This window comes from Paracoccus marinaquae, from assembly GCF_018860165.1.
Classification (GTDB): Bacteria; Pseudomonadota; Alphaproteobacteria; order Rhodobacterales; family Rhodobacteraceae; genus Paracoccus; species Paracoccus marinaquae.
Genome location: NZ_JAHKNG010000019.1, coordinates 1 through 54,908 on the forward strand (window position 1 = coordinate 1; position 54,908 = coordinate 54,908).

56 protein-coding genes are annotated in these 54,908 nt (G+C 66.9%); 23 read left to right on the forward strand and 33 right to left on the reverse strand.

What is annotated here, in order from left to right:
- Positions 1–200: 200 nt before the first annotated feature.
- The gene (locus KNW02_RS11710; protein WP_216033457.1) at positions 201–635 is read right to left on the reverse strand and encodes a VOC family protein; all 435 of its coding nucleotides are present in this window, start codon (positions 633–635) and stop codon (positions 201–203) included.
- A gap of 183 nt (positions 636–818) precedes the next feature.
- Here KNW02_RS11710 and KNW02_RS11715 point away from each other — a divergent pair, with 183 nt between their 5' ends.
- The gene (locus KNW02_RS11715; RefSeq protein ID WP_216033458.1) at positions 819–1,418 is read left to right on the forward strand and encodes an HNH endonuclease; all 600 of its coding nucleotides are present in this window, start codon (positions 819–821) and stop codon (positions 1,416–1,418) included.
- On the opposite strand, the gene KNW02_RS11720 is transcribed toward KNW02_RS11715, so the two are convergent.
- From KNW02_RS11720 to KNW02_RS11735, 4 genes are all read right to left on the reverse strand, one after another.
- The gene (locus KNW02_RS11720; protein WP_216033459.1) at positions 1,391–2,032 is read right to left on the reverse strand and encodes a DUF1638 domain-containing protein; all 642 of its coding nucleotides are present in this window, start codon (positions 2,030–2,032) and stop codon (positions 1,391–1,393) included. The genes KNW02_RS11715 and KNW02_RS11720 overlap by 28 nt on opposite strands.
- Positions 2,016–2,189, reverse strand: a complete 174-nt coding sequence (locus tag KNW02_RS11725; protein ID WP_216033460.1) for a hypothetical protein — start codon at positions 2,187–2,189, stop codon at positions 2,016–2,018. The genes KNW02_RS11720 and KNW02_RS11725 overlap by 17 nt, the downstream gene beginning before the upstream one ends.
- Before the next feature lie 202 nt (positions 2,190–2,391).
- The gene (locus KNW02_RS11730; protein ID WP_216033461.1) at positions 2,392–3,027 is read right to left on the reverse strand and encodes an NrsF family protein; all 636 of its coding nucleotides are present in this window, start codon (positions 3,025–3,027) and stop codon (positions 2,392–2,394) included.
- The gene (locus KNW02_RS11735) at positions 3,024–3,581 is read right to left on the reverse strand and encodes a sigma-70 family RNA polymerase sigma factor (protein WP_252733763.1); all 558 of its coding nucleotides are present in this window, start codon (positions 3,579–3,581) and stop codon (positions 3,024–3,026) included. The genes KNW02_RS11730 and KNW02_RS11735 overlap by 4 nt, the downstream gene beginning before the upstream one ends.
- Before the next feature lie 157 nt (positions 3,582–3,738).
- On the opposite strand from KNW02_RS11735, the gene KNW02_RS11740 reads away from it, so the two are divergent.
- The 4 genes from KNW02_RS11740 to KNW02_RS11755 are packed head-to-tail and all read left to right on the forward strand — an operon-like array spanning position 3,739 to position 6,094.
- Complete coding sequence (locus tag KNW02_RS11740; RefSeq protein ID WP_216033462.1) at positions 3,739–4,026, forward strand: BufA1 family periplasmic bufferin-type metallophore; 288 nt, start codon at positions 3,739–3,741, stop codon at positions 4,024–4,026.
- 58 nt (positions 4,027–4,084) lie between these two features.
- The gene (gene bufB / locus KNW02_RS11745) at positions 4,085–4,927 is read left to right on the forward strand and encodes an MNIO family bufferin maturase (RefSeq protein WP_216033463.1); all 843 of its coding nucleotides are present in this window, start codon (positions 4,085–4,087) and stop codon (positions 4,925–4,927) included.
- Positions 4,911–5,630 carry an HvfC/BufC N-terminal domain-containing protein gene (locus tag KNW02_RS11750; RefSeq protein WP_216033464.1) on the forward strand — a complete coding sequence of 240 codons (720 nt, stop codon included), beginning with the start codon at positions 4,911–4,913 and terminating at the stop codon, positions 5,628–5,630. Before bufB ends, KNW02_RS11750 begins: the two co-directional genes overlap by 17 nt.
- A complete protein-coding gene (locus KNW02_RS11755; protein WP_252733764.1) occupies positions 5,630–6,094 on the forward strand; it encodes a DoxX family protein in 465 nt (154 codons plus the stop codon). Before KNW02_RS11750 ends, KNW02_RS11755 begins: the two co-directional genes overlap by 1 nt.
- A gap of 129 nt (positions 6,095–6,223) precedes the next feature.
- Here KNW02_RS11755 and dapA read toward each other — a convergent pair whose 3' ends face one another.
- The gene (gene dapA / locus KNW02_RS11760) at positions 6,224–7,099 is read right to left on the reverse strand and encodes a 4-hydroxy-tetrahydrodipicolinate synthase (protein ID WP_216033466.1); all 876 of its coding nucleotides are present in this window, start codon (positions 7,097–7,099) and stop codon (positions 6,224–6,226) included.
- A 109-nt stretch (positions 7,100–7,208) separates the two neighbouring features.
- Between dapA and KNW02_RS11765 the strand changes: the two genes are divergently transcribed.
- Positions 7,209–9,278 (forward strand): lytic transglycosylase domain-containing protein, encoded by a 2,070-nt coding sequence (locus tag KNW02_RS11765; protein WP_216033467.1) that lies wholly within the window; start codon positions 7,209–7,211, stop codon positions 9,276–9,278.
- A gap of 6 nt (positions 9,279–9,284) precedes the next feature.
- Here the strand turns inward: KNW02_RS11765 and KNW02_RS11770 are convergent, their stop codons facing one another.
- From KNW02_RS11770 to KNW02_RS11780, 3 genes are all read right to left on the reverse strand, one after another.
- Positions 9,285–10,241 carry a DMT family transporter gene (locus KNW02_RS11770; protein ID WP_216033468.1) on the reverse strand — a complete coding sequence of 319 codons (957 nt, stop codon included), beginning with the start codon at positions 10,239–10,241 and terminating at the stop codon, positions 9,285–9,287.
- Positions 10,242–10,344: 103 nt separating this feature from the next.
- Complete coding sequence (locus tag KNW02_RS11775; protein ID WP_216033518.1) at positions 10,345–11,136, reverse strand: inositol monophosphatase family protein; 792 nt, start codon at positions 11,134–11,136, stop codon at positions 10,345–10,347.
- A gap of 57 nt (positions 11,137–11,193) precedes the next feature.
- Positions 11,194–12,108 carry a LysR family transcriptional regulator gene (locus tag KNW02_RS11780; RefSeq protein WP_216033469.1) on the reverse strand — a complete coding sequence of 305 codons (915 nt, stop codon included), beginning with the start codon at positions 12,106–12,108 and terminating at the stop codon, positions 11,194–11,196.
- Between the two features lie 90 nt (positions 12,109–12,198).
- Here KNW02_RS11780 and metF point away from each other — a divergent pair, with 90 nt between their 5' ends.
- On the forward strand, positions 12,199–13,077 hold the full coding sequence (gene metF / locus KNW02_RS11785; protein WP_216033470.1) for a methylenetetrahydrofolate reductase [NAD(P)H]: 879 nt from the start codon (positions 12,199–12,201) through the stop codon (positions 13,075–13,077).
- Between the two features lie 45 nt (positions 13,078–13,122).
- On the opposite strand, the gene KNW02_RS11790 is transcribed toward metF, so the two are convergent.
- The gene (locus tag KNW02_RS11790; RefSeq protein ID WP_252733769.1) at positions 13,123–14,208 is read right to left on the reverse strand and encodes a T6SS phospholipase effector Tle1-like catalytic domain-containing protein; all 1,086 of its coding nucleotides are present in this window, start codon (positions 14,206–14,208) and stop codon (positions 13,123–13,125) included.
- Between the two features lie 73 nt (positions 14,209–14,281).
- Complete coding sequence (locus KNW02_RS11795) at positions 14,282–15,436, reverse strand: type III PLP-dependent enzyme (protein WP_216033472.1); 1,155 nt, start codon at positions 15,434–15,436, stop codon at positions 14,282–14,284.
- 171 nt (positions 15,437–15,607) lie between these two features.
- On the opposite strand from KNW02_RS11795, the gene KNW02_RS11800 reads away from it, so the two are divergent.
- Positions 15,608–16,039, forward strand: a complete 432-nt coding sequence (locus KNW02_RS11800; RefSeq protein WP_216033473.1) for an Lrp/AsnC family transcriptional regulator — start codon at positions 15,608–15,610, stop codon at positions 16,037–16,039.
- A gap of 3 nt (positions 16,040–16,042) precedes the next feature.
- Here the strand turns inward: KNW02_RS11800 and KNW02_RS11805 are convergent, their stop codons facing one another.
- A complete protein-coding gene (locus tag KNW02_RS11805; protein WP_216033474.1) occupies positions 16,043–16,696 on the reverse strand; it encodes a winged helix-turn-helix transcriptional regulator in 654 nt (217 codons plus the stop codon).
- Positions 16,697–16,783: 87 nt separating this feature from the next.
- Between KNW02_RS11805 and KNW02_RS11810 the strand changes: the two genes are divergently transcribed.
- From KNW02_RS11810 to KNW02_RS11825, 4 genes are read left to right on the forward strand one after another with little or no spacing between them, the layout of a single operon-like run.
- Positions 16,784–17,500, forward strand: a complete 717-nt coding sequence (locus KNW02_RS11810) for a DUF1428 domain-containing protein (RefSeq protein WP_216033475.1) — start codon at positions 16,784–16,786, stop codon at positions 17,498–17,500.
- A gap of 15 nt (positions 17,501–17,515) precedes the next feature.
- Positions 17,516–18,307, forward strand: coding sequence for a VOC family protein (locus KNW02_RS11815; RefSeq protein WP_216033476.1), 792 nt, complete (start codon positions 17,516–17,518; stop codon positions 18,305–18,307).
- Entirely contained in the window at positions 18,304–18,963 is a 660-nt protein-coding gene (locus tag KNW02_RS11820) for a glutathione S-transferase family protein (protein WP_216033477.1), read from the forward strand. Before KNW02_RS11815 ends, KNW02_RS11820 begins: the two co-directional genes overlap by 4 nt.
- A gap of 37 nt (positions 18,964–19,000) precedes the next feature.
- Positions 19,001–19,669, forward strand: a complete 669-nt coding sequence (locus KNW02_RS11825; RefSeq protein WP_216033478.1) for a glutathione S-transferase family protein — start codon at positions 19,001–19,003, stop codon at positions 19,667–19,669.
- 4 nt (positions 19,670–19,673) lie between these two features.
- On the opposite strand, the gene KNW02_RS11830 is transcribed toward KNW02_RS11825, so the two are convergent.
- The 3 genes from KNW02_RS11830 to KNW02_RS11840 form a co-directional block, all read right to left on the reverse strand.
- Entirely contained in the window at positions 19,674–21,062 is a 1,389-nt protein-coding gene (locus KNW02_RS11830) for a TRAP transporter large permease (protein ID WP_216033479.1), read from the reverse strand.
- A 3-nt stretch (positions 21,063–21,065) separates the two neighbouring features.
- On the reverse strand, positions 21,066–21,746 hold the full coding sequence (locus KNW02_RS11835; protein WP_216033480.1) for a TRAP transporter small permease: 681 nt from the start codon (positions 21,744–21,746) through the stop codon (positions 21,066–21,068).
- 64 nt (positions 21,747–21,810) lie between these two features.
- A complete protein-coding gene (locus KNW02_RS11840; RefSeq protein WP_216033481.1) occupies positions 21,811–22,815 on the reverse strand; it encodes a DctP family TRAP transporter solute-binding subunit in 1,005 nt (334 codons plus the stop codon).
- Positions 22,816–23,019: 204 nt separating this feature from the next.
- Here KNW02_RS11840 and KNW02_RS11845 point away from each other — a divergent pair, with 204 nt between their 5' ends.
- Together KNW02_RS11845 and KNW02_RS11850 are read left to right on the forward strand one after the other, a co-directional pair.
- The gene (locus KNW02_RS11845; protein ID WP_216033482.1) at positions 23,020–23,379 is read left to right on the forward strand and encodes a hypothetical protein; all 360 of its coding nucleotides are present in this window, start codon (positions 23,020–23,022) and stop codon (positions 23,377–23,379) included.
- A gap of 166 nt (positions 23,380–23,545) precedes the next feature.
- Positions 23,546–26,653 (forward strand): valine--tRNA ligase, encoded by a 3,108-nt coding sequence (locus tag KNW02_RS11850; protein ID WP_216033483.1) that lies wholly within the window; start codon positions 23,546–23,548, stop codon positions 26,651–26,653.
- Positions 26,654–26,828: 175 nt separating this feature from the next.
- Here the strand turns inward: KNW02_RS11850 and KNW02_RS11855 are convergent, their stop codons facing one another.
- The 6 genes from KNW02_RS11855 to clpS all read right to left on the reverse strand — a co-directional run bounded on the left by KNW02_RS11855 (position 26,829) and on the right by clpS (position 34,911).
- A complete protein-coding gene (locus tag KNW02_RS11855) occupies positions 26,829–27,929 on the reverse strand; it encodes a pyridoxal phosphate-dependent aminotransferase (protein ID WP_216033484.1) in 1,101 nt (366 codons plus the stop codon).
- Between the two features lie 219 nt (positions 27,930–28,148).
- Positions 28,149–31,280: an efflux RND transporter permease subunit gene (locus tag KNW02_RS11860; protein ID WP_216033485.1), complete on the reverse strand. Its 3,132-nt coding sequence runs from the start codon at positions 31,278–31,280 to the stop codon at positions 28,149–28,151.
- Positions 31,281–31,322: 42 nt separating this feature from the next.
- Complete coding sequence (locus KNW02_RS11865; RefSeq protein WP_216033486.1) at positions 31,323–32,492, reverse strand: efflux RND transporter periplasmic adaptor subunit; 1,170 nt, start codon at positions 32,490–32,492, stop codon at positions 31,323–31,325.
- 286 nt (positions 32,493–32,778) lie between these two features.
- Positions 32,779–33,585, reverse strand: coding sequence for an SDR family NAD(P)-dependent oxidoreductase (locus KNW02_RS11870; protein ID WP_216033487.1), 807 nt, complete (start codon positions 33,583–33,585; stop codon positions 32,779–32,781).
- Positions 33,582–34,589 carry a class I SAM-dependent methyltransferase gene (locus KNW02_RS11875; protein ID WP_216033488.1) on the reverse strand — a complete coding sequence of 336 codons (1,008 nt, stop codon included), beginning with the start codon at positions 34,587–34,589 and terminating at the stop codon, positions 33,582–33,584. Before KNW02_RS11875 ends, KNW02_RS11870 begins: the two co-directional genes overlap by 4 nt.
- Positions 34,590–34,593: 4 nt before the next feature.
- Positions 34,594–34,911 carry an ATP-dependent Clp protease adapter ClpS gene (gene clpS, locus KNW02_RS11880; protein WP_252733766.1) on the reverse strand — a complete coding sequence of 106 codons (318 nt, stop codon included), beginning with the start codon at positions 34,909–34,911 and terminating at the stop codon, positions 34,594–34,596.
- Positions 34,912–35,167: 256 nt separating this feature from the next.
- Here clpS and KNW02_RS11885 point away from each other — a divergent pair, with 256 nt between their 5' ends.
- The gene (locus KNW02_RS11885; RefSeq protein WP_348524720.1) at positions 35,168–36,841 is read left to right on the forward strand and encodes a serine hydrolase; all 1,674 of its coding nucleotides are present in this window, start codon (positions 35,168–35,170) and stop codon (positions 36,839–36,841) included.
- A 123-nt stretch (positions 36,842–36,964) separates the two neighbouring features.
- On the opposite strand, the gene ccoS is transcribed toward KNW02_RS11885, so the two are convergent.
- The 4 genes from ccoS to ccoG are packed head-to-tail and all read right to left on the reverse strand — an operon-like array spanning position 36,965 to position 41,243.
- On the reverse strand, positions 36,965–37,126 hold the full coding sequence (ccoS, locus tag KNW02_RS11890; RefSeq protein ID WP_216033490.1) for a cbb3-type cytochrome oxidase assembly protein CcoS: 162 nt from the start codon (positions 37,124–37,126) through the stop codon (positions 36,965–36,967).
- Positions 37,127–37,137: 11 nt separating this feature from the next.
- Positions 37,138–39,339: a heavy metal translocating P-type ATPase gene (locus tag KNW02_RS11895; protein WP_216033491.1), complete on the reverse strand. Its 2,202-nt coding sequence runs from the start codon at positions 39,337–39,339 to the stop codon at positions 37,138–37,140.
- Between the two features lies 1 nt (position 39,340).
- Positions 39,341–39,805 (reverse strand): FixH family protein, encoded by a 465-nt coding sequence (locus KNW02_RS11900; RefSeq protein ID WP_216033492.1) that lies wholly within the window; start codon positions 39,803–39,805, stop codon positions 39,341–39,343.
- Positions 39,806–39,809: 4 nt separating this feature from the next.
- Complete coding sequence (ccoG, locus tag KNW02_RS11905) at positions 39,810–41,243, reverse strand: cytochrome c oxidase accessory protein CcoG (RefSeq protein WP_216033493.1); 1,434 nt, start codon at positions 41,241–41,243, stop codon at positions 39,810–39,812.
- 226 nt (positions 41,244–41,469) lie between these two features.
- Here ccoG and KNW02_RS11910 point away from each other — a divergent pair, with 226 nt between their 5' ends.
- The 4 genes from KNW02_RS11910 to parE all read left to right on the forward strand — a co-directional run bounded on the left by KNW02_RS11910 (position 41,470) and on the right by parE (position 44,887).
- Positions 41,470–42,129, forward strand: coding sequence for a glutathione S-transferase family protein (locus tag KNW02_RS11910; RefSeq protein WP_216033494.1), 660 nt, complete (start codon positions 41,470–41,472; stop codon positions 42,127–42,129).
- Positions 42,130–42,185: 56 nt separating this feature from the next.
- Complete coding sequence (locus tag KNW02_RS11915) at positions 42,186–42,434, forward strand: hypothetical protein (RefSeq protein ID WP_216033495.1); 249 nt, start codon at positions 42,186–42,188, stop codon at positions 42,432–42,434.
- Positions 42,435–42,437: 3 nt separating this feature from the next.
- Complete coding sequence (locus KNW02_RS11920) at positions 42,438–42,818, forward strand: type II toxin-antitoxin system death-on-curing family toxin (RefSeq protein WP_348524721.1); 381 nt, start codon at positions 42,438–42,440, stop codon at positions 42,816–42,818.
- A gap of 107 nt (positions 42,819–42,925) precedes the next feature.
- Entirely contained in the window at positions 42,926–44,887 is a 1,962-nt protein-coding gene (parE, locus tag KNW02_RS11925) for a DNA topoisomerase IV subunit B (RefSeq protein ID WP_216033496.1), read from the forward strand.
- 110 nt (positions 44,888–44,997) lie between these two features.
- Here the strand turns inward: parE and KNW02_RS11930 are convergent, their stop codons facing one another.
- A complete protein-coding gene (locus tag KNW02_RS11930; RefSeq protein WP_216033521.1) occupies positions 44,998–46,377 on the reverse strand; it encodes a cytochrome P450 in 1,380 nt (459 codons plus the stop codon).
- A 168-nt stretch (positions 46,378–46,545) separates the two neighbouring features.
- Here KNW02_RS11930 and KNW02_RS11935 point away from each other — a divergent pair, with 168 nt between their 5' ends.
- From KNW02_RS11935 to KNW02_RS11945, 3 genes are all read left to right on the forward strand, one after another.
- Positions 46,546–46,866: a hypothetical protein gene (locus KNW02_RS11935; protein ID WP_216033497.1), complete on the forward strand. Its 321-nt coding sequence runs from the start codon at positions 46,546–46,548 to the stop codon at positions 46,864–46,866.
- 55 nt (positions 46,867–46,921) lie between these two features.
- On the forward strand, positions 46,922–47,383 hold the full coding sequence (locus KNW02_RS11940; protein ID WP_216033498.1) for a DUF411 domain-containing protein: 462 nt from the start codon (positions 46,922–46,924) through the stop codon (positions 47,381–47,383).
- A 105-nt stretch (positions 47,384–47,488) separates the two neighbouring features.
- Entirely contained in the window at positions 47,489–48,040 is a 552-nt protein-coding gene (locus KNW02_RS11945; RefSeq protein WP_216033499.1) for a hypothetical protein, read from the forward strand.
- 40 nt (positions 48,041–48,080) lie between these two features.
- Here KNW02_RS11945 and KNW02_RS11950 read toward each other — a convergent pair whose 3' ends face one another.
- The 5 genes from KNW02_RS11950 to pyk form a co-directional block, all read right to left on the reverse strand.
- Positions 48,081–49,085, reverse strand: coding sequence for a hypothetical protein (locus tag KNW02_RS11950; RefSeq protein WP_216033500.1), 1,005 nt, complete (start codon positions 49,083–49,085; stop codon positions 48,081–48,083).
- Between the two features lie 205 nt (positions 49,086–49,290).
- Entirely contained in the window at positions 49,291–49,650 is a 360-nt protein-coding gene (gene rplT, locus KNW02_RS11955) for a 50S ribosomal protein L20 (RefSeq protein WP_216033501.1), read from the reverse strand.
- Positions 49,651–49,667: 17 nt separating this feature from the next.
- A complete protein-coding gene (gene rpmI, locus KNW02_RS11960) occupies positions 49,668–49,868 on the reverse strand; it encodes a 50S ribosomal protein L35 (RefSeq protein WP_216033502.1) in 201 nt (66 codons plus the stop codon).
- Positions 49,869–49,977: 109 nt separating this feature from the next.
- Positions 49,978–50,208, reverse strand: coding sequence for a hypothetical protein (locus tag KNW02_RS11965; RefSeq protein ID WP_216033503.1), 231 nt, complete (start codon positions 50,206–50,208; stop codon positions 49,978–49,980).
- A gap of 33 nt (positions 50,209–50,241) precedes the next feature.
- Complete coding sequence (gene pyk, locus KNW02_RS11970) at positions 50,242–51,687, reverse strand: pyruvate kinase (protein WP_216033504.1); 1,446 nt, start codon at positions 51,685–51,687, stop codon at positions 50,242–50,244.
- Between the two features lie 138 nt (positions 51,688–51,825).
- Here pyk and KNW02_RS11975 point away from each other — a divergent pair, with 138 nt between their 5' ends.
- Complete coding sequence (locus tag KNW02_RS11975) at positions 51,826–52,566, forward strand: N-formylglutamate amidohydrolase (protein WP_216033505.1); 741 nt, start codon at positions 51,826–51,828, stop codon at positions 52,564–52,566.
- Positions 52,567–52,645: 79 nt separating this feature from the next.
- On the opposite strand, the gene KNW02_RS11980 is transcribed toward KNW02_RS11975, so the two are convergent.
- Together KNW02_RS11980 and KNW02_RS11985 are read right to left on the reverse strand one after the other, a co-directional pair.
- A complete protein-coding gene (locus tag KNW02_RS11980; protein ID WP_216033506.1) occupies positions 52,646–53,992 on the reverse strand; it encodes a uracil-xanthine permease family protein in 1,347 nt (448 codons plus the stop codon).
- Positions 53,993–54,335: 343 nt separating this feature from the next.
- Positions 54,336–54,785, reverse strand: a complete 450-nt coding sequence (locus tag KNW02_RS11985; RefSeq protein WP_256447716.1) for a DUF2971 domain-containing protein — start codon at positions 54,783–54,785, stop codon at positions 54,336–54,338.
- Positions 54,786–54,908: the final 123 nt, after the last annotated feature.

Genomic DNA, 54,908 nt, shown 5'->3' on the forward strand with positions numbered 1-54,908 from the left:
GAACACCATACGGGCCCGCGGCATGACCAAGGCCGCATCAGAGGCCGGACACATGTCAGCACCCGGTGACGCGCGGAAAGCAGCTCTGAAATTACCCCTTGCGCAAGGGGCGGTTACACATGTTGCATAAATAAATAAACGAAGGGCGGTCCGAATTTGCCGCCTTCCCCTCAACTGTCAGGCGGGCGCAGGCAGCGCGGTCAGGTCCAGATCGCCGGGTCGGCCAGTTCGATCGAGTTTCCGGCCGGATCGCGGAAATAGATCGAGCGCGCGCCGTTCGGCCAGCGAAAATCGGCTTCGATGACGATGCCGCTCGCAACAAGGTGTTCGCGCCAGACATCCAATGTCTCGGGCGCGGCGGCGAGGCAGAAATGACCGGGACCGCGTGCGCCATGGGGCGGGACCGGCAAGCGGGCATCAGGGGCGGCCGGCCTTGCGGTCGCCTCGGCGCGAAAGACCAGAAGCACCTGCGGGCGCGGGCTGTCGGTCACGCGGAAAAAGACATGCCGGCCGGGGACCGTCTGAAAGGCCTGAAGCCCGATCACCCCCTGCCAGAAGGCGGTCGCGGCCTCGAGGTCGTCGGCGTAAAGGGCCGTTTCCAGCGTGCCCAGCAGGGGTGGGATCGGTTCCGTCATGCCCTCAGACTGCCATTCCGGCGGGGCGCGGGCAATCTGTCATGGCGCTGTCACCAACAGGGGTTAATTCATCCACAGATCGAGTACATCCGGGGGCTTGCCAGAGCCGAGACACGATATATAGTCGGCGGCAGGATTCCAAGAATGCGAAGGCAGTAGAGACGAGGTCAGCGGGAAGGCGGCATGCTGGACGAGCATCATCAGACGGACTTCCGGACGCAATTCGTGCGTGAGCCTGCGGGACTGCGCCATTTCCCGGCGCTGGTCCTGAATGCCGACTACCGGCCGCTCAGTTACTATCCCCTGTCGCTCTGGCCCTGGCAGGAGGCGATCAAGGCGGTGTTCCTCGACCGCGTCCAGATCATCGCCGAATATGAGGAGGTGGTGCGAAGTCAGCGCCAGGCATTCCGGATCCCCTCGGTCGTCGTTCTGAAAGATTATGTAAGACCCCAGAAGCGCGTGGCATTCACGCGCTTCAATCTTTTTCTGCGGGACGAATTCTGCTGCCAGTATTGCGGCGCCAAGGGGGATCTGACCTTCGATCATGTCGTGCCACGCTCACGCGGGGGGGTGACCAGTTGGGAAAACGTCGTGGCCGCCTGTTCGCCCTGCAACCTGCGCAAGGCCAATCGCAGCCTGCGCCATTCCGGCCTGTCGCTGCGCCGCAAGCCGCGCCAGCCGACCCCGGAAGAGATGCATGCCGTGGGCCGGCGCTTTCCGCCCAACCACCTGCATGACAGCTGGATGGACTTCCTCTACTGGGACGCCGAACTGGAAAGCTGAGCCAGGACGGCGGGCAGGTCGCCATAGCCGGTGGCGCGACGCTCATAGCGCAGGCCCAGCCGCGCGGCCGCCTCGGCCGCCTTGGCGTCCAGCGCCGGATCGTCGGTCTGGGCCAGATAGATCAGCCGCTCGTAATGGGCAAAATACATGTCGCGCAGCTCGGGATGCCGGTCCAGCCCCATCGAACGCCAGACGAAAGCATCGAACTGGCGGACGAGGAAATCGGTCAGGTAGAAGGCGGTGAACTCATCCTCGGCGCGGGCGGCATGGGCTTCAAGCCCGTCGAAGAAGGCATAGCAATGCGGGCCGGGGATCATCTCGATGCCCAGCTCCGCGCAACGCGCCTGCAGCAACCCGCCGGTGCCGCAATCGGCATAGACGACGATGATCCGGTCATAGCCGTCGCGGTGACGCCTCACCGCCGTTTCGACGGCATCGGGGATTCTTTCGGGGCGCAAATGCAGTTCGGCCGGCAGGCAATGCAGATCCAGATGCGACCAGCCATTCGCATCGCGGATCGCCAGCAGTTCGCGCGCCAAGGCACCGCAGGCCAGCATCAGGCATCGAGGCGGGGCGGAACCGGGGTCCGGGCGGGGCTCAGCCCTTGTGGTCATGTCCGTTGCGATGGCCCAGATGCACCAGTGCCGCGGCGCTGAGCGCGATCAGCACGAGGGCAAGTTCCGGCACCCCGGTCGCAATGGACGCCCAGAGCGTTAGGAAAGCCGCCACGAGGACGGCCATGATCAGCAACAGAAAATGCGGCAATGGCATGACATGTAACTCCTCGCCTTCAATATGGGCGCGGGACGGCCACTTGAAAAGCCTGCGCAGACAATTCGCGCGAATTTCGGCCGCCCGGACCTGCGGACCGACCCGGCGACTGCCCCGCAATCCGGCAGACGGCGCCCGCGCCGCCCAGTCGCTGCCAGTCCCTGCCGGTCTTCAGGCATCCGCCGCCCGGTGATTCGGGACTCTACCAGCGCAGCAGATAACGTCCCATCAGCGCGCCGGCGGCACCGACGATCAGGATCGCAAGACCGTACCAGGTCAGGAAGAACAGCGGCGAATCCTCGTTGCAGTGCAGCGCGTAGAGGGCGGCGCTCAGGCCGCCGACCCCCAGCCCCAGCAAGCCGCCGCTGCGCATGGGCGCCGGGCTGGCCCCCGCGCGCAGCACCATCAGGCCCAGCCCCAGCGGCACCGCCGAGATCAGGGTGATCGTGGTCAGGCAGATCACCAGCGAATTCCCCCGCATTTCCGGCCAGAGCGTACCGGGCGCCGCCGCAAGCATCGACAGGATCAGCCAGATCGCGCCCGCCGCCAGCGCCGCGGCGACCAGATGCTGCGCCGGCACGCGCCGCGGCTGCGGTCGCGTCAGCCGCAGCGCGGCGCGCAGCGCCGGCAGCGCGATGGCCAGCGGCAGCAACCATTTCATCAGCACCACCGGATCGCCAAGCGCCGCCACCAGATCGGCCCGGATCCCGAGGATCGACAGCGCGACCGTGGCCGAACCCAGCAAGGCCAGTCCGGACCACAGGAAAAGGCGCGGCGCCACCGCCTGCGGCGGGGTATCGTCCTGCGCCAGAAGATCGATCAGGCATTCGGTCTTCACTGGCCGTCCTCCTGCCTCAGCCTTGCCAGCCGCTGCAGGGCGCGGTGCAGCGCCACCCGCAGCGCCCCCGGCGACAGGCCGAGCCGGGCGCCGCATTCGGCCTGCCCGCGCTCCTCCAGCGCAAGACAGCGCAGCAGCGCGGCATCGCGTGCGGGCAGCCGGTCGATCAGGGTCGCCGCATCGCGCCTCTCGATCCCGTCCGGTTCCGGTGCGGCCTCCAGCGTCTCGGCAAAATCCTCGACCGGCAGATGCACGGCCCGCCCACGGCGGCGAAAGGCATCGACCAGCTTGTGACGGGCGATCGCATAGACCCAGGGGCGCAGCGGCTGATCGCTGTCCCAAGTGGCCCGCTTCAGATGAATCGCCATCAATGTCTCCTGCACCACATCCTCGCACCAGCCATCGTCCATGCCGCCGGCACGCGCCCGGATCAGCCCGCGCAGCACCGGCGCCATCCGGGTCAGCAACAGCCGATAGGCCGGCCGATCGCCCGCCATGGCGGCGCGCATCAGTTCCGACCAACCCGGTCCGGCCTCTCCGCCGTCATGTCCCATCACCTGTCCCTACGTCTGACCCCGCCCCGGCGTTACACCATCAGGCCACGCCCCTGCGCATATCACGACTTCGTGAGGGCGGTAACGCCGCCTGCCGCCCCGCCGAATGGCCCGGTGGGACGGCGATGCCGCCCGTTCAGCAACGAGGAGTGAGAAGATGAGCCCGAAACTTGCAGCCGCCATCGCCACCGCCATCGGTCTGGCCGCCGCCGCCGCCCATGCCCAGGACGCCATGGACGACATGGCCAGCGATGAGATGGAAAAATGCTACGGCGTCGCCATGGCGGGCCAGAACGACTGCGCCGCCGGTCCCGGCACCACCTGCGCCGGCACCGCGACCATGGATTATCAGGGCAATGCCTGGAAGCTGGTTCCGGCCGGCACCTGCACCGGCATCGAAACCCCGGCCGGCCATAACGGCGCGCTGGAGCCGATCGAGATGTAATGCCCTGCGGGCGGGCACGCGGCCCGCCCGATCCAGCCCCTGTCTTTATGAGGTCGCCATGCCCCTGCCCCTCGCCTCCGGCCTCGGCTTCAAGCCGCAGCATTTCCCGGCCATCCGCGACGGCCGCCCCGATCTGGGGTTCTTCGAGATCCATGCCGAGAACTACATGGGCGCGGGCGGTGCCCCCCATGCCATGCTGCGCGCGATCAGGCAGGATTACGCGCTGTCGATCCACGGCGTCGGTCTGTCGATCGGCGGACCGGCGCTGGACGAAACCCATCTCGCCCGCGTCAGGACGCTGTGCGACCGCTATGAGCCGGACAGCTTTTCCGAGCATCTCGCCTGGTCCAGCCATGGCGCCGAATATCTGAACGATCTGCTGCCCCTGCCCTATACGCGGCACACCCTTGATCGCGTCTGCGATCATGTGGACCGGGTGCAGGAGGCGCTGGGCCGGCGCCTGCTGCTGGAAAACCCGGCCACCTATGTGATCTTCGCGCAGAGCGAGATGCCCGAGGCCGAATTCCTGACCCGGATCGCGGCGCGCACCGGCTGCGGGCTGCTGCTGGACATCAACAACGTCTTCGTCAGCTGCACCAACCACCGCACCGATCCGCTGGCCTATCTGGATGCCTTTCCGCTGGATCGGGTGGGCGAGATTCATCTGGGCGGCCATGACGAGGAAGACCTGCCCTCGGGGCCGCTGCTGATCGACTCGCATGGGCGGGCGGTGGCGGAACCGGTCTGGGCCCTCTATGCCGCGCTTCTGGATCGCAGCGGGCCGCAGCCGACGCTGATCGAATGGGACAATGACGTGCCCGACTGGCCGGCACTGGCCGCCGAGGCCGCCCGCGCCGAGGCGATGATCGCGGATCGGAGGCACCATGCTGCAGCCGAGTGACATCACCCCGGATGTCCGCGCGGCACTGGCGGGCGGGCCGGTGCCGGGCTTCATCACCGCGCGGCACCCGGCTGAGGCGGAACGACGCTTCGCCGTCTATCGCAACAACATCGCCCACAGCCTGCGCGAGGCGCTTGCCCGCCGCTTTCCGGTCATCCGGCGTCTGGTCGGCGCCGGGTTCTTCGGAGCGATGGCCGCCGAATTCATCGCCCGGCACCCGCCCCGCTCGCCGGTCCTGCAGGAATGGGGCGGCGATTTTCCGCATTTCCTCGGGCTTTTCGCGCCGGTCGCAACCCTGCCCTATCTGGGCGATGTCGCGCGGATCGAATGGGCGCGCGGCCAGGCCTATCACGCAGCCGACGCGCGCCCCTTGCCGCCCGAGCGGCTGGACGGGTCCGAACCGCTGCGCCTGCATCCGTCATTGCAACTGCTGCTGCTGAACCATCCGGCGGCAAGCATCTGGCAGGCCAACCAGCCGGGTCGGGATGGCCGGCTGCGCGCCACGGGGGCCGAAACGGCACTGATCTGGCGCCGCCCGGATTTCGAGGTCCGCGTGGCATCGCTGGCGCCGCTGGAGGCTGGGTTCATCGCGGCCCTGATGGGCGGGCGGACGCTGGAAACGGCCACGCTGCTGACCGATCCGGTGCCGATGCTGACGCTGCTGCTGCGCGACGGCCTGATCTGCGGGGCAGAGGACGAATGATGACGACATCTCCCCGGGGCATAGGCCTGGTCGCGCCGATCCGACGGCTGAACGAACGCGCCGGCCATATCCCCTTCGCACTGGTCGGGCTGGCGGCGCGGCTGTTTCCTGCGGCGGTATTCTGGACCAGCGGGCGCACCAAGCTGGACGGGCTGACGCTGAAACCTTCGACGCTCTACCTGTTTCAGAACGATTATGCGCTGCCCCTGATCCCGCCCGGCCTTGCCGCAAGGCTGGCCACAACAGCGGAACATCTGTTCCCTGTCCTGCTGCTGCTGGGATTGATGACGCGGATGTCGGCGCTGGCCCTGCTCGGCATGACGGCGGTGATCCAGATCTTCGTCTATCCCTCGGCATGGCAGATCCACGGGCTGTGGGCGGCCTGTTTCCTGATCCTCATCGCCCGCGGCCCGGGAAGCTGGTCGCTGGACGCAGCCCTCGGCCTCGACCGGGACGCTGGCTGAGACCCGCAGGACCGAAGCCCCCACCTTCCCTGCGGAAATATCCCAAGGAGGAGCGGTCGCCGACCCCATCGAGGGGCCGGCAACCGCCGGGGGGCAAGGCCCCCCGCGCCCGGATTCGCAGCGACGCGCCTAGATCAGGCCGGCATGCACCAGCGCCGCGTCGATCAGGCGGCGCGTGGGATCGGTCAGCGGCACCAACGGCAGGCGCACACGCTCATCGCAGAGCCCCAGCCGGGCCATGGCGTATTTCGCACCGACCAGCCCCGGCTCGACGAAGATCGCGTGATGCAAGGGCATCAGCCGGTCCTGATAGTCCAGTGCCGCGGCGTAGTCGCCGCGCAGCGTCGCCTCCTGGAACTCGGCGCAGAGCTTCGGCGCGACATTGGCGGTCACGCTGATGCAGCCGACACCACCATGGGCGTTGAAGCCAAGCGCAGTCGCATCCTCGCCCGACAGCTGGATGAAATCCGCGCCGCAGGTGATTCGCTGCTGGCTCACCCGCTCGAGCCGGCCGGTCGCGTCCTTCACGCCCACGATCTGCGGCAGTTGCGACAGCACGCCCATGGTCTCGGGGCTCATGTCGATGACCGAGCGGCCGGGAATGTTGTAGATGATGATCGGCAGGTCCACCGCCTCGGCCAGCGCCGTGTAATGCGCGATCAGGCCGGCCTGGGTGGGCTTGTTGTAATAGGGCGTCACCACCAGCGCGGCATTGGCCCCGACCTCTGCGGCGTGGCGCAGAAGCCCGATCCCCTCGCGGGTCGAGTTCGATCCGGCCCCGGCGATCACCGGGACGCGCCCGGCGGCGGCCTTGATCACCTCTTCGACGACCAGCCGGTGTTCGTCATGGGTCAGGGTCGGGCTCTCGCCGGTGGTGCCGACCGGCACGAGGCCGTGGCTGCCCTGATCGACATGCCATTCGACCAGCTTTTTCAGCGTGTTCAGATCCAGTTCGCCGTCCGCGGTGAACGGCGTGATCAGTGCGGGCATCGACCCTTTGAACATGACACGCTCCTTGATGATCTTCGATTGTCGCGCCTAACTATCGCCGGGCGCGGGACTTGCCAAGGATGTGAATTGCTTCCCCGTGCCACGACGGCGACACAGGTGGGTGATGCGACTTCTGCGCGACATGCTGACGGCGGGGCTGATCGCCGCCCTTCCCCTTGCCACGCCGGCCCTGGCCGAGAACCGGGGCGCGATGGCGCTGGCGCTGTCGGCGGCCGAGACAGGCGACTGGGTGACGGCGCGCGATGCCGCCCTGCGCGCCGGCCCGGTGGCCGAGGCGCTGGTCGGCTGGCAGGCCCTGCGCGCCGGCCATGGCAGCTTTCAGGACTATCTGGATTTCGCCCGCGCCCGCCCCGACTGGCCCGGCCTCGACCTGCTGCGCCAGCGCGGCGATGCTTTGCTGCCGCCCGACCTGCCGGCCGATGATGTCCGCGACTGGTTCGGCGACCGTCTGCCCATGACGCTGCGGGCCGAGACCGCCTATCTGAGCGCGTTGCAGGACGATGCCGCCCGCGCCGAGCGGGAACGGTTCTGGACCGCCACGCCGCTCGACGCGGCCGAGGAGAGCGCTTTTCTTGACGCCTATCCCGACCAACTGACCCCGCTGCTGGCCGCCCGTGCCGCCGCGATGCTGGATCAGGGCGAATGGCGTCAGGCCGACCGGCTGCTGGCGAAACTGCCCGAAGCGGATCGGCCGCTGCTGGCGGCGCGCATCGCGCTGCAGGCCGGGCGCGGTGGCGTGGATGACCTGATCCTTGCCCTGCCCGAAACCACCCGCGCCGATCCCGGCCTGACGCTGGACCGGTTCCGCTGGCGCGTCCGCGCCAAGCTGCACGAGGGTGCGCGGGACCTGATGCTGGAAACCTCGACCAGTGCCGAGGCGCTGCGGCGGCCGGACGAATGGGCGCAGATGCGGGTGGATTACGCGCGCCTCGCCATGCGCAACGGCGACTGGGCCCGGGCCGAGCAACTGGCCACGGCGCATTTCCTGCCCCCCGACAGTCGCCACTATGCCGATCTGGAATGGCTGGCCGGATTCGCGGCGCTGAAACAGCAGGCCCCGGACCGGGCGCTGGCGCATTTCCAGCATCTGGAAACCGTCGTCGGCAGCGCCATCAGCACGGCGCGGGCGCTCTACTGGCAGGGCCGGGCGCAGGAGGCGCTTGGTGACGAGGCGGCGGCGCGGGCGGCCTTCGCGCAGGCGGCCGAGAAGCCCGGCGTCTATTACGGCCAGCTTGCCTCGGAAAAGGTCGAGGGCGCGATGTCCCCGGACTATGCCGTGACCGGGCGCGGGACCGAAACCCTGCCCGACTGGCGCGGCGCGATGCGCGAGAACAGCGTCTTCCAGGTCGGGCTGTGGCTGCTGGCCACCGGCCGCGTGGATGAGGCGCAGCGCTTCTTCCTGCATCTGTCGGAAACCGCCCCGCCCGAGGATATCGCCCGCATGGCGCGGCTGATGATCGAGGCCGGCGCGCCCTGGCACGGGCTGCGCCTGTCGAAACGCGCCGCCGACCGGGGCGTGATCTATCCGGCGGCGCATTTCCCGCTGACCGGGCTGGAACAGGCCGATCTGGGCGTGCCGCCCGAACTGGTCATGGCCATCGCCCGCCAGGAATCCGAGTTCAACCATACCGTCAGCAGTCGCGTCGGTGCGCGCGGGCTGATGCAACTGATGCCGGCCACCGCCGAACAGATGGCGCGTCAGCTGGGTCTGCCCTATGACCTGCCACGGCTGACCGTCGATCCGGCCTATAACGCCCGGCTGGGCGCGACCTATCTTGGCGGGCTGCGCGACCGCTTCGGCGCCTCGACGGCGCTGACTGCCTCGGGCTACAATGCGGGACCGGGCCGGCCGGCGCGCTGGCTGCGCGATTTCGGAGACCTGCGCCAGAGTTTCGATCCGGTCGAGTGGGTGGAACTGATCCCCTTCGACGAGACCCGCAATTACGTGATGCGGGTGACCGAAGCGGTTCCCATCTACCGCGCCCGCATCCAGGGCAAGCCCGCGCCCATCGTGCCGACATGGGATCTGACCGGCGGCGGGCTGATGCCCCCGCCCGCGGCGCGGCTGACGCTTGCACTGTCGGGCCGGCCTGCCGAGAAGCCCTTCATCGGCCCGCGGCTGCCGGCCGGCTGGACCGGGCCGGAAACCGACGCGGCCATCGCCTCGGACTGAGGGGGATCAGACCGATTTCACCCGCGCCCGCCACAGGGTGAACAGCCCGGCCGCGACGACGATGACGGTGCCAAGAACGACGTTCGGACGCAGCACCTCACCGAAGATCCCCACCCCCATCATGCTGACCCAGACCAGTTGCGTGAAGGCAAAGGGCTGCAGCACCGACGCCTCGGCAAGCTCATAGGCCCGGATCATCAGGTAATGCGAGGTCATGCCGCAGATGCACAGGCCGGCCATCCAGATCCAGTCCACCGGCGCCAGCCATTCCCAGTCCCAGATGCCGACCAATGTGATCGCCGCGGCACCTGACACCCCGGTCCAGAAGAAGCTGACGATCGAGGGGTCGTCGCGGGCGACATGCCGCGTCAACAGTCCGTAGAGCGCGAACATCAGCGCCGCAACGAAGGGCAGCAACGCCTCGATCCGCATCACGCCGCTGCCGGGTTGCAGGATCACGAGGATGCCCGCAAAGCCGATACCGATGGCGGTCCAGCGCCGCCAGCCGACCCTTTCGCCCAGCACCGGCCCGGACAGGGCGGCGACCAGCAGCGGATAGGCGGCGAAGACCGCATGCGTTTCCACGAGGCCGAGGCGGACGAAAGCCTCGACCATGATCACCACCTCGAGCGCGAGGATCGCGCCGCGGACAATCTGGGTGACCGGGCGGCGGGTGCGGATGGCGCGCTTCAGCCCGCCCGGCTGGCGCGCGACCAGAACGATCACGAAGGCCGCGAAGATCCAGTAACGGATCATGACCACCAGCACCGGCGGATATGCCTCGCCCAGCACCCGCGAGAACCCGTCCTGCAGCGCGAAGATGAACGAGGTCGCGCACATCAGCAGGATCGCAAGCCCGGTGCGATCCTGCAGCGGCGGCCGGGTCTTCGGCGGCAGGGGTGGCGGCGCCGAGGCAGAGGCTGCCGAGGCGGCATAGGGCTGGTCGGGCAGATCGTCTGGCATGGCGCGCTCCTCGGATGCCCCGCCCATGCGCCGCGGGCACGGCAAGGTCAAGGACAGCCGGGCTTGCACCGGCTGCAAGGCTTCGACAGGCGCGAGGCCGGGATCAGTCGCGGGCGCGGATCACCTTGGCGAAGGATTCGAATATCTGCGCGTTGGCACAGATCAGGCGCCCCGATTCCAGCGGATCGTCGTCATCGCGGATGCCTTCGACAAAGCCGCCCGCCTCGCGCACCAGCAGGATCCCCGCCGCCACGTCCCAGGGGTTCAGGCCACGTTCCCAATAGCCCTCGTAGCGGCCGGCCGCGACATAGGCGAGGTCCAGCGAGGCCGCACCGAAGCGGCGGACACCGGCGGTCAGCGGCATCAACCGCGCCAGATCCTGAATGGTCGCCGGCAGCGGGCCGCGCCCGGCAAAGGGAATTCCGGTCGCGAAGATCGATTCGATCATCTGCCGCCGTCCCGAGACGCGCAGGCGCTGATCGTTCATGAAGGCGCCGCTGCCCTTCTCGGCGATGAACAGCTCGTCCTTGGCGGCGTCGAAGACGACGGCGGCGACGATCTCGCCCTTATGCTCCAGCGCGATGCTGACCGCCCAATGCGGCAGGCCATGCAGGAAGTTGGTGGTGCCATCCAGCGGATCGACGATCCAGCGGCGGGTCGGATCCTCGCCCGGCTCGGCGCCGGTCTCCTCGCCCAGCCAGCCGTAATTTGGACGGGCGGTGCGCAGGTCTTCCTTGATGATCCGCTCGGCCTCGCGGTCGGCACGGCTGACAAAATCGCCCGCGCCCTTGACGCTGACCTGCAGGTTCTCGACCTCGCGGAAGTCCTTGACCAGCGCGCGCCCGGCCTTGCGGGCGGCCTTGATCATGATGTTCAGATTGGCGCTTGCCATCACACGCTCCGGGTAAAGGGTTGGCGGCGTCATAGGGGGCCGCGCGGCAAATGCCAAGGATCACGCGGCGGCGCCGCGCAGCATCCGCAGCGGCTCGGTGCGCGCAAGCCGCAGCAGATGCGCCATGTAGGGCTGGCTCAGGTCGGTTTCGCGCACCGCCGCGTACAGGCGACGCAGCACGCCCTGCCGGCCCAGCGGCAGCATGGCGATCTCGGGATTGGCGGATTCGCGGCGCAGCACCCAGTCGGGCATCACCGCCACCCCGCGCCCCGAGGCGACCAGCATCAGCGCCACCGCGGTCAGCTCGACCGTGCGGCTTCGGGCAGGTTCGACCCCGGCCGGGGTCAGGAACTGGCTGAACACGTCCAGCCGGGCGCGGTCCATCGGATAGGTGATCAGCGTCTCGCCGGCCAGATCCCGCGGCTCGGCATAGCCCTTGGCGACCAGCGGATGGCCGGCCGGCACCACCAGCGTCGGCGCATAGTCGAACAGCGGCTGATAGGTGACGCCCGGCACATCCTCGGGGTCGGAGGAGATCACCAGATCGACCTCTTCGCGGGCCAGCGCCGGCAGCGCGCCGAAGGCCAGGCGCTGGCGGATATCGACATCCACCTCGGGCCAGGCGCGGCGGAAGATGTCGAGGACCGGCAGCAGCCAGTCGAAACAGGCATGGCATTCCATGGCGATATGCAGCCGGCCCACCCGCCCCGCCTCGACGCCCTTGAACTCGGCCTCGGTCGCGGCGACCAGCGGCAGCACCTGCTCGGCCAGCCGCAGAAGCCGCATGCCCGCCGCCGACAACCGCATCGGCTTGGCCCGGCGCACGAACAGCTCGACCCCGGCCTGTTCCTCCAGCGCCTTGATCTGGTGCGACAGCGCCGACTGGGTGATGTGCAGAACCTCGGCGGCGCGCGCCAGCCCGCCCTCCTCATGGATCGCCCGGACGGTTCTGAGATGGCGCAGTTCGAGATGCATATGAGAGTGATTCAACTTGATCTTGAAGATTATGAATTTGTCTCACAGAGGCATCCGTGGCACAAGAGGCCCGAGCAAAAAGGAATCGCCATGACCCGCGCCGCGCCGAAAATCAGCTTCGAGTTCTTCCCGCCGAAGACCCTGGATGCTTCGTTCCGGCTATGGGAAACGGCCCGCGCGCTGGCCCCACTTGCGCCGGATTTCGTCTCGGTCACCTATGGCGCCGGCGGCACCACCCGCAAGCTGACCCATGAGGCGGTGACGACCATCAACCGTCATTACGGCGTGAACGTGGCCGCCCACCTGACCTGTGTCGAGGCTACCCGCGACGAGACGCTGGAGATCGTGCAGTCCTATGCCGATGCCGGCATCACCGAGATCGTGGCGCTGCGTGGCGATGCGCCCAAGGGTCAGGACCGTTTCACCCCGCATGCCGACGGTTTCGCCAATTCGGTCGAACTGATCGAGGCGATCGCGGCGCGCGGCGACATGACCATCCGCGTCGGCGCCTATCCCGAACCGCATCCCGATTCGACCGGCACCGACGCCGATGTCGCCTGGCTGAAGCGCAAGATCGATGCCGGCGCCAGCAGCGCGATCACCCAGTTCTTCTTCGAGGCCGAGACCTTCTTCCGCTTCCGCGACAAATGCGCAGCGGCAGGTATCGACGCACCGATCATCCCCGGCATCCTGCCGATCCAGGGCTGGGCCGGCGCCAAGCGTTTCGCGCAAAGCTGCGGCACACGGATCCCGCAATGGGCCGAGGAAGCCTTTGCTGCGGCCATCCGCGACGGCGGCGACCGCGAACGGCTGCTGGCCACCGCGATCTGCACCGAGCTTTGCGACCAGTTGCTTGAGGGCGGCGTCGACAGGCTGCATTTCTACACGCTGAACCGCCCGGAAATGACCCGCGATGTCTGTGCGGCGCTTGGCATCCAGCCGACCCGCGAATTCGCCGCGGTCGCCTGATCCGACAAGGTCCGGGCGGCTTTCGATCCGGCCCCGCAAGGCCGGTCAGGCGCCCTCGGGCTCGGCCCCGGTTTCGCCGGCTGACGGGAGCGAGCCGGTGTCCTCGCGGCCGGACCGCCGGCGAAGATAGCCGCGTCTTGGCCGCTTGCGCTGATCCTCGGGCGCCAGATGGCCGACCAGCAGCGCCGGGCCGTCATAGTCGCGCGGATCGATCCCCGGAGACAGCACCTCGGTCTCGTAATGGCCGGCCATCCGCGGGGCGCGGGCCAGAAACGCCTTGCCCCAGCCGCGCCAGTTGCCGACCGACGGCGCCGCCGGGTCGCAGGGAAATCGTTTGCGCCACCCGTCCGGCAGGGGCAGCCCCACCGATTCGGCGCTTTCCAGTATCCAGACCAAGGGGATATTGGCCAGCGGGCGCGAATCCTCCCGCCCGCTCAGTTGCCCACCGATATCGGGATGGGTGCCGCGAAACCACATCTGCTCGATGCGCCCGTTGACGCGGTTGTCGTCCCACAGCATCGGTGCGAAGGCGGCCCGCGTCTCGTCCAGCGCCAGCGCCTGAAACCCGTATTCGACCACCGAAACCAGATGCGCGTCATGAAAGCGGAAATGCGGCTCGGTCAGCATCCAGACCAGCGGCAGCCGCACGCCCAGGGCCATCACCGTGTCGAAACAGCCAAGCATGCGGATGGTCGCGCCGGGATGGCAGCGCCGGCGCCGGAACGCCGACAGGGCCTCTTCGGATCCGCCATTGCGGTAATAGTTCCAGGCCGTGCGGATGTTGCGTTCCGCCGCCGCCTCGGCCCGCAGCAGGCCGATCCGGCCGATCATGCCGGCCAGGCTGCGCACCGCGAAAGCCCCGCGGGAATAGCCGATCAGATAGATCTGGTCGCCCGCGCGATAGCCCGAGGCCAGCCAGCCATAGGCCTCGATGATGCGCCGCTCCAGCACCCCGCCCATGGCCAGTTCCGGCAATGTCCGCCAGCGGTTCCATTGCTGGCCGGTACCGTAATGCACGCGCAGCCGGGTATCCGCGTCCGGCAGCGTCCGCATCCTGCCGCCCAGAAGCCGGTGAATGCGCCCGATCGAACTGCGCCGCCCCTCGGCAAGCGAGGCGAAGGTGCCGTCCATAAGCACCACGTGAATCGTACTCGGGCGAATCGTTGACATGGCCCGAGGCTAGCACGGGCTGGTGGCGAAATGGTTACCTCAGGGACATGACCGTCGCATTTGTCATCTGCCCGAAACCGTTGAAACGCGTGTTCGTGACCGTCGAATAGGCCCCGGTGCCATGGAAGACGATGTAATCCCCCTCGGCGATGTCGCCGGGCAGGCTGATCTCGCCGGGCAGACGATCCAGCGAATCGCAGGTGGGGCCGAAAACCACCCGCCCCGAAGGATCACCCCGGCGCGGCAGCCCTCGCGGGGTCAGCACCTCGATGCGATCCAGGTTCCCCATGACGGGCAGTTCGGACAGCCCGCCATAGACGCCATCATTCAGGAACACGGCGCCGCCATCACGCAGCGCCTTGACCCGGGTGATCAGCGAGAAGGCATCGGCGCACATCCCCCGGCCCGGTTCGCAGACCAGCGCGGGGGCATCGTCGCCAAAGCTGCGGGCCAGCGCGTCGCCGATCCTGCCGAAGATCGCCGACAGATCGGGCTCGACCCCGGCAACACGATGCGAGGGGAAACCGCCACCGACATTCAGACGCCGCGCGCGCACACCGGCCCGGTCGCAGATCTCGCGGGCGACCGTGATATAGCTGGCCCAGGCGGCCGGATCGGCGCATTGCGTGCCCGGATGGAAGGTCAGCGAGGGAACATAGCCCCGCCCGGCCACCCGCGCGAGCAGTTCGGCCGCAAGCTCGGGCGTGGCGCCGAACTTCGAGCCGAAGTCATAGGCGGCCCCCAGTACCGGCAGCTTGAAGCGCGGCGAGATTTCGACGCCCTCGCCACCGATTTCGGTCGGCACCAGGTCAAACAGCTTCTCCATCTCGCTGCGGCTGTCCACCGACCAGGCCCTGACCCCGGCCTCGACCGCATGCGCGATCTCGGGCCGGGCGCGGACCGGGTTGTGATAGTGGCGAGCGGCACCCGGCGCGATCCGTCCGATCAGATCGATCTCCCAGGGTGAGGCAACGTCGAACCCGGTGATGCCCGCCGTCACGAGGTTCTGGATGAGGGCCTCGTCCGGGTTGGCTTTCACCGCATAGGTGACCAGCCCCGGAAAACCGGCGAGGAACTGCCGCGCCTTGTCCTGCAGCATTGCCGGCGCGAAGGCCATCACCGGATGATCGGGTTGCAACCGGCGGATCAGGTCGGCCGGATTGTCCCAGACGGTCTTGCTGTGCTGCATCGGCTGTCCTTTCGCGCGTTCAGGGGGGCCGGACCGAAAGACGCGGCGCCTACCTTCAGGATGGCGCCGTTCCACACCCAATTCACCGATGAAAAAGATAGAATTGCGGTTCATATTGGTTATTATGACGAAGAGAGACGACGAATTGACGAAACGCGACGGAAAGCACCCATGGACGATCTGGACCGGAACATCCTCGCCCTTCTGTCTCAGGACGCGCGGATGTCCGTCGCCGTGCTGTCGCGCCGGCTGAAGGTCGCCCGCTCGACCCTGCAGGCGCGGCTTGAGCGGCTGGAGACCTCGGGCGTGATCGCCGGCTATACGCTGCGGCTGGGGGAACAGGGACGGATCGCGCATATCCGGGCGACGGTACTGTTGACGATCGAACCGCGCAGCCAGGCCGGCATCCTTGCGCGGCTGAAGGCCATGGCGCAGGTGGAACGCATCCACACCACCAGCGGCCGGGTCGATTTTCTGCTGCAACTGGCAACCAGATCGACCGCGGAACTGGACGACACGCTGGACCGGATCGGCGGGATCGAGGGGGTGCGATCCTCGGAAAGCCTGATCCATCTGTCCACCAAGCTGGACCGCGCCGTCTGACCGCTATCGGCGCAGGTCGAACAGACCGACGAAATCCTGCGCCGCCACCGCGTCTCCGGTCAGCGAGATCACCCCGTCCGCCGCCAGCGCCGCGATCGGTGCCGGGCCGTAAACCGCCCGGGCCAGCGCGTTTCCGTCGCCCTCCAGCACGAAAGGCGCCTCGATCTCGTAGGCCGTCTCGACCCGCAGGATGCCATCGCTGCCCAGCCGCTGGATGAAACCGTCATTGCCGGAACGGAACCCGGCCACGGCGATCTGCCCCCGCGCCGCACCGGGATCGATCATCGCGGTCATCGAGATCATCAGCGCGGTCGGGCTGATAAAGCGGCGCGGATCATGGCCCGGATGCTGCGCGCCCCATCGGCACATGGCCTGCAGCACCGGCATCAGCCCGCGCCCCGAGGCGGTCAGTGCATAGGCCCCCAGATCGGGCAACTGCAGCACGACCCCCTCGGCGATCAGGTGCCGCAGCCTTTGCGTCAGCACGCCCGCCGTGATCCCCGGCAGGCCGCTGCGGATCGCCTGAAAGCGCCGGGGCGCAAACATCAGTTCACGCACCACCAGAAGCGCCCAACGGTCGCCGATGACGTTCAGGGCATGCGCCCCAAGGCATCCCTCGTCATAGCGGAGTCGCGTCTTTTCGCCGGTTTCAGTCATGTTACAATACTATTAGTTGCTTTTTCATACTTCAAGCAGGAAGCTGCGACTCGCAAGTTCCGTGAACAGGATCACTGGGAGGTTGGAATGACCTATTACTCCGGCATGGTCGCGGCGGTGCCGACGGCCAACAAGCAGGCCTATATCGACCACGCGGCATCCACCTGGCCGATGTTCAAGAAGCTGGGCGCGCAGCGGATGGTCGAGGCCTGGGGCGAGGATGTCCCACATGGCAAGGTGACCGATTTCTTCCGCGCCACGCAGGCCGAGGACGGCGAAACGCCGGTCTTTTCCTGGATCGAATGGCCCGACCGCGCCACCGCCGACACGGCATGGCAGGCGATGATGGATGACCCCGAGATGCAGAACATGCCCGAGATGCCCTTCGACGGGAAACGCATGTTCTGGGGCGGGTTCGCGCCGATCTACCAGTTCGGCAGGTCCGAACCCGGCCGCTATATTCAGGGCTTCGTCCTCGCCGTGCCCGAGGCGAACAAGCAGGCCTATGCCGACATGGCCCGCAGCGCCGAAGAGATGTTCCGCCGCTTTGGCGCGACCCATATGGTCGAGAACTGGGGCGAGGACGTGCCGCATGGCAAGCTGACCGATTTCTATCGCGCCGCCGATGCCCGTGACGGCGAGGTGCCGATGTTCTCATGGGTCGAATGGCCCGACCGCGCCACCTGCGACGAGGCCGGCGAGAAGATGGCCGCCGAGATGGAAGGACAGGAGATGCCCGAAATGCCCTTCGACGGCATGCGCATGTTCTGGGCCGGCTTCTCGCCCATTCTGGACCGCTCCTGACGAAAGGTTCGCGCGATGACGACACTGCATGGCAGCCCCTGCTGGTACGAACTGACCTCTGCCCCGGGAAGGCTGAGGGCGGCCGAGGACTTCTATGCCCGGGTGCTGGGCTGGAGGGTCGAGGACGCCGGGATGGAGGGGTTCGACTATCGCCTCGCCGTCTCGGATGGCGACATGGTGGCCGGGATGATGGAGATGCCCGAGGATGTCGCGGACATGCCGCCATTCTGGCTGCTCTATGTCGCGGTCGAGGATGCGGATGACGCCGTCGCGCGGATCGAGGCCGCCGGCGGCAGCGTTCATCGCGCGGTGCAGGTGATCCCCGGCACGGGCCGCTTCGCGATTCTGGCCGATCCGCAGGGCGCGGCGATCGGCATCCTCGAACCCGAGCCGATGGAGGATGAGGAGACGCAGGGCAACGCCTTCGACCAGGGCAAGGAGGGGCATGGCAACTGGCACGAGCTGATGTCGCCCGACCCCGAGGCCGGCTTCGCCTTCTATGCCCGGATCTTCGGCTGGCAGAAATCCGATGCCATCGATATGGGCGAGATGGGCCTCTATCAGCTGTTCTCGCATGACGGCGCCGATATCGGCGGCATGCAGGGTCTGGGCAACGCGCCCTGCCCCTGCTGGCTGGTCTATTTCGGCGTGAACGGCGTCACCGAGGCCTTGGCGCGCATCACCGGCAATGGCGGCAACATCATCCACGGCCCGCAAGAGGTTCCGGGCGGCGCCTTCATCGCCATCGCGCAGGATCCGCAGGGCGCGGCCTTCGCCGTGGTCGGACCAAGGGAGCATACGGCATGACACGCGATCCGATCATCCTGACCACCTATGACTGGGTGCCCGATTTTCCGCGCGGCCATGTCCGCGATATCCGCATCCGCTGGCTGCTGGAGGAAATCGACCGCCCCTACAGGATCGAAACCGTCCCGTTGCAGAAAAAGACCCCCGAACACCTGGCCCGCCAGCCCTTCCATCAGGTGCCGATGATCCGCGATGGCGAGTTGTCGCTGTTCGAATCCGGCGCGATCCTGCTCTATCTGGCCGAAGGCACCGATCTGATGCCCGGGGGCGACGACCGGATGCGCACGATCCAATGGCTGATCGCGGCGCTGAACTCGGTCGAGTTCTATTCGGCGGCCTGGCTGGTCGGGAAGTTCTTCCACAAGAACGAGCAGAGCGCGGCCGAGTTCGGCAAGATCGCGCAGGACAAGCTGGCCCATCTTCAGGATGTCCTCAAGGGCCGCGACTGGCTGGTGGCCGGGCGTTTCACCGTCGCCGATCTGCTGATGGCCGATATCCTGCGGCTGCCGGCCCAGCACGGCCTGCTGGACGGTCTGCCCGACCTCAGGGCCTATCACGACCGGGCACTGTCGCGACCGGCGTTTCAGAAGGCGCTTGCCGACCAGATCGCCCATTTCAGGGCGGCGGACGCGGCCATGGCTCAGGCTTCGGCCTGACCTTGCGGCAGGCCGGCTATCCGGAAAGGAAGCGGAAATGACCCTGACATTCTTCGGACATCCCCTGTCCTCCTATACCCACAAGGTGCTGATCGCGCTTTATGAAACCGGTGCGGAGTTCACCTTCCGCCAGATCGATCCGTCGCAATCCGGGGATCGCGAGCTGATGGGAAGGCTGACGCCCCTGGGCAAGATGCCGGCGCTGCGCGACGACAGGGCCGGCGTGACGCTGGCCGAAAGCGCGGTGATCATCGAATGGCTGGACCGCCACCATCCCGGCCCCGCGCCACTGCTGCCGCGTGACCCCGACGCGGCGCTGGAGGCGCGGGTCTGGAACGGCATCTTCGACTACCATGTCCATCGCGAGATGCAGCAGATCGTGGATGCGCGCCTGTTCATGGATGACGTGGCCGAGGACCCCGTGGGCCGCTTTGCCCGGACCTCGCTGGACCGCGCCTATGCCGCCATCGACCGCCACATGACGGATCGCGACTGGGCGGCAGGGGAGTTCGGCCTTGCCGATTGCGCCGCGGCGCCGGCCCTGTTCTATGCCGGGTTCCTGCATCCCTTCAACGGATACCCCAACCTCGCAAGTTATTTCGAACGGCTGATCGCCCGGCCCTCGATCGCCCGCGTGCATGACGAGACAAAGCCATGGCTGCACCTGTTTCCCTTCCCCGAACGCATCCCCGCCCGGTTCCGCTGAGCCGTCACCGCAGGATCACCTCGGGGCCCATCATCAGCGTCGGCAGCCAGGTGCTGATCCACGGCACATAGGTGACGATGATCAGGAACACGAACAGCACCGCCAGGAAGGGCAGTGCGGCGCGGACGACGCGCATCATCGACATGCCAGCCACGCCCGAGGTCACGAACAGGTTCAGCCCGACCGGCGGGGTGATCATGCCGATCTCCATGTTCACCACCATGATCACGCCCAGATGAATCGGGTCCACGCCCAGTTCGATGGCGATGGGAAAGACCAGAGGCGCCACGATCAGGATCAGGCCCGACGGCTCCATGAACTGACCGCCGATCAGCAGGATCACGTTCACGATCACCAGGAACATGATCTTGCCGAAACCGGCATCCAGCATCGCGCCGGCGATGTCCTGGGGGATCTGCTCGTCGGTCAGCACATGTTTCAGGATCAGCGCATTGGCGATGATGAACATCAGCGTGATGGTCAGCCTGCCCGCCTCCAGCAGCACGTCGCGGGTGCCCGGATGAAAGAAGGCCGTGACCAGCGCCTGCGGCTTTTTCCACAGCGGGATCCGCGTCTCGCCGTCGCGCAGCGGCCCCATGTCGCGATAGATGAAGATCGCGACGATGAAGGACCAGATCGCGGCGACGGCGGCGGCCTCGGTCGGGGTGAAGATCGCCTTGGTGACACCCGGAATACCGTAGAGCCCGACCATGATGACGACGATCAGCATCAGCCCCCAGAAGGCATCGCGAAAGCTGGCCCAGATCTCGGCCCAGCCCTGCCATTTCTCGCGCGGCATGCCCTTCCAGATGGCGAAGAACAGGATCGTCACCATCAGCATGCCCCCGGCCAGCAGCCCCGGAACGACGCCGGCCAGGAACATCCGCCCGACCGAGACATCGGTGGCGCTGGCATAGACGACCATGACGATCGATGGCGGGATCAGGATCCCCAGCGTACCGGCATTGCAGATCACCCCGGCGGCGAAATCCTTGCTGTAGCCGACCTGCCGCATCGCCGCGATGACGATCGAGCCGATGGCGACCACGGTGGCGGGCGAACTGCCCGAGAGCGCCGCGAACATCATGCAGGCGAACACCCCGGCAATCGCCAGCCCGCCCGGCAGATGCCCGACGCAGGCGATCGAGAAACGGATGATCCTTTGCGCCACGCCGCCCGTGGACATGAAGCTGGAGGCGAGGATGAAGAAGGGAATGGCCAGCAGCGTCGCATGACCCTCCATCGCCTGATACAGCGTCTGCGCGATCGAGGCCAGCGAAGTGTCGGAAAACCACAAGAGGAACAGCGTCGACGACAGGCCAAGCGCGATGGCGATGGGCACGCCCAGCAGCATCAGCCCGATGATCAGGACGAACAGCAGAATGACGTCCATCGCCTAGTCCCCGCGATTCATGTGGCTGACATCCTCGACCGCGTCCTCGGCCTCGTGGCTGACGATCAGGCTTGCCCGTTCGCCCGTCCAGATCATCCAGACCGCCTGCAGCAGCCGGAACAGCAGCAGCGCCACCCCCAGCGGCAGCGCGAAATAGGGGATCAGGCGGGGCATCTTCTCGTAGGCCTCGCCCTGATTGAACACATCGCCCATCCAGGCCAGAAAGCCGGGCATCGGGATCTGCTCGGTCTCGTAGAAGGCCCGGTCGCGGGTCTCGATGAAGCCGGTCGGGAACCAGCGCCCGCCGGTCTGCTGATAACCCGCAAAGGGCGCCCAGTAGTCCCAGGCGCCCTTCATCAGCAGCAGCGCATAGATGATGCAAAGCCCGCCCGCCACCAGCGCGAGGATCCGGCGCGCGGGGGGCGGCAGCAGGTTGATCATGGCATCCACGCCCAGATGCGCGTTGACCTTGACCGCGTAGGACACGCCCAGCAGCACCAGCCAGGCAAACAGCGCCAGCGTCACCTCGAGCCCCCAGATCAGCGAGCTTTGAAAGACATAGCGCATGACCACGTTGACGAAGGTGACAAGCGTCATCAGGCCCAGGAGGATCGCGATGACATTTTCCTCGAGTCCATGCACGAAACGACCCAGCGGGCCGCGCGGCTCATAGCGGTGGCTCATCGCCCCTGCCCCCCGATATGGCTGGCGCCCGCCCCGCCTGTCGTCGCGGAGCGGGCGCCTTGCCTCAGTGCTTTTCGTTGATCGCCTGCGCGGCGTCGATATTGTCCTGACCGACGCCCTCGGCGAACTGGTCCCAGACCGGTTTCATCGCATCGACCCAGGCCTGCCGCTGCGTGTCGTCCAGTGCGCGGATTTCGCTGCCCGCATCCAGGATCGCCTGCCGCGCCGCCATGTCGACATCGTTCACGGCCGCGTTCCGTTCGGTGGTGACCTCGTTCAGTATGGTCAGCATCTGGTCCTTCACCGCCGGATCGAGGCTGTCCAGCCAGTCGGTCGAGGCGACCACCATATAGTCGAGCACGCCGTGATTGGTCTCGGTGGTGCCGTCCTGAACCTCGTAGAATTTCTGGCCATAGATGTTCGACCAGGCGTTTTCCTGGCCGTCCACGACGCCGGTCTGCAGGGCGCCGTAAACCTCGGCGAAGGCCATCGGCTGGGCCGAGGCGCCGATCGCCTCCATCTGCGCGATGATCACGTCCGAGGGCTGCACGCGAAATTTCAGCCCCTTGGCATCCTCGGGCGTCAGCAGCGGCTTGTTGGCCGACAGCTGTTTCAGGCCGTTATGCCAGAATTCCAGCCCCATCAGGCCGCGTCGCTCCATGCTGGCCTTCATCGCCTGCCCGGTCTCGGAGGCCTGGAATTCATCCACCGCGGCGATATTCTTGAACATGAAGGGCAGATCGAAGATCTGAAAGACCTTGGTGAAAGTCTCGAACTTCGACAGCGAGGGCGCACCCAGCTGCACATCGCCCTGCAACATCGCCTCGAGCAGAACATCGTCGTCGTAAAGGGTCGAGTTCGGATAGACCTCGACGCACATCGTGCCTTCCATCTCGGCGTTCACCCGTTCGGCGAACAGCGAGGCAGCGATGCCCTTGGGGTGCTTGTCGGCATTGGTGACGTGGCTGAACTTCACCACCGTTTCGCCATCGTCGCAGCCGGCGGGGTCGGCCAGGGCGCCGGTCGCCATCATCGCAAGCCCGCAGGTTGCGGTCAGCAGGGTCTTCATCGGTATTCCTCCCATAGAACCTTGATGCGGGCTCTTGCGGCCCGTCCGTTACACGTTCCGCATCACAACGGCGCAAGCCCACACAAGCAAGAAATATTTTTCCTGAATGTCAGCAAACTGCTCCGATACGTTGCGCGAAACACATGCGGTCGTTGGAAGCACGGGCGTTAACGTAGTATCCTGTTCAGCAGTCTGCGGATCTCGATGCTGGAGCGTATGAATCAACTCGCCCGGTTGCCCATGTCTTGGGGCGCTGCGATCATGGACACCGCCGAAGGCTGGACACTGGCACTGATCGGGTTGGTCGTTGCGCTCGATCTGTGGCTTGGGCTGAAGTCCAGGATCGCCCTGGTTTTCAACGTCATTCAGGTCGGCGGCCTCGTTGCCGGATTCTTCTGGACTATAGCGATTACTCGGCAGAACGATATTGCCGGCCCTTACGTGTGGGCCTTCGTGATCGGCATCTGGAGCGGCAGCGCATTCCTGTTTCACCTGTGGTTCTTTCTCGACGAATGGATTTGCCGAGATGCGCCGCGTGGCCTGACCAAAGGCGACGGGTCGTAGCTGACGGCTGGCGCTGCAAAGGCGGGAACGGCGCGCTGGAACGAGCGCGGGCTTGCCGCCACGATATACCGCCCTCCCCGCTTTTCTCCCCGGCTTTCGGGGAACAGCATGTCTTGGCCTTTTCGCCGCGCTTCGCTAAGCCATCCTCAAGCAAGAGGGCCGCCAGATGACGATGGACAAGAGTTTCGACGCCGCAACCGCCGAGGCGCGGATCGCCGCTGAATGGGAAAGGCGGAATGCCTTCGCCGCCGGGGCCAATGCCTCGCGCGCCGAGACCTTCACGGTGATGATCCCGCCCCCCAACGTGACCGGCAGCCTGCATATCGGCCACGCCTTCAACAACACGCTGCAGGACATCCTTGTCCGCTGGCACCGGATGCGCGGATTTGACACACTCTGGCAGCCCGGTCAGGACCATGCCGGCATCGCCACGCAGATGGTCGTCGAACGCCGCATGGCCGAACGGCAGGAGCCGGGCCGGCGCGACATCGGGCGCGCGGCCTTCACCGAAAAGGTCTGGGCCTGGAAGCAGGAATCCGGCGACACCATCATCAACCAGCTGAAGCGCCTCGGCGCCAGTTGCGACTGGTCGCGCAACGCCTTCACCATGTCCGGCGCGCCGGGGGCGCCCGCGGGCGAGGAAGGCAACTTCCACGACGCGGTGATCCGGGTCTTCGTGGACCTATACAACAAGGGCATCATCTATCGCGGCAAGCGGCTGGTGAACTGGGATCCGCGCTTCGAGACCGCAATCAGCGATCTGGAGGTCGAGAACCGCGAGGTTCCCGGCCATATGTGGCATTTCAAGTACCCGCTGGCCGCCAATCCTGAAACTGGCGAACGCGAAACCTATGAATATGTCGAGCGCGACGAGGACGGCAACGTCACCCTGCGCGAGACCCGCGACTATATCAGCATCGCCACGACCCGGCCCGAAACCATGCTGGGCGACGGCGCGGTGGCGGTGCATCCGGGTGATGCGCGCTACGCCCCGATCGTCGGCAAGCTGTGCGAAATTCCGGTCGGACCAAGGGAACATCGCCGCCTGATCCCGATCATCACCGACGACTACCCCGACCCGGATTTCGGCTCGGGCGCGGTCAAGATCACCGGCGCGCATGACTTCAACGACTATGCTGTGGCCCTGCGCAACGATATCCCGCTTTACGCGCTGATGGATGGCAGGGGCGCGATGCGCGCCGACGGCCTGCCCTACGAGGAAAGCGCCGGCATCGCCACCAGCGCGGCGCAGGGCGAGGATGTCGGCGATGTCTCGAACGTCAACCTGGTGCCCGAGCATCTGCGCGGGCTGGACCGCTATGGGGCCCGCCAGAAGGTGATCGAGGAGATCACCGCAGAAGGGCTGGCCGTCACCTATCTGCACAAGGAGATCGACCGCGAGACCGGCGCCGAGCATCTGGAACGGCGCCCGGTCGTCGATCACAAGCCGATCATGCAGCCCTTCGGCGACCGCTCGGGCGTGGTGATCGAGCCGATGCTGACCGATCAGTGGTTCGTCGATACGGCCCGCATCGTCGGCCCGGCGCTGGCGGCGGTGCGCGACGGCCGCACCCGCATCCTGCCCGAGCAGCACCGCAAGGTCTATTTCAACTGGCTTGAGAATATCGAGCCTTGGACCATCAGCCGGCAGCTGTGGTGGGGCCATCAGATCCCGGTCTGGTACGGGCTTGACCTGTCGCTGGAAGGCCAGGTCGATGACGACCATGACGGCGCGCTGGACGAGGTCGAGATCTTCGCGCTGCTGGAGGAAGGGCTGGTCCATCGCGACCAGATCCACCGCGCCGCGCCGAATTTCCCCGAGGTGGTCGAGCAGTTCCGCGACGCCATCGCCGGGCTGCCGCAGCCGCTGGAAATCAGCCGCATCATCGAGGTCGCGGATCGCGAGGCCGCAATCGACGCCTTCACGCAGGCGCTGGCCGATTACAACCTGACCCAGGACCCGACCAGGCTGGTCTATCCGGTCTGGCGCGACCCGGACGTGCTGGATACCTGGTTTTCCTCGGGCCTCTGGCCCATCGGCACGCTGGGCTGGCCCGAGCCGACCGATGAAATGCACAAGTATTTCCCGACCGATGTGCTGGTCACCGGCTTCGACATCATCTTCTTCTGGGTCGCCCGGATGATGATGATGCAGCTTGAAGTGACGGGCGACGTGCCCTTCCACACGGTCTATGTCCACGGCCTCGTGCGCGACGAAAAGGGCGCGAAGATGTCGAAGTCGAAGGGCAATGTCATCGACCCGCTGACCCTGATCGACGATTTCGGCGCCGATGCGCTGCGGATGACGCTGACCAGCATGGCGGCAATGGGCCGCGATCCGAAGCTGGGCCCGCGCCATGTCGAGGGGTTCCGCAACTTCGTGACCAAGATCTGGAACGCCACCCGTTTTGCCGAGATGAACGGCATCCGCGGCGGCGGCGCCCGGCCCGAGCCGCGCCATACCGTCAACCGCTGGATCATCGGCGAGGTCGCGCGCATCCGCATGGCGACCGACGAGGCGCTGGAAACCTATCGCTTCAACGACGCGGCGAACGGGCTTTACGCCTTTGTCTGGGGCAAGGTCTGCGACTGGTATGTGGAATTCTCGAAGCCCCTGTTCGACGGAGAACATGCCGAAGAAACAAGGGCCACGATGGGCTGGGTTCTGGATCAGTGCTATCTGCTGCTGCATCCGGTCATGCCCTTCGTGACCGAGGAGCTTTGGGCGCTGACCGGCGATCGGGCGAAGATGCTGGTGCATGGCGACTGGCCCGACTGCGGCGCCGAACTGATCGACGCCGAGGCCGACCGGCAGATGAACTGGGTGATCGCGCTGATCGAGGCGATCCGCTCGGCCCGGGCGCAGATGGGCGTGCCGGCGGGGGCAAGGCTCGATCTGCTGGTAACCGAGGCCGATCCGGCCGCGCAGGCGGCGCTGGCCGCGAATGGCCCCCTGATCGAGCGTCTGGCGCGGGTGAACACACCGCGCGACGGCGCCGCGGGCAAGGGCATGATCGCGGTCGCGGCGCAGGGGGCAAGCCTTGCCCTGCCGATCGGCGATGTCATTGATGTTGCCTCGGAAACTGCGCGACTGCAGAAGTCCTTGGCAAAGTCCGAGAAGGATGCCGAGGGGTTGCGCAGGCGTCTGCAGAACCCGCGCTTCGTCGAGAATGCCGAGGCCGAGGTGATCGAGGAAACCCGCGACAAGTTGGCGGCGCTGGATGACGATATCGCCCGGCTGAAGGTCGCGCTGGCGCAGCTGGCGGCGATGTGAGACGGCTTCTGCCGGGGTGCCGGCGGCGCGGGCGGGTGCCTCCGGCGGGGATATTTGAGTGAAGAAGAAGCCGGGCGCGGCCCTGTCGTGGTGACGGTTCGGCAGCCGCACCGGGCGGGCACGGCGCGTGCACCGGATGTGCACAGCGCGTACACGGCTTGCGCGCGTTGCGCGGTCAGAGCCGGCGCAACACCTGCGGCAGGGTCCGGGCAAGAAGGTCAAGCTCGGGTTCCGGGCCGCAGCTGATGCGGATGCAGCGGTCGAGCGGCGCCACGCCGGGCATGCGGATGAAGATGCCGTCCTCCTCGAGAGCCGCGACGAGGCGGCGGGCGAAGCCGCCGTCGCGGCCGGTATCGACGGCGACGAAATTGGTCGCCGAGGGCAGCGCCGCCATGCCGTTCCCGGTCGCGATCCCGGCGATGCGGTTGCGGGCGGCGGCGACGTGGCCCTGGACCTGCGCCAGCCAGTCGCCATCCGCCAATGCGGCCAGCGCGCCCGCCTGCGCCACGCGGTTGACGCCGAAATGGTTGCGGATCCGTTCGAACCCCGCGATCAGCTCGGGATGGCCGATGGCATAGCCGATGCGCGCGCCGGCCATGCCGTAAGCCTTGGAGAAGGTCCGCATGCGGATCACCCGCGAGTCATCGGCGGCGATCCGCGGCACGGCGCCGGCGGGGGCGAATTCGGCATAGGCCTCGTCCAGCACCAGCAGGCAGCCGGGGGGCAGGTCAGCCAGCATCGCCTCGATCACCCGGCCCTCGTGCCAGCTGCCCATCGGGTTGTCGGGATTGGCCAGATACAGGAGCCGCGCGCCGACCTCATGGGCGCGCGCGATCAGCGCCGCGGGATCCTCGGCATCGTCGCGATAGGGCACCTTGTGCAGCACGCCGCCGAAGCCCGCGACATGGTAGTTGAAGGTCGGATAGGCGCCCTCGGAGGTCACCACCGCGTCGCCAGGGGCCACCATCAGCCGCACCAGGAGCCCCAGAAGCCCGTCGATCCCCTCGCCCACCACCAGCGCCCCGGCCGGCACCGACAGATGCGCCGACAGCGCCTGCAGCAGATCGAAGCTGGTCGAGTCGCCATATTGCCAGATCCCGGCAATGGCCGCGCGCATCGCCGCGACCGCCCGCGGGCTGGGGCCGAAGCCGTTCTCGTTCGCGCCAAGGCGCGCGGCGAAGGGCCGCCCGCGCCGGCGCTGCAATGTCTCGGGGCCGATGAAGGGCACGGTGGCGGGCAGGCCCGCCGGAATCGGGGCAAAGCGCGGGGGTGTCATGGCACAGGCTTGTCCGATTTCCGCCCGCACCGCAAGCGGGCAGCGGGTTGGTGACCTTGCCCCGTGATCCGCGACCGGGAATTAATTCACTCTCGGGACAGAGGATCCATCATGAGCGAGGGGTCCGGCATTTTTTCGAGACAGGTCCAGGCGACGACAGCACCGGATTGCCGCCGCCATGGCAGATCGAAAAACCCGCCTTCATGCGCAACTGTAATGTTAACCGACCGCGGCCGGCAACGGCGCCTCGACCTCTTCGAACTTGTCGCCGCGCCCCAGAAGCCGGCGCATCAGGACATAGAACAGCGGCGCGAACAGGATGCCGAGGGCCGTCGCCGCCAGCGTTCCGCCGAGCACCGTCGCACCGATGGCGTTGCGGCCGTTGGCCCCCGCGCCGGTGGACAGCACCAGGGGCAGCACGCCCAGCGAGAAGGCGATCGAGGTCATGATGATCGGGCGGAACCGCTGCCGCGCGGCCTCGACCACGGCGTTGAAGAGCGGCATGCCATGCTGCGACTGCTCGCGTGCGAATTCGACGATCAGGATGGCGTTCTTGCCGGTCAGGCCGATGACCGTCAGCAGCCCGACCTGGAAGAACACGCCATTGTCGAACTGCCCGGCCCAGGCCCCGGCCAGCGCGCCGAGGACGCCGATGGGCATGACCAGGATCACCGCGAAAGGGATCGACCAGCTTTCATAGAGCGCCGCCAGACACAGGAACACCGCGGCCAGCGACAGCGCATAAAGCAGGGTGGTCTGGTCGCCGGATTCCTGCTCTTCCGCCGAAAGCCCGGTCCAGGCGACCGCGAAGCCGCCGGGGATCTGGGCCACCAGCCGCTCGACCTCGGCCATGGCCTCGCCGGAACTGACGCCGGGCGCGGGGCTGCCCTGGATCTGCATCGCCGGAACCCCGTTATAGCGGTTCAGACCCTGCGGCCCGAAGGTCCATTCCCCTTCGGCGAAGTTCGAGAAGGGAACCAGCCCGCCACCGGAATTGCGCACGCGCCACTTGTCAAGATCGCTGGGGCCGGCACGGGATTCGGCCTCGCCCTGGACATAGACCCGCTTGATGCGGCCGCGATCGACGAAGTCGTTCACATAGGCCCCGGTCCAGGCGACCTGCAGCAGGTTGGCGACATCGGTGGCGGTCACGCCCATGGCGCCGGCCTTGCGCCAGTCGATGTCCAGCCGGTATTGCGCCGCATCCTCCAGACCCGAGGGCCGAACCTGCGCGATCATCGGGCTTTGCGTCGCCATGCCCAGAACCTGGTTGCGCGCCTCCAGCAACTGCTCGTGCGACTGGCCGCCGCGCGCCTGCAGATAGAAGTCGAAGCCCGAGACGTTGCCGAGTTCGATCACCGCCGGCGGCACGATCGGGAAGACCATGGCATCGCGGATCTGCATCATGGCCGGGAAGGCGCGGCCGGCAACGGCCTGCACCGATTGCGCGGGATCGGGCCGCTGGCTCCAGTCCTTCATCCGGACGAAGGCCATGCCGACATTCTGCCCCTGCCCCATGAAGCTGAAGCCCGAGACCGCGAACATGGATTCGACCGAATCCGCCTCCTGCGTCATGAAGTAGTCCTCGACTTGGTCCAGCACGGCCGAGGTGCGGTCGCGCGTGGCCCCGGTCGGGGCGTTCACCAGCACGAACATGATGCCCTGATCCTCGTCGGGCAGGAAACCCTCGGGCGTGCGGATGAACAGCAGCACCATGACGGCGGCCAGCCCGGCATAGACCAGCAGCATCCGCAGCGGACGGCGGACCATCCAGCCGACGGCGCTCGTATAGCCGCGCGTCGTGCCGTCAAAGCCGCGGTTGAACAGCCCGAAAAGGCCGCGGCGCGGGCCATGAGCCGGTTTCAGCAGCGAGGCGCAGAGCGCCGGGGTCAGCGTCAGCGCCACCACCACCGACAGGCCCATGGCCGAGACGATGGTGATCGCGAACTGCTGGTAGATCACCCCGGTCGAGCCGCCGAAGAAGGCCATCGGCACGAACACCGCCGACAGCACCAGCGCGATGCCGACCAGCGCGCCGGTGATCTGGCCCATCGACTTGCGCGTCGCCTCGCGCGGCGACAGCCCCTCTTCCTCCATGATCCGCTCGACGTTCTCGACGACGACGATGGCGTCATCGACCAGCAGGCCGATGGCCAGCACCATGGCCAGCATGGTCAGCGTGTTGATGGTAAAGCCGAGGGCCGCCATGATCCCGAAGGTGCCCAGCAGCACGATCGGCACCGCCAGCGTCGGGATCAGCGTCGCCCGCCAGCTTTGCAGGAAGATATACATGACGATGAAGACTAGCACGATGGCTTCGATCAGCGTCTTCACCACTTCCTCGATCGAGATCTCGACGAAGGGCGTGGTGTCGAAGGGAATGACGTAATCGACGCCTTCGGGGAAGAACTGCGCGAATTCCTCCATCCGGGCCTTGACCCGCTCGGCCGTGTCCAGCGCGTTGGCGCCCGGCGCGAGGCTGATCGCCATCCCCGAGGAGGGGCGTCCGTTATAGGTCGCCTCGGCCGAGTAATCCTCGGCTCCGACCTCGACCCGCGCCACGTCCTGCAACAGCACCAGCCCGCCATTCTCTTCGGCCCGCAGCACGATCTGGCGGAAATCCTCGGGCGTGGTCAGCAGCGATTGCGCCGTGACCGTGGCGTTCAGCTGCTGGCCCGCGACCGCCGGCTGATCGCCGAAGGCGCCGGCCGAGATCTGCGTGTTCTGCGCCGAGACCGCGGCGACGACATCGCCCGGCGTGATCTCGTAACCGGCCAGCTTCGAGGGGTCCAGCCAGATCCGCATGGCGTATTTCGCCCCGAAGACCTGAACGCTGCCGACGCCCTCGATCCGGCTCAGGTCGTCGACCAGGGTGGTGACCAGATAGTCCGAAAGGTCGGTCTGGTCGTAGTTCTCGTCCCCGATCAGGCCGATCACCATCAGGAAGCCCGAGGCCGATTTCTGCACCGTCACCCCCTGCCGCTGCACCGGTTCGGGCAGAAGCGGCGTCGCCTGGGACAGCTTGTTCTGCACCTGCACCTGCGCGATATCGGCATCGGTGCCGGTCTCGAAGGTCAGCGTCGTCGAGGAACTGCCCGACGAGCTTGAACTCGAGGACATGTAGCGCAGGCCGTCCAGCCCGGTCATCTGCTGTTCGATGACCTGGGTCACGGTATTGGCGATGGTTTCGGCCGACGCACCCGGATAGTCGGCCCGGATCGACACCGAGGGCGGGGCGATCTCGGGATATTGCGCGATCGGCAGCGACCGGATCGACAGCACACCGATCCCCATGATGATGATCGAGATCACCCAGGCGAAAACCGGGCGGTCGATGAAGAAACGGGCCATGGATGATCCCTCGTTGCTCGGGTCCGGACTGTCGGTCCTGGGTCAGTTGCTTGCAGGTTCGGCGGTCGCCGCGGATTGCTCGGCCGCCTCGGCGCGCTCTTCGGGCGCGACGGTCATGCCGACGCCGATCTTCTGAAGTCCGGCGACGATGATCCGGTCGCCATCGGCCAGCCCGTCGCGCACGACCCAGCGATTGCCGCGATCCTGCACGATGTCCAGCAGCCGTTCCTCGACAACGTTTCCGTCATTGACGACAAGGGCGACCGGGCGGCCGCGCCGGTCGCGGCTGACCCCCTCCTGCGGCGCCAGGATCACGCCTTTCAGCTGCGCCTGCGGAATATCGGCCAGCACATACATGCCCGGCAGCAATACCCCGTCGGGATTGGCGAATTCCATCCTGAGCGTGATGACGCCCGTCGTCTCGTCCACATGCGGCTCGGCCCCGGTCAGCGAGCCGGAATGCTCGTAGATCGAGCCATCGGCCAGGCGCAGCGTCACCGTGCGGTCAGTCCCGGCCGGCAGGGCCGCAGCCGCGCCCTGGCGCTGCCAGCGGATGATCTCGGCGGCAGACTGCGTCACGTCCACCCGCACCGGGTCGATCTTGCGGATCACCGCCAGCGGGCTGGCCTGACCCGCCGTGACCAGAGCCCCCTGGCTGGTCAGCGCCAGACCGATCTCGCCGCCGATGGGGGCGGTGACGGTGGTCCGGTCGAGGTCGATCTGGGCGGCCTGCAACCGCGCCTCGGCGGCCTTCACGGCCGCCAGCGCCGCATCGCGCGCGGCGATGGCACTGTCCTGCGTCTGTTCGCTGGCCACGCGCCGGTCAAGAAGCGCCGCGGCGCGGTCAGCCTCGCGGCTGGCCGCATCGGCCTGTGCCCGGGCCTGCGCCAGCGCGGCATCCGCCTGCGCCAGCGCCGCCTCATAGGTGCGCGGGTCGATCCGGTAGAGCGGCTCGCCCTCCTCGACCGCGCTGCCCTCGTCGAACAGCCTTTCGGTGATGATGCCGCCGACCTGGGGGCGAAGCTCGGCCTCGGCCGAGGCCACGACGCGCCCCGGCAGACTGACGGTCAGCGTCGCATCCTCGGCCCGCAAGGTGACCACGGTCACGGCGGGCGGCGGCGCCTCGCCAGCCTGCTGCGCCGAAACCGGCTGGACGAACAGGGGGGCGACCAGCAGCGCGGTCATCACAGGAATTCGGATCAGCGAGGTCATGCTGTCAGGTCCGCTTCTTGGGGAAGGTTCTCGGTTAAAGGTGATGCCGACGCAGCCCCTGCGTCACAACACCGCGACCACGCTATCGCGCCGCGCGACCAGTGGCAACCTGCCTTGATTCAGAGGCATCCGGGGCTTCCTCTGGCCCTGCCCGGCCAATGCGGACCTGCACCGCCCCAGTCGGGGCACCGATTTCAGCCACAATGACGTTTATGTATGAGATAAAAATATTATATATATATAATAATTAGTTATACGAAAATCCTGCGGCGACGCCAAGCGCGGCTCAGAGGACCTGAGCCGCCACCGGATCGGCAAGGCTGCGCCCGCCATCCACGGTGATGATCTGGCCGGTCACGAAACGCGCACCTTCGCTGACGAGATAGTGAACAGTGTCGGTCAACTCGTCCGCGGCTGCGATCCGGCCAAGCGGCGTGCCGGCAATGATCTTGTCGCGAAGCCCGGCATCTTCCTTCAGCGCGCATTGCAGCTCGTGCGACATGACGCTGCTGAAGCTGACGCCGTTGACCCGGATGTTGTGCGGCGCCAGCGCCAGCGCCAGCCCGCGCGTGGCCTGTTCCTGCGCCGCGCAGGCGATGGAATAGCCCAGCATCGCCGGAACCGGACGACAGGCCGCCAGCGTCGAGACGTTCACGATCGCGCCGGCCTGCACCAGATCGGTCTGCCCCTGGGCCTGCCGGATCATCCGCTTGGCGACCATCTGCGACAGGCGCAGGCCGGCAACCATGTTCTGGCGCAGCATCTCTTCCAGAACGCCGGGGTCGGTATCCAGCGGATCGGAATCCTTCACGAAGCGATGCGCGTTGACGAGGATGTCGATCCTCTCGAATGCATCAAGCGTGGCGGAGATCATGTTGGCCATCGCCAGCTTCTCGGAAATGTCGCCGGCGAATTTCAGCACCTGCGAGCGGTCGTCGCCCCATTCCGCGAGGGCCGCGTCCAGCGCCCCCTCGTCGGCACCGGCAAACATGACGTTCGCGTCGCGCTCGACGAAATGCCGGGCGATGGCCAGGCCGATGCCGCGCCCGGCGCCGGTCACGATGGCGGTCTTTCCCTGGATGGACAGGCTCATCCGCGGCCTCCTTTTCGGATCGCGCCCCGGCCCGCGCCGCTGGCCTCGATGATCTTGTAGCGGCTGTCGCCGCCGATTTCGGCGACCTGCGCGAAATGGCCCGCCAGCACGGTTTCGTAGGGAAGATGGCGATTGGCGACCATCCACAGCCGACCGGCGCCGGTCAGCAGCCGTGCCGCGGTCGCGATGAAGGCCGCGCCCAGCTTCGGATCGGCCCGGCGCCCCTCATGAAAGGGCGGGTTCATGATCACCCCATTGACCGGTTCGGGCAGCGCGAAATCGCGGGCATCGGCCCAGTGAAAGCGCGCGCGCGGATCGGTGATGTTCTCGCGCGCCGATTCCAGCGCCTCGTGACCGGCCTCGACCAGATGCATCACCTCGACACCGGGATGGCTCAGGGCCTGCGCCGCCAGCCAGCCCCAGCCCGCGCCCAGATCGACCATCCGGGCCGGCAGCCGCTCGGGCAGATGCCGCGCCAGCAAGGCCGAGCCGGGATCGATCCCGTCGGCCGAGAACACCCCGGGACGGGTGACGAAGCCCGGCGCGGCCTCGTGCGCCTGCGCCGCCCAGTCCGTGGGCAGCCAGTCCCCCTCGGGCAGCGTGACGCGGAAGATCTTGCCATGCGCCTTGCTGTGCACCTCATCGATCGGGGCAAGGCTCCGCAGATCCTTCAGCATCGAGTCGACGCCATCGGTCTTCTGCCCGTCGATCCACAGCGCCGCCCCCGGCGCCAGCCGCGCCGCGGCATCGGCGATCCGTGCCCGCGCCTCGGGCTTGGCGCGCGGCAGCACGACCAGCGCCGTGTCGAACCCGCCCTCGACCCTCGGCGCGACCTGAAAGCCGCGGGCGGTGAGGGCGCGGTGATCGGGAAACTGGCCCTGCTGAATCACCGTCATGGCCGGAACCAGCGGCAGCAGGTCATCGCCCGCAAGCGCACCGACGATCAGAAGACGGCCCTCGGGCTGGCCGTCGGGGAAGGCCAGCGCTAGTCTCGATGCGGACACGGGGCTACTCTTTTTCCATGGTGCATTGCAGCGGATGCTGCTGGCGCCGCGCAAGTTCCATCACCTGCGCGACCTTGGTTTCGGCGACCTCGTGCGAAAAGACCCCGACCACCGCGACGCCCTTGCGGTGCACGGTCAGCATGATCTCGATCGCCTGCGCATGCGACATGCCGAACAGCCGCTCGAGCACATGCACGACAAACTCCATGGGCGTGAAGTCGTCGTTCAGCATCAACACCTTGTACATCGGTGGACGCTGCGGCCGGGTATGCGTCTTTACGGCCAGATCCGACTTTTCGTCGGGCTTGTCGTGATCGGTCATCCAATGCGTCATCGGGTCTCGGGCCTGGCCTGCCGGGGCGGGCGACTACGGTTCGTGCCGCAATTCCTGCGACCGCTGCAAAGCGGAAATATAGTCGATTCTTGCCTGGATGAAAGCCCCGCCGAAGATCGCGGTCAGCGCGGTGAAATAAGTCAAATGCCCGGTTACATGCGAAAACGTCCCGTGCTATTATCCACTTATTAAGGACGGGTGCGCGATAAATGATGCGCCCGCACGAGGCAGAGAGACCGCGACAGTGACCCGATTTTCCCAGACAGCCCGGCTGTGGGCGTTTATCCTGTTGGCCGCTCTGGCGCCCGCAGGCCTGTCGGCTGCCCCCTTCGCCGCCTATGTGATGGACGCGCGAACCGGCCAGCCGATCTACAAGCAGAATGCGGATACCAAGCTGCATCCTGCTTCGCTGACCAAGATGATGACACTCTACATGGCCTTCACGGCCATCGAGCGGGGGCAGGTCCGGCTGGATTCGAGGTTCCCGATCTCGTCCAATGCCGCGGCCGAGCCGCCCTCGAAGCTGGGCCTGCGCGCCGGGCAAAGCATCGAGCTGCGCTATCTGATCCGGGCGGCGGCGATCAAGTCGGCCAACGACGCCGCAACCGCGATCGGCGAGGGGCTGGCGGGATCCGAGCCTGCCTTTGCCCAGCAGATGACCGCCATGGCGCGGGCACTGGGCATGCGCAACACGCAGTTCCGCAACGCGAACGGGCTGACACAGGACGGGCACTATTCGACGGCCCATGACATGACCATCCTAGGGCGCCGCCTGTTCTATGATTTCCCGCAATATTACAACCTGTTCTCGCGCCGCGAGGCGGATGCCGGCATCGCCAAGGTTTCCTCGACCAACAAGCGGTTTCTGGACAACTATCCGGGCGCCGACGGCATCAAGACCGGCTATACCCGCGCGGCGGGCTTCAACCTGACCGCCTCGGCCCAGCGGGGTCGGAAGCGGCTGGTCGCCACCGTTTTCGGCGGCACCTCGACCGCGCAGCGCAACCAGGTCATGGCGCAGCTTCTGGATGCGGGCTTCAGCCGCGTGCCCAGCCGCGCCCGCGAGGTGCGCCCGGAACCGCCGCAGCTTCTGGCACAGAAGGTGGTGCGGCGCGCCAAGGTCGAGCCGACGCCGGCGGCGACACAACCGAAGACGCTGGTTCTGGCCGCGTCCGAGCCGCCCACGCGGGCGCAGCGCGCCTCGACCGCCGCCGTGGCATCTGCCGCCAACCCGCGCGATCCGCTGGCCGACGCGGTCCGGCAGGCCCAGGCGGCGCCGCTTTCGGCCAGCGCGCTGCGACTGACCTCAAGCGCGCGGCCGAGCCTGCGCCCAGCGGCCCGTGGCGGCGCGGTCGAACAGGCCATCGCCAGCGCCGTGGAAACGATCGCACCGGCCGCGCAGTCGGCCAGCCTCGCGGCGCCGGTGCTGGCGGCCTCGTCGCGCCCGCTGCCCGCGCCACGTTCCCGTGCCGGGCAGGCCAGCACCGCCTCCGTCGCGCAAGCCGGCACTGACAGCGCCGATGCCATCGCGGCGGCGGTTGCCGAGGCCAATACCGGATCGCTGTCCCTGCTGGCCTCGCCCGCGCCGAAGCCGCGCTCAGACACCGTGATCCTCGCCGCGATGGGCGAAGGCGATATCTCGAACCCCGAGGCGCTGGAGATCGTGTCGCGACCGGGCGGCAGCGGCCGCAACTGGGGCGTGTCGCTGGGGCTCTATCGCTCGCAGGTCGAGGCGAACAAGCTGCTGCTGCGGACCGCGCTGCAGGACGGCACGGTGCTTGGCGGCGCGCAACGCCATGTCGCCGATACCAAGCGCGGCTTCGAGGCGAATTTCGTCAACCTCACCAGGGCCGATGCGCAGCTTGCCTGCGAGCGGCTGCAGGCGCGCGCCCAGACCTGCACGGTCACCGGCCCCTGAGAACCGCATCTTCGGAAACCGACCAGAACGGGGCGGGACCGCAAGGACCCGCCCCGTTTCCTATCGACCGGGCGTCCCGAATGCCGGACCGGATTGCGATCACCCCGACAGCGCGGGCATGGCTCAGTCCGGGCGCGGATGATCGTCCCATTCATCGCTGAGGATCCGCTCGGCATCGCCCTTGGGATCCTCGAACTGCCGCGAGCGCAGCGCCCAGACGAACGCCACCAGCCCCAGGGCCCCAAGGCCCAGAGAAACCGGAATGAGGATCGTGAGGATTTCCATGTCCGTTCCCTTCAGCGGCGCAGGCGCAGCGCGTTCAGCGTCACCGTGATCGAACTGACCGACATGGCGAGGGCCGCGATCAGCGGCGTCGCAAGGCCGGCCATGGCCACCGGGACGGCGACGATGTTGTAGAGGATCGAGATCGCGAAATTCTCGCGGATGCGGGCGGTGGCACGGCGCGCGGTGACCAGCGCATCGGCCACCGGCGACAGGTCCTGCCCGGTCAGCACCATGTCGCTGGCCACCCGCGCCGCGTCCAGCGCCGAAGCCGGCGAGATCGAGGCATGGGCGCGGGCCAGCGCCGCCGTGTCGTTCAGCCCGTCACCGACCATCAGTACATGCGCCCCCTCGCCGGCCAGCGCCTCGACCGCCGCCGCCTTGCCAAGCGGGTCCACGCCGGCGCGGTATTCGGCGATGCCCAGACGCGCGGCCAGATCGGCGACGGCGGCGGGACGATCGCCCGACAGCAGGATCACCCGCTTGCCATCGGCATGCAGGGCGGCCACGCAATCCTCGGCGCCGGGGCGCAGCCGGTCGGTGAAATCCAGCCGGATCGGTGCCTTCTCCCCGACCGAAAGCCAGGTGGCGCTGCCGGCCCGGCCGGCCTCATCGTCGCGCACCCCCAGCCAGTCGGCGCGGCCCAACCGGACCTCGCGCCCCTGCCAGCGGGCAGAGACGCCATAGCCCGGATGCTCCTGCTGGTCCTGCAGCGGCGCCGGGGCTTCCCCGGCCAGCGCCGCCGCCAGCGCCCGCGACAGGGGATGGGCCGATCCCTCGGCCAGGGCCAGCGCCACCAGGCGCAGTTCCACGGGCAGCCCCTCGGCCGAGACCAGCCGCGGCTGCTCCATGGTCAGGGTTCCAGTCTTGTCGAAAACCACGGTATCGACCTGCGCCAGCCGTTCCAGCGCGGTGCCGTCCTTGATCAGCAGTCCGCGCCGGAACAGCCGCCCGGATGCCGCGGTCGCCACCGCCGGCACCGCCAGCCCGAGGGCGCAGGGACAGGTGATGATCAGCACCGCCGCGGCGATATTGACCGCAAGGCGCAGATCGCCCGTCGCCCAGAGCCAGCCCGAGAAACTGGCCAGCGCCAGCAGATGCACGACCGGCGCATATCCGCGCGAGGCCCGCTCAGCCAGCGAGGTATAGCGCCCGCGCGCCGCCTCGGCCGCCTCGACCAGCGCGGTCAGGCGCGCCAGCGAACTGTCGCGCCCCGCCGCCGTCACCCGCAGGGTCAGCGGCCCGGTCAGGTTCACTTCGCCCGCCGACAGCATCAGCCCCGGCGCCGCGGCCACGGGCAGCGTCTCGCCGGTCAGCAGGGCGCGGTCGATCTCGCTGCGGCCTTCGGTGATCTCGCCATCGGCGGGCACGCGGTTGCCGGGGCGGATGCGGATCAGGTCGCCCGGGCGCAGGCTGGCGACCGGCACCACCTCTTCGGCGCCATCCCGCAGCCGCGTGGCGCGCGGCACCTCGAGCGCGGTCAGTTCGGCCGCGGCGGATCGCGCGATGGCGCGGGTGCGATGGTCGAGGTAGCGGCCGACCAGCAGGAAGAAGCACAGCATCACCGCCGCGTCGAAATAGGCATGCTCGCCCGAGGCGCTGGTCTCGAACAGCGAGATCGCGGTCGCCAGGATCAGCGCCAGCGAGATCGGCACATCCATGCCCAGCCGCCGCGCCTTCAGCGCCGCATAGGCGCTGGAAAAGAAGGGCTGGCCGGCGAAGGCGATGGTCGGCAGGGCGATGGCGGCGCTGATCCAGTGGAACAGGTCGCGGGTCGCGGCCTCGGCCCCCGACCAGACCGCGACCGACAGGATCATGATGTTCATCATCGCAAAGCCCGCGACGCCGATCCGCATCAGCAGGTCGCGGCCCTGCCGGTCGGCGGCGGTGGCGCTCAGTGCCTCGGGGTCCAGTTCATGCGCCTCATAGCCGATCCGGCCCAGGACCGGGATCAGGTCATCGGCGCCCAGTCCCGGCGCATCGACCGTCACCCGCCGCAGCGTCAGGTTCACGCGCGCCGAACGCACCCCGGGCAGCCCGATCAGGGCGCGCTCCACATCCGAGATGCAGGTGGCGCAATGCGCCGTGGGCAGCGACAGGATCAGCGTGCCATCGGCCTGCGCCGCATGGGCCGCGGGATCGGCCAGACGTTCGGCGAGGGGCGCCGCATCGCAGGCAGGACAGGCACTGATCCGGGCAAGGCCGACATCCGTCATGTCACTTCACCACCGAGCCGGCATAATGATCCAGCCGCTGCCGGAACTCGGTCCCGTCCGGGGCGGTGGCAGTGACATGGATGTTCCAGATCCCGGGCTCGAGCACCAGCGGGGCGCGGAACAGCCCGCCCTCGAAGGTGAAATCCGGGCTCAGATCGGCGCGTTCATGCGTCGGCCGGCCGATCGTCGCGGCAAGGCTTTCGACCGGTGCCGGAAGGCCCTCGTCATCGGTCACCGACAGGGTCAGTTCCCGGCCGTCGTAATTCGGCGTGACCGTCCAGCCAAGCGCGTCCTGAGCGGCCCGTTCCCTGTCGAAGCCTTGCGAGGCGACATAGGAATTCTTCACCTCCAGCCCCGGGAAGGTTCCCACCGCCATGAACGCCATGACCAGGTTGACGGCGATGATCACCCCAAAGGCGGCCAGCGTGATCGCCAGCACATGCCGGCCGGTCAGTTCGCGTCGCATTCCGTCAGTTCCTCCCATGGAACACCGTCCCGACCGAGGCGCTGCCCTCGCCCGAGCGGTCCTCGACGGCAAGATCGACGCCGCTGCTCTGCAGGCCGGTCAGCGGTGATCCGGCCGGGGCGGTCAGATACAGCCGCGCGCTCAGCGTCTCGTCGGCGGGGACCTCGACGATATTGCCCTCGACCCCCTCGATCGCCAAGACCAAATCCCCGGCATCCGCCCCGGAGACGGTGAAGGCATAGTCCCGGTTCTCGTGCCGCTTGTTGCGCAGCCGGACCTCGTAGGTGTTGCGGATGGCGCCGTCGGACATGGTCACGAACAGCGGGTTGCGCACCGGCGAGACGTTCAGATCGACGGGCGAGCGCATGAACAGCGCCACCACCAGCGCCACGCCGATCCCCGACCAGAGGGTGAAATATAGGATCGTGCGCGGCCGCAGGATATGCTTCGTCAGCGGCTTGGGTGCGGCGCCGGCGCGTTCGGCCGTCTCGTCCTTCAGCGCCATGTAGTCGATCAGCCCGCGCGGCTTGCCGACCCGGTCCATGATCTCGTCGCAGGCATCGATGCACAGCGCGCAGGTGATGCATTCCAGCTGCTGGCCGTCGCGGATGTCGATACCCATCGGGCAGACATTCACGCAGGCCATGCAGTCGATACAATCGCCATGCGCCGCAGCATCGGCACCCTTGCGCGCAGCACCGCGCGGCTCGCCCCGCCAGTCGCGATAGGCAACGGTCAGGGTGTCCTCGTCCATCATCGCGGCCTGGATGCGCGGCCAGGGACAGGCATAGATGCAGATCTGCTCGCGCGCGAAGCCGCCGAAGAGGAAGGTCGTGGCGGTCAGGACCGCGATGGTCGTATAGGCGACCGGATGCGCCTGCCCGGTCACAAGATCGCGCATCAGCGTCGGCGCGTCGGTGAAATAGAACACCCAGGCCCCGCCGGTGCCCAGGGCGATCAGCAGCCAGACGGTGAACTTGACCAGCCGCAGCCGGATCTTCTGGCCGTTCCATTCCTGCCGGTGCAGGCGGATGCGGTTGTTGCGGTCACCCTCGATCCAGCGCTCGACAAGAATGAAAAGATCGGTCCAGACCGTCTGCGGGCAGGCATAGCCGCACCAGACCCGCCCCAGGGCCGAGGTGAACAGGAACAGCCCCAGCCCCGCCATGATCAGCAGACCCGCAACGAAATAGAACTCCTGCGGCCAGATCTCGATCCAGAAGAAGAAGAAGCGCCGGTTCGCCAGATCGACCAGCACTGCCTGATCGGGCATGTTCGGGCCGCGATCCCAGCGAATCCAGGGCGTGACGTAATAGATCGCCAGCGTGATCGCCATGACGATCCATTTCAGGTTCCGGAACCGGCCCTTGACGCGCTTGGGGAAGATCGGCTCGCGCGCGGCATAAAGGCTGGGCGGGTCCAGCTGAGGTGTGGACATGGAAATCGCTCCTGTTTCGCACCCTTGCTTTAGGGCTGGGGTCGGGAAACCGCTTTGACCTGTATCAAGCGATGGCGCGGCTATATTCCATAGCACGAATTCATGAACTCCGACAGGTTGTCGCAGCGGCCCGGCCGGGGCTTTGCGATCAACCGGCTTTTCCTCGTCACGCGCGGCCGCTAACCTGCCCGCCTGCAGGACAGGACATGTTGGTAAGGACCCCGCCATGCTGACCATTCACGGCGTCACCCGCTCGCGCGCCTCGCGCATCATCTGGCTGTGCCACGAGATCGGCCTGCCCTTCCGGCAGGTTCCGGTGATCCAGGCCTATCGCCTGCCGGCCCCGGATGCCCCCGACGCGCCCCTGAACACGCGCTCGCCGGCTTTCCTGAAACTGTCGCCCGCCGGCGCCATCCCGGTGATCGAGGATGACGGGCTGGTGCTGAGCGAATCGATGGCCTGCACGCTGTATCTGGCGCGCAAGCATGGCCAGCCCTTCGGTCCGGCCGACAGCGCCGAGGACGCGCTGATGCTGCAATGGAGCTTTTATGCCACCTGCGCCATCGAGGCCGACGCCCTGACCATCCTGTTCCTGCACAATCCGGGCAAGACCCTGAACGGCAGCGACGCCGCCGCCGTCAGCACCGCCGCCGAACGGCTGCTGCGGCCGCTGGCGGTGGTCGAGGCGCATCTGTCGGCCCAGGGCCACATGGTCGGCGGGCGCTTCACCGTCGCGGACCTCAACATGGCCGAGGTGCTGCGCTATGCCCAGCCCTACGCGCCCCTGATGGACCGATTCCCGACGCTGCGCGCCTGGCTGGAGGATTGCCAGGCCCGCCCGGCCTTCCGCAGGATGTGGGAGGCGCGGCTGGCCGAGCCGGAATAGACATTGAAATGCATATTCCAAAGTGCGATATTATTGGTATCTGAAAGGACGATACCATGACGCGCCTGCTGACCAATCATATCTGCACCATGACCGAACTGCGCGAACCGCATAAGGTTCTGGAACGTTCGGGTGGCAAGCCGGTGGCGATCCTGAAGAATTCGCAACTGGTCGGTTATCTGGTGCCGGAAGAGGCGACGGATAAGGGGCAACATCGTTACGCGACTCGGGAAGAGGTAATGGCCTCGCTTGAGCGGACGCAGGAACGCGCGCAGCCTGTCCTCGACTATCTGCGCGACAAGTAAGCCGTGTCCGAATGGTTGTTGCCCTCGGCCGAAATGGTCGAGATCATTCACGATGCCGTTCTGAATCCGGGCGAGTTGACCGGCACGGCGCTGGACAAATCGCTGGAAGGTGCGCTGGCCCGGGTCGAAAACCGGCTGGCCTTCGGCATGATCGACGATGTATTTGCGCTGGCCGCAGCCTGTGCGAAGGCCGTCGCGCAAGGACATTGCTTCAACGACGCCAACAAGCGAACCGCCTATCGCGTCATGCTGATCGTGCTGGACATGAACGGAGCGCGGGAACCAGGCGTGCCCGAGGATATAATCGGCCAGAAAATCATCGCACTCGCCCAGGGCAAGATCGAAGACGGCGATTTGGCGGATTGGCTGCGCGATCCCCGCTGACCGCTATCCCTTGCGGCGGGGATAAAACCCTCCACCATCACTTGCGCCGTGCCCCCCTGACATGAGATAGTCCGCCGAAGCACGACAAGACAAACGAGCAGCGCCCGATGGCCGACGACCTCCTTTCCGCCGCAGATGTCCATGCGGACAGCTATTCCGCCGCCTCCATCGAGGTGCTGGAAGGGCTGGAGCCGGTCCGCAAGCGCCCCGGCATGTATATCGGCGGCACCGATGAACGGGCGCTGCACCATCTGGTCGCCGAGATCCTCGACAACTCGATGGACGAGGCGGTGGCCGGACATGCCAGCCGGATCGAGGTCGAGCTGCAGGCCGATTTCAGCGTGGTGATCCGCGACAACGGGCGCGGCATCCCCATCGACCCGCATCCGAAATTCCCCGGCAAGTCGGCGCTGGAGGTGATCCTCTGCACGCTTCATGCCGGCGGCAAGTTCTCGGGCGATGCCTACCAGACCTCGGGCGGGCTGCATGGCGTCGGCGCCTCGGTGGTGAACGCGCTGTCCGACAGCATGGTCGTGCAGGTCGCCCGCAACAAGGAACTGTTCGAGCAGCGTTTCTCGCGCGGGATCCCCGAAGGCCCGGTGGTGAAGATCGGCGCCGCCCCCAACCGGCGCGGCACCACCGTCACCTTCCATGCCGATGAACAGATCTTCGGCCATCACCGTTTCCGGCCCGCCCGGCTGCTGAAGATGGTGAAATCAAAGGCCTATCTGTTCTCGGGCGTCGAGATCCGCTGGAAATCGGACATCGACGACGGCGAGACGCCGCTTGAGGCCACGTTCCATTTTCCCGGCGGGCTGGCCGATTACCTGTCCGAGACGCTGAACGGCACCACCACCTATGCCGACCGCCCCTTCGCCGGCAGCGTCGATTTCAAGCGCTTCAACACCCCGGGCAAGGTCGATTGGGCGATCAACTGGACGCCCTCGCGTGACGGCTTCATCCAGTCCTATTGCAACACGGTGCCCACGCCCGAGGGCGGCACGCATGAGGCCGGGTTCTGGGCTGCGATCCTCAAGGGCGTGCGCGCCTATGGCGAGCGGGTCAGCAACAAGAAGGCCGCCCAGATCACCCGCGAGGATCTGCTGACCGGCGGCTGCGCGCTGGTCAGCTGCTTCATCCGCGAGCCGGAATTCGTCGGCCAGACCAAGGACCGGCTGGCCACGACCGAGGCTGCGCGGCTGGTCGAGGGGGCCGTGCGCGACCATTTCGACACCTGGCTGGCGGCGGATACGAAATCCGCGGGCGCGATCCTCGATTTTCTCGTCCTGCGCGCCGAGGAACGACTGCGCCGCCGGCAGGAAAAGGAAACCGCCCGCAAATCCGCGACCAAGAAGCTGCGCCTGCCCGGCAAGCTGGTCGATTGCTCGGCCACCAACCGCGACGGCACGGAACTGTTCATCGTCGAGGGCGACTCGGCGGGCGGTTCGGCCAAGATGGCGCGCGACCGCACCAATCAGGCGCTGCTGCCGCTGCGCGGAAAGATCCTGAACGTGCTGGGTGCGGCCTCATCGAAGCTGGGCTCGAACCAGGAGATCAACGATCTCTGTCAGGCGCTTGGCGTCGGCATGGGCAGCCGTTTCAACGTGGACGATCTGCGCTATGACAAGGTCATCATCATGACCGATGCCGATGTGGACGGCGCCCATATCGCCAGCCTGCTGATGACCTTCTTCTTCACCCAGATGCGGCCGCTGATCGACAAGGGGCACCTGTATCTGGCCTGCCCGCCGCTTTACCGGCTGACGCAGGGCGCGCATCGCATCTATGTCGCCGACGATGCCGAGAAGGAGCGGATGCTGGCCAAGGGTCTGGGCGGCAAGGGCAGGATCGACGTGCAGCGCTTCAAGGGCCTGGGCGAGATGGACGCCAAGGACCTGAAGGACACGACGATGAACCCGAAGACGCGCAAGCTGATCCGGGTCAGCATCGACGACGAGGACGGCGGCGAAACCGGCGATCTGGTCGAGCGGCTGATGGGCAAGAAGCCGGAACTGCGCTTCGAATACATCCAGGAAAACGCGCGTTTCGTCGAGGAACTGGACGTCTGATCCTGGGTCGGAACAGGCTTGGCAGCGCTGTCCGGGCGGCAACTGGAACACCGCCGCGCCGGGATGGACGCCCCTTGCCCGGCCTGACGCGGTGACATCATCCCTGCAGGTCAGCCGGCCGCAGGGCCGTTCCCTGCGCCGGCGGATGGATCGCGCCGGAACACCCGCAGCCAGACGCCCCCGTGCGGCCGCAGGGTCAGGATCATCCGCGGCTCGGGTTGGCGGTCGGGCAGCGGCTCGAAACGAAAGCGGGCCAGCAGGGTGGCCAGGATGATCACCGCCTCCTGCAGGGCGAAGCTTGCGCCGATGCAGATCCGGGGGCCGGCGCCGAAGGGCAGGAAGGCAAAGCGGTCGGGTGCAGTCACAAAGCGGTCGGGGTCAAAGGCGTCGGGGCGGTCCCACAGCAGATGGTGGCGGTGCAGCGCATAGATCGGCAGCATCACCGTGTCGCCGGGCCGCACCTCGCGCCCGCACAGCCGGTCATGCGCCCGGGCAGTGCGCGACAGGAAGGCCGCCGGAGGGTAGAGACGCAGGGCCTCGTTGACAATCCGGCCGGTGAAGGACAGGGCACCAAGATCGGCGGCAGTGGCTGCCCGGTCGCCAAGGGCTGCCCGCGCCTCGGCGGCCGCACGCTCCTGCACGGCCGGATCGAAGGCGCAGAGATAGAGCGCCCAGGCAAGCGTCAGCGCCGTCGTCTCGTGGCCGGCGACGATGAAGGTCAGCAGATTGTCGCGCAATTCGTCGCGCGTCATCCGGCGCCGGGTCTCGGGATCCTCGGCGTCCAGCAGCAGGTCCAGCAGATCGGGTGCGCCGGCGCGCGGATGGCTGGCGCGGGCGGCGATGGCCTGATCCGCGATCCGCTTCACCCGCCTGAGATCGCCGCCCGCGAAAATCCGGCCCGGGCGCGGCAGCCATGCCGGCAGACCCAGCACGTCCATCAGCGAGACCCGGGCGGTCTGGGCGATATAGCCGTCGATCGCGTGATGCACCGCCGCCCGGTCGAAGGCCGCATCGCCCGACAGGGTGACATCCGAAATGACCTCGAAGGTCGCCGCCACCGTTTCCTCGAACAGGTCCACCGGCCCGCGGGCCGCGGCCAGCCTGCTGCTGGCAGCCTCGGCGGCGGCCGTCATCACCGGGCCGAGGGCGGTGACATGGCGATGCGCGAATGCCGGCGCCAGCGCCCGGCGCTGCCAGCGCCAATGCGCGCCCTCGGCCACGAACAGGCTTTCGCCCACCGCCGGCTTCAGGATCAGCTTGGTGGCGACCGATTTCGGATAGTCCTCGACCCGGTCCTTGAGGATATGGCGCAGGCTTTCGGGATCCATGACCATGTGCCAGCGGATCCCGGTCCGGCCCGAGATGATCGGCTGGCGCAGCGCCAGCCCGGGGATGATCCCCAGCAGGTTGCGCCGGGCGATCGTCACGGTTTCCAGAATGCCCGTCGGCCGGATGGCCAGCGGCACCTTGACAGGCTCGGCCATGCTCATGCCGCAAGGATAGCCGGCACCGGGCGCCGCCTCAATCCGTCCCGGACTCGCGGCCATGTGACGATCTGTCAGTTGATTCAGCGGCGGCATCCACCTGTCAGTTGATTCAGCGGCGGCATCCACGCATTCTGCGCCCCGGACGTGTTTTGACGGAGGAGCCGGCCGGGCATGCGGCTGATCCTGATCCTGCTGACGGCCCTTGCGGTCTCGATCGCCTCGCTCGGGGCGGCATCGGTCGTGGTCAAGGCAGGCGGTCCGACAGTCACCCATCAGGTTTCCGAAGGCATCCAGACCGGGCATCCCTGCTGTCCCGAGGGCGAGGCGGGCGCCGCCGCCCATCCCTGCGCCGTCTGTGCGCCGGTGCTGACGCAGCGTGCGGCCTTCATCCCGGCTGCCGATCCGCCGCGGCGCCCCGCCCCGGCGCCGGACGGCGTCGGCCTGATGTCGCGGGCCGCCGAGGTTCCATCTCCACCGCCGCGGGCGGGCTGATCGCACCACGCCGGGGCCCTGCCCCGTCCTGACGAACAGTTCAAGGAGATACCAGATGAACCACACAACTCTGAACCGCCGCCATTTTCTGGGCGCAACCGCAATGCTGGCCGTGCTTGGCCCGATGGCGGCCCGGGCCGCGACCGACGCCCCGGCGATGCATGTCGTCAAGACCCCGACCTGCGGCTGCTGCGGCGCCTGGGTGGATCTGGCCCGCCAGACGGGCTTCGAGGTGACGGTGACCGACACTGATGATTACGACGGCATGAAGTCCGCCCAGGCGGTCCCCGAGGCGCTTTGGTCGTGCCATACCGCCACCGTCGCAGGCTATGTGATCGAGGGTCATGTGCCCTTCGCCGCGATCCGCAAGCTGCTGTCGGACCGGCCCAGGATCACCGGGCTTGCGGTGCCGGGCATGCCCGGCGATTCGCCCGGCATGGCGGGCGGTGCCGATGCGGTGGTCCCGGTCGTCGCCTGGGGCGGCGATGCCGGCGACGCGGCTCCGTTCAGCTTCTGACGAAAGCACGCGGCAGCGCATGGCAAGGGGCGGCGGTCGATTGACAATGCCGTCCCGACGCCGCAAAGGCGCCCCTGGACGGAACAAGGGACGCGCGGACGGGCAATGACCGCAAAGATGCTGAGCGACGACTGTTCGCGCTGTGCGGCGCTGTGCTGCATCGCGCATGCCTTCGACAAGGGGCCGTCCTTCGCCTATCACAAGCCTGCCGGCCTGCCCTGCCGGAACCTGTCCGATGACGGAAACTGTCGCATCCACGACCGGCGGACGGCTGCGGGCTTTCCCGGCTGTGTGCGCTACAGCTGCCACGGCGCGGGCCAGCGGGTGACGCAGGAGGTCTTTGGCGGCCGGTCCTGGCGCGACCATCCGGACCTGACCGAACGGATGATGCAGGCGTTTCAGCGGGCGCGGCAACTGCATCTGTGGCTGTTGCTGCTGGCCGAGGCGGCGAAGCTGCCCCTGTCACCCGAACAGCGGGCCGAGGCGGGCCGGCTGACCCTGCTGCTGACCCCGGCGGGCCGGCTGTCCGAAGCATGGCTTCGTGACACCGTCCAGAAGACCACCGAGGCCGGAATCACCGCCTTCCTGACCTCGCTGCGTCAGGTGGCTGCGGCACGGCGGCATGCGGCGTCAGGGCAAGGCGCCTTCCCGCACTGACGGATAGGCGCGGTGCCGGGGCCGTTCATCGGCCCCCGGATCAGGCGAACAGCTTCGATATGGTCGCGCTTGCGCCAGCGATGGTGGCCAGCTCGGGCAGAATCCCGACCAGCCCATCCCAGGACCGCCGCAGCAATGATTTGCGCGGCTCGGGGCTGGCCAGTTCCGCGTTGAACTGATCCAGCAATTCGCCCGCCTCGGCATTGCCCGAGGCGGCGACAGCCTCGGCCACCTGCATCAGGGCCTCCGACGCCTCGGGACCGCCGATATTGCCGGCCGCGATCATCGCGTTCTCGACATGTGAGCGGTTCACGATGGTCGCGTTGTTGATATTCGCGAATGTATCACCCATGAAATTCCCCCTTCGTTGATCGACATAGCGCTGGTCCACGGTCTCGGCGAACAGGATCTGCTGGCGGTTGTCGGCCTCGGTCGTGGTGATCTCCATCAGCCCGGCATGCCCCGACAGGCCGAGGATGCGCGCGTTCAGGTCGTGCATCTGTTCGAGGTCGGCCCGCAGCGCCATCGCCTGCGCGCGGGCGGCCCGGCGCAGATCGTCCAGCCGCGCAGGCTCCACCCCCTCCAGCATATCGCCAACCTCGTTGACGCAGGTATGAACGCGCAGGATGATCTCGCCCTCGTATTCGTTCAGCAGCACGAACACCTCGGCCCAGGGGCCGGTCGCGATACCCTGTTCGACGACGATCGGCTCGATCGTCTCGGCATACATGGCTTCCAGATGGCGCAGGCGCGAACAGATCTCGGCCGCGTCGCGGAAATGGCTCTTGGCGAGGATCAGGTCCAGTTCCTTGCGCAGTTGCAGCGGGCGGTCACGGGCCAGATCCTCATTCGTCAGATAGGCAATGTCGATCAGCAGCGCATAGACCGGCTCGAAACACTGATCGACGACCTGCACGACCTCGCCGACGAAACGCAGGATCCGGCGCAACTGGAAGGAATCGGCGCCAGAGCCTGCGGCAGACCGGGCCATCTCGCGCAGGGCGCGCGCAATGTCCTGAATGGGACCGCCTGCTGTTTCGGGCATCGGCATTCCCTTCGCTGCGACCAGGGCGGAACGGCACGGAAATCGGCCTCGCCCGGTCATGTTGAAGGGAATATTCTACCCGACTGGGCGTCCATCGGCCAGTGGCACCCCCATGCCCCCGGTGATGCGCCGGGTCAGACGACCTCCAGACAGCAAAAAGGCCCGCCGGGGCGAGCCTTTTTCCGTCCATGCCTGTCGCCCGGTGTCAGGCGGCAGCCTTGGCCTTCTCGACGATGGCGCCGAAGGCTTCGGGTTCGTTCACGGCCAGATCGGCCAGAACCTTGCGGTCAACCTCGATGCCGGCCTTCGCCAGCAGGTTGATGAAACGCGAATAGGTCATTTCGGCATCGACCGCGCGCACCGCGGCGTTGATCCGCTGGATCCACAGGGCGCGGAAATTGCGCTTGCGGTTCTTGCGGTCGCGGGTGGCGTACTGGTTGGCCTTGTCGACGGCCTGCGTGGCGGTGCGGAAATTGCGCGACCGGGCGCCGTAATAGCCCTTGGCCTGGTCCAGCACCTTCTTGTGACGGGCGTGGGTGACCTTGCCGGATTTAACTCGTGCCATGTGTCAGTCCTCCAAGATCAGCGGTTATAGGGCATGTATTTCTTGACGATCTTGGCATCCGCGTCCGACAGGACGGTGGTGCCGCGCGCGTCACGAATGAACTTCGTGGTGCGCTTGATCATGCCGTGGCGCTTGCCGGCCTGGGAGGATTTCACCTTGCCCGAGGCCGTCATCGAGAACCGCTTCTTGGCGGCCGACTTGGTCTTCATCTTCGGCATTTTCATCTCCTTCGTTCAGAGTGAACGCGCGACTCGGCAATGCCATTCCGGCCGGCCGCGCGGGTAGGAAGCGCGCCATATAAGCGGGCGCGCGGGGATTGGCAAGGGGTCAGGGCGCGGGCGCGGGCGCCCCGGATGCAACGCGGTCCCAGGCGGCGCCGATATCCTGCAGCTTGAACGGTTCGGGCTGCAGATAGGCGGCGGCGAAGATCGCCACGATGCCCAGGATCAGCGTGATCATCGCCGCGCGCGGCGGCTGCGCCTGCAGCAGCTGGACCACGGCATAGATCAGCGAGAGCACGCACAGCGCCACGCCGCCCAGCAGCAGAAAGTCGATCATGGGAGCACCTGCTTTTCGTTTGCCTGCAGGGTTTTATTCCGGATCGGTCGCGTAAATCAACCGCTCGTCGCAAGGGGCGATGCGCAGGATATTGGTCGTTCCGGGCACGTTGAAGGGCACACCGGCCATGACCACCACCTGCCGGGTCTCGTCGGCAAAGCCGAAATCGCGGGCGGCGCGGGTCCCGTTGACCACCGCCTCCTTGAACCGGTGCAGCCGCGGGGTGACGACACAATGCGTCCCCCAGGTCAGCGTCATGCGCCGCAGCACCGGCTCGAGCGGGCTGAGCGCGATGACCGGAACCCTGGGACGTTCGCGCGCCACCAGGCTGACCGTCTTGCCGGACTGGCTGAAGGCGCAGATGGCGGCGACATCCGTCGTCTCGACGATCTCGCGCGCGGCGGTGACGATGGCATCGGCCACACTGTGCAGCTTGGCGACGCGGGACGCCTCGATGATGGTGCGATAGTTCGGGTCGGCCTCGACCGAGCGGGCGACGCTGTCCATCGTCGTCACCGCCTCGACCGGGTAGGAACCGGCCGCACTCTCGGCCGACAGCATCACGGCATCGGCGCCCTCATAGATCGCATTGGCCACGTCGCTGACCTCGGCCCGGGTCGGCATCGGGCTCTCAATCATCGATTCCAGCATCTGGGTGGCGACGATCACTGGCTTGGCCGCCGCACGGCACAGGCGCACCAGCCGTTTCTGGATCGGCGGCACCGAATGCACCGGCAGTTCGACCCCCAGATCGCCGCGTGCGACCATGATCCCGTCAGAGACCGCCAGAATCTGATCGAAGGCGCGCACGGCGGCGGGCTTCTCGATCTTCGACAGGACGGCCGCCCGACCCTGCGCCAGGGCAATGGCCTCCTCGACATCCTCGGGACGCTGCACGAAGGACAGGGCCAGCCAGTCGACGCCCAGTTCGCAGGCGAATTCCAGATCGTCGCGGTCCTTCGCCGACAGCGCCGCCAGCGGCAGCACCACATCGGGCACGTTCACGCCCTTGCGGTCGCTGATGGTGCCGGCCACCGTCACCGTGCAATCGGCGAAATCGTGGCCGCAGCGGTCCACCCGCAGGCGGATCTTGCCGTCATTGACCAGCAGTTCGCTGCCCTCGGTCAGCGCCTCGAAGATCTCGGGATGGGGCAACTGCACCCGCCGGGTATCGCCCGGGGCGGAATCGAGGTCGAAGCGGAACCGATCGCCCACCGCCAGTTCCTGCGGGCCCGAGCCGAACTGGCCCACACGCAGCTTGGGCCCCTGAAGATCGGCCAGGATCGCGATCGGACGGCCGGTTTCGGCCTCGATCTCGCGGATCTCGGCATGGCGGGCGCGGTGGTCGTCATGGCTGCCATGGCTCATGTTCAGGCGAAAGACATCGGCCCCGGCCTCGAACAGGGCGCGGATCATCTCCTTGCTGCCGGAGGCCGGCCCCAGCGTCGCCACGATCTTCACATTGCGATGTCGTCTCATTCTCTCGTCCCCTCGTCCCGGCCGCGCCCCGGCCACCCATGGTTTAGCGCTATCAATGCCACAAGCGCCCGCCCGCGGCAACTGGCCTCTGGCGCATCTCTGACATAGACAGACTGCGACATGAAGGATGACAGGGACATGAATGAGCGCGCCTTCCGGATCGCCGGCGAAAAGCGGCCGTCGCGCTGGCTGATCACCTGCGATCACGCAACTAACCGGGTGCCCCACTGGGTCAATGGCGGCGATCTGGGCATCGCGGCGGCGGACATGTCCCGCCACATCGCCTATGACATCGGTGCCGCGGGGCTTGCCGAGCATCTGGCGCGGCGGCTGGATGCGGCCGCGATCCTGTCCGATTTCTCGCGGCTGGTGATCGATCCGAACCGTGGCGAGGATGATCCGACCCTGCTGATGCGGCTTTATGACGGCACCGTGATTCCGGCCAACCGGCAGGCAGGCCCGGCCGAGCGTCAGCGCCGCCTTGAACGCCTCTACCGTCCCTATCACGCGGCGCTGGAACACCTGGCCTCGCAGCGTCCGGCCTGCTGTCTCTGCGCGGTACACAGCTTTACCCCGCAGTTGCGCGGGCGCCCGCCCCGGCCCTGGCAGGTCGGCATCCTCTATTCGCACAAGGATGCCCGCCTCGGCCCGGCGATGGTTCAGGCCTGCCGCGATGAAGGATGGGTGACCGGTGACAACCAGCCCTATGCCGGCCATCTGGACGGGGATTCGATCGACCGCCATGCGCTGGCCCAGGGACGCCCCAACATGCTGATCGAGATCCGCAACGACCTGATCGCCTCCGAAGCCGGCCAGATCGAATGGGCCGGCCGCCTCGCCCCGGTCATCACCCGCGTCCTGGCGGCAACCGGCCTCTGAGCGTCACTCTGGCCCAAACTGAAAAGGCAGGCGCCCAGCCTTCTGTGAAGGCGGGGCGCCCGGTTCTTCTGTGCGGTTCCTATTCGGCCGGCTGCGACGGCACGACCTCATCGTGCAGTTCCCGCTCGCGCCCCGGAAGGACCAGGTTCAGCACGATGGCGACGACCGCACCGGCGATCAGGCCCGAATCCAGCATCGCCCTGACCCCTTCCGAGGCACCCGCATACAGATCCGGCTGCGCCTTCAGACCGAGGGCGACCGCAATCGACACGCCGGCGACGACCATGTTGCGCTTGTTCAGATCGACCAGCGACAGCATCTTGATCCCGGCCGAGGCGATCATGCCGAACATGATGATGACGGCGCCACCCAGCACCGCGCTCGGAATGGTCGTCACGATGGCGCCGACTTTCGGGAACAGGCCGGCAAAGACCAGGAACGCGCCGCCGATGGCGACGACATAGCGGCTGGCGACGCCGGTCAGCGCGACAAGGCCCACATTCTGGCTGAAGCTGATCTGCGGGAAGGCGTTGAAGATGGCGGCAAAGCTGCTGCACAGACCGTCAGCCATCACGCCCCCGGACAGTTCCTTCGAGGTCGGCTCGCGGTTGGCGCCGCCGATGACGGTGCCGGCGATGTCACCGATGGATTCCGCCGTGGTCACAAGCGACATGACGACCACGCTGATGATCGCCACCGGAACGAATTCCAGACCGATCGCGAAGGGCCTGGGCAGTGCGGCCCAATCGGCCTGCGCGACGCCCGAAAAACTGATCAGCCCCATCGGAAGCGCCACCAGATAGCCCACGATGATGCCCGCGAGGATCCCCATCTCGGACATGAAGCCCTTGAAGAACTGGTTCACGCCGAGGGTCACGACCAGGACCAGAAAGGCCAGCCACAGATGCCGCGCGTCACCGAAATCCGCGGCGCCGAAGCCGCCGCCGGCATAGGCGAACCCGACCGGCAGCAGAATGATCCCGGTCAGCAGCACGAAGGTGCCGGTCACGACCGGGGGAAACAGGAAACGCACATGGCGGATGAAGTAACCCACCAGGGCCATCGCCAGACCGCCGGCGAAACAGGCCCCCATCGCGGCGGGCAGGCCGCTGTTCTGCGCGATCGGGATCAGGACCGGGACGAAGCTGAAGCTGGTGCCCATGACGATGGGTACCTTGGCGCCGACGGGGCCGAGGCCCAGCGTCTGCACCAATGTGGCGAGACCGGCGACGAACATCGCCGCCTGCACCAGAAAGACCGTCATCTCGGGCGGTGCGTCGATGGCGTTGGCGATGATCAATGGTGGGGTGACGTTGGCGACGAACATCGCCAGCACATGCTGAATACCCAGGGGTATCGCCTCGAATAGTGGCGGCATGTAGTTGACGTCGGTCGCATGTTCCTTGCTGTGCTCGTGCGAAAACACCTCTGGCTCTCCCCAGTTTTGCTACGATCCTCAGCTTTTATACTCTGTGCAGGATTCCAATTATGTGCGATGTATTGAAAGAGTTTTAGGCGCCCTGCCCGGGACCTGTTGCATTTTCCCGTCAGTGTGGCCGGCAGGATACCTTGCGCGCCCGTCGTCGACGCCTGAGAGAACACCGTCTGCCGGACCTCTATCTTCCCGCGCCGGCGTAAAGTGCCGCCGGACTTCCGCGTCCCCGGCCCCCTCTTCTGCGTGGCTTCCCCGCCATGTCGTTTCGCCGTCATGTCGTCGCGTGTAGTCGATATCGGGCAACGACCGCACGGCGGTGTTGAACCCGTCCCTTTTATGTAGAAATCCCCGATAACTTGAGGGCAAACCGTTCCTTATCCAGTATAACTTGCTTTACAGAAATCGTATCGGAAACTGTCGAAATGATTTTTTCTCTAAGATCTTTCGCAATCCCGCAACCACATATAATTTCGACTGGCTTCAAGCTTTCCACCCTCACGTAACCGCTGGCACGATGATTAATAATCCTCCACTCTCTTTCATACGACCACTCCACTGACTTCGTAAGCCAAATCGATTTAAAGACACGATCAGAAACCTCGGAATCCTTAATTACAGACAGACGAGAACCAAACCTCAATATATCAGTTTCTGCAATTAACGGCCTCTCTTCTGCATATCGCACCCGAACTGGGTTTAGAAAATCCCCTCTCTGAATAGCAGAATCGTCAAATTCATATACCATTACAACGCCTTCGTGCGCGCCGGCATAATGTGCCCACATCAATAATGAATCTGATACCTCTGAAAGGCAGATCAGACTATGCTTGTTCCTGATCTCATGGAACAGCTTTCTGGTGGTTTTCTTTAGTTCACGAGCGGCGTTAACAGAAGACCTAAATCTTTT

Excerpts from the sequence above, each read along its gene's own strand:
- KNW02_RS11710 (WP_216033457.1), bottom strand. The coding sequence starts at position 635 with ATGACGGAACCGATCCCACCCCTGCTGGGCACGCTGGAAACGGCCCTT.
- KNW02_RS11715 (WP_216033458.1), top strand. The coding sequence starts at position 819 with ATGCTGGACGAGCATCATCAGACGGACTTCCGGACGCAATTCGTGCGT.
- KNW02_RS11720 (WP_216033459.1), bottom strand. The coding sequence starts at position 2,032 with ATGACCACAAGGGCTGAGCCCCGCCCGGACCCCGGTTCCGCCCCGCCT.
- KNW02_RS11725 (WP_216033460.1), bottom strand. The coding sequence starts at position 2,189 with ATGCCATTGCCGCATTTTCTGTTGCTGATCATGGCCGTCCTCGTGGCG.
- KNW02_RS11735 (WP_252733763.1), bottom strand. The coding sequence starts at position 3,581 with ATGGGACATGACGGCGGAGAGGCCGGACCGGGTTGGTCGGAACTGATG.
- KNW02_RS11740 (WP_216033462.1), top strand. The coding sequence starts at position 3,739 with ATGAGCCCGAAACTTGCAGCCGCCATCGCCACCGCCATCGGTCTGGCC.
- bufB (WP_216033463.1), top strand. The coding sequence starts at position 4,085 with ATGCCCCTGCCCCTCGCCTCCGGCCTCGGCTTCAAGCCGCAGCATTTC.
- KNW02_RS11750 (WP_216033464.1), top strand. The coding sequence starts at position 4,911 with ATGCTGCAGCCGAGTGACATCACCCCGGATGTCCGCGCGGCACTGGCG.
- KNW02_RS11755 (WP_252733764.1), top strand. The coding sequence starts at position 5,630 with ATGACGACATCTCCCCGGGGCATAGGCCTGGTCGCGCCGATCCGACGG.
- dapA (WP_216033466.1), bottom strand. The coding sequence starts at position 7,099 with ATGTTCAAAGGGTCGATGCCCGCACTGATCACGCCGTTCACCGCGGAC.
- KNW02_RS11765 (WP_216033467.1), top strand. The coding sequence starts at position 7,209 with ATGCGACTTCTGCGCGACATGCTGACGGCGGGGCTGATCGCCGCCCTT.
- KNW02_RS11770 (WP_216033468.1), bottom strand. The coding sequence starts at position 10,241 with ATGCCAGACGATCTGCCCGACCAGCCCTATGCCGCCTCGGCAGCCTCT.
- KNW02_RS11780 (WP_216033469.1), bottom strand. The coding sequence starts at position 12,108 with ATGCATCTCGAACTGCGCCATCTCAGAACCGTCCGGGCGATCCATGAG.
- metF (WP_216033470.1), top strand. The coding sequence starts at position 12,199 with ATGACCCGCGCCGCGCCGAAAATCAGCTTCGAGTTCTTCCCGCCGAAG.
- KNW02_RS11790 (WP_252733769.1), bottom strand. The coding sequence starts at position 14,208 with ATGGACGGCACCTTCGCCTCGCTTGCCGAGGGGCGGCGCAGTTCGATC.
- KNW02_RS11795 (WP_216033472.1), bottom strand. The coding sequence starts at position 15,436 with ATGCAGCACAGCAAGACCGTCTGGGACAATCCGGCCGACCTGATCCGC.
- KNW02_RS11800 (WP_216033473.1), top strand. The coding sequence starts at position 15,608 with ATGGACGATCTGGACCGGAACATCCTCGCCCTTCTGTCTCAGGACGCG.
- KNW02_RS11805 (WP_216033474.1), bottom strand. The coding sequence starts at position 16,696 with ATGACTGAAACCGGCGAAAAGACGCGACTCCGCTATGACGAGGGATGC.
- KNW02_RS11810 (WP_216033475.1), top strand. The coding sequence starts at position 16,784 with ATGACCTATTACTCCGGCATGGTCGCGGCGGTGCCGACGGCCAACAAG.
- KNW02_RS11815 (WP_216033476.1), top strand. The coding sequence starts at position 17,516 with ATGACGACACTGCATGGCAGCCCCTGCTGGTACGAACTGACCTCTGCC.
- KNW02_RS11820 (WP_216033477.1), top strand. The coding sequence starts at position 18,304 with ATGACACGCGATCCGATCATCCTGACCACCTATGACTGGGTGCCCGAT.
- KNW02_RS11825 (WP_216033478.1), top strand. The coding sequence starts at position 19,001 with ATGACCCTGACATTCTTCGGACATCCCCTGTCCTCCTATACCCACAAG.
- KNW02_RS11830 (WP_216033479.1), bottom strand. The coding sequence starts at position 21,062 with ATGGACGTCATTCTGCTGTTCGTCCTGATCATCGGGCTGATGCTGCTG.
- KNW02_RS11835 (WP_216033480.1), bottom strand. The coding sequence starts at position 21,746 with ATGAGCCACCGCTATGAGCCGCGCGGCCCGCTGGGTCGTTTCGTGCAT.
- KNW02_RS11840 (WP_216033481.1), bottom strand. The coding sequence starts at position 22,815 with ATGAAGACCCTGCTGACCGCAACCTGCGGGCTTGCGATGATGGCGACC.
- KNW02_RS11845 (WP_216033482.1), top strand. The coding sequence starts at position 23,020 with ATGCTGGAGCGTATGAATCAACTCGCCCGGTTGCCCATGTCTTGGGGC.
- KNW02_RS11850 (WP_216033483.1), top strand. The coding sequence starts at position 23,546 with ATGACGATGGACAAGAGTTTCGACGCCGCAACCGCCGAGGCGCGGATC.
- KNW02_RS11855 (WP_216033484.1), bottom strand. The coding sequence starts at position 27,929 with ATGACACCCCCGCGCTTTGCCCCGATTCCGGCGGGCCTGCCCGCCACC.
- KNW02_RS11860 (WP_216033485.1), bottom strand. The coding sequence starts at position 31,280 with ATGGCCCGTTTCTTCATCGACCGCCCGGTTTTCGCCTGGGTGATCTCG.
- KNW02_RS11865 (WP_216033486.1), bottom strand. The coding sequence starts at position 32,492 with ATGACCTCGCTGATCCGAATTCCTGTGATGACCGCGCTGCTGGTCGCC.
- KNW02_RS11870 (WP_216033487.1), bottom strand. The coding sequence starts at position 33,585 with ATGAGCCTGTCCATCCAGGGAAAGACCGCCATCGTGACCGGCGCCGGG.
- clpS (WP_252733766.1), bottom strand. The coding sequence starts at position 34,911 with ATGACCGATCACGACAAGCCCGACGAAAAGTCGGATCTGGCCGTAAAG.
- ccoS (WP_216033490.1), bottom strand. The coding sequence starts at position 37,126 with ATGGAAATCCTCACGATCCTCATTCCGGTTTCTCTGGGCCTTGGGGCC.
- KNW02_RS11895 (WP_216033491.1), bottom strand. The coding sequence starts at position 39,339 with ATGACGGATGTCGGCCTTGCCCGGATCAGTGCCTGTCCTGCCTGCGAT.
- KNW02_RS11900 (WP_216033492.1), bottom strand. The coding sequence starts at position 39,805 with ATGCGACGCGAACTGACCGGCCGGCATGTGCTGGCGATCACGCTGGCC.
- ccoG (WP_216033493.1), bottom strand. The coding sequence starts at position 41,243 with ATGTCCACACCTCAGCTGGACCCGCCCAGCCTTTATGCCGCGCGCGAG.
- KNW02_RS11910 (WP_216033494.1), top strand. The coding sequence starts at position 41,470 with ATGCTGACCATTCACGGCGTCACCCGCTCGCGCGCCTCGCGCATCATC.
- KNW02_RS11915 (WP_216033495.1), top strand. The coding sequence starts at position 42,186 with ATGACGCGCCTGCTGACCAATCATATCTGCACCATGACCGAACTGCGC.
- parE (WP_216033496.1), top strand. The coding sequence starts at position 42,926 with ATGGCCGACGACCTCCTTTCCGCCGCAGATGTCCATGCGGACAGCTAT.
- KNW02_RS11930 (WP_216033521.1), bottom strand. The coding sequence starts at position 46,377 with ATGAGCATGGCCGAGCCTGTCAAGGTGCCGCTGGCCATCCGGCCGACG.
- KNW02_RS11935 (WP_216033497.1), top strand. The coding sequence starts at position 46,546 with ATGCGGCTGATCCTGATCCTGCTGACGGCCCTTGCGGTCTCGATCGCC.
- KNW02_RS11940 (WP_216033498.1), top strand. The coding sequence starts at position 46,922 with ATGAACCACACAACTCTGAACCGCCGCCATTTTCTGGGCGCAACCGCA.
- KNW02_RS11945 (WP_216033499.1), top strand. The coding sequence starts at position 47,489 with ATGACCGCAAAGATGCTGAGCGACGACTGTTCGCGCTGTGCGGCGCTG.
- KNW02_RS11950 (WP_216033500.1), bottom strand. The coding sequence starts at position 49,085 with ATGCCCGAAACAGCAGGCGGTCCCATTCAGGACATTGCGCGCGCCCTG.
- rplT (WP_216033501.1), bottom strand. The coding sequence starts at position 49,650 with ATGGCACGAGTTAAATCCGGCAAGGTCACCCACGCCCGTCACAAGAAG.
- rpmI (WP_216033502.1), bottom strand. The coding sequence starts at position 49,868 with ATGCCGAAGATGAAGACCAAGTCGGCCGCCAAGAAGCGGTTCTCGATG.
- KNW02_RS11965 (WP_216033503.1), bottom strand. The coding sequence starts at position 50,208 with ATGATCGACTTTCTGCTGCTGGGCGGCGTGGCGCTGTGCGTGCTCTCG.
- pyk (WP_216033504.1), bottom strand. The coding sequence starts at position 51,687 with ATGAGACGACATCGCAATGTGAAGATCGTGGCGACGCTGGGGCCGGCC.
- KNW02_RS11975 (WP_216033505.1), top strand. The coding sequence starts at position 51,826 with ATGAATGAGCGCGCCTTCCGGATCGCCGGCGAAAAGCGGCCGTCGCGC.
- KNW02_RS11985 (WP_256447716.1), bottom strand. The coding sequence starts at position 54,785 with ATGTGGGCACATTATGCCGGCGCGCACGAAGGCGTTGTAATGGTATAT.